The following is a 56,589-nucleotide window of genomic DNA, read 5'->3' as shown; positions in this document are numbered from 1 at the left end:
GAACCCGTCGTCCATCTCGACCATGGTCTGACGCACCTCTCCCGCCCGGAAATGCCGCCCCGCCCCCTTGGCGAGGCTGTGGAAGCCGGAGGCCACCGCGGCCAGATGCTCGGCGTCCTCACGGCTCAGGGCGCTGGACGCGCCGACCGCCAGTCCGTCGCCGGAGAGCACGACCGCGTGCCGGACCTCACCGACCCGGGTCACCAGATCGTCCAGCAGCCAGTCGAGTTCGCCGGACCGGCGGCGCACTCCGGTCCTCTCGTTCGCGATCATGCGGGGTCTCCTTCGCTGAGCGGGCTGGGTTCGGTGGTACTCGGGACTGCTGACGGGGCCCCCGGGGCGGCACCGCCGCCGCGTACCCAGCCGGACCGGTAGGCGGTCATGCGGTCCCTGGCCTGCTCGGGGGTGCGTCGCGCCGTCGTGTCCTCGGCCGCTCCGCCGGCCCGCGGCGGTTCGGGCCGCGGATCCTCGCGCAGCTGCGGCACGAGGCTGGCCTGCCGCACCCGGCGGGGCAGGGCCTCCTCCTCGGCCTCCTCACCGGCCGGTGGCCGCGGGTCCGGTCGGGTCCCGTCCCTGCCCTCGGCCCGGCGGGGACGCAGCGAGGTCACCTGGGCGGCGGGGCCCGTACGGGATTCCAGCGCCGGTACCGCGACGGGCGCGGGAAAGGCCGTGTTCTGGGGCCGTACGGCACGGGGGCCCGGTCCGAACGAGGAGCGTTCGGCCACGTCCTCGCGCTCGACGGAGGCCTTCTGCGGCGCCGCCGGTTCCTCGGCCGGCGGCAGCGCCGTCTGCAGCAGCGCCGTCGGCAGCAGGACCACCGCCGTCGTGCCTCCGTACGGCGAGGTGCGGAGCTGGACCCTGATCCGGTGCCGTACGGCGAGCCGGCTGACGACGAACAGGCCGAGGCGGTCGCTGTCGAACAGGTCGAGCGCCTCCGCCTGCTCGATGCGGCGGTTGGCCTCGCCGAGCAGTTCCGCGCCCATGCCGAGTCCTCGGTCCTCGATCTCCAGTGCGTAACCGTTGCCCACGGGTTCGCCGGTGATGCGCACCTTGGTGTGCGGGGGCGAGAACTGGGCGGCGTTCTCGACCAGTTCGGCGAGCAGGTGGGTGAGGTCGGCGACAGCCGTGCCCTTCACCGCCGCGTCGGGCAGCCTGCTGACCTCCACCCGGGCGTAGTCCTCGATCTCGGAGACGGCCGCGCGCACGACGTTGGTCAGCGACACGGGCATCCGCCAGGCCCGGCCGGGGGCCGCGCCGGAAAGGATGATCAGGCTCTCGGCGTGCCTGCGCATGCGGGTCGTGAGGTGGTCGAGCCGGAAGAGGTCGCTCAGCTCGTCGGGATCGTCGGCGCGGCGCTCCATGCTGTCGAGGAGGTTGAGCTGGCGGTGGACCAGCACCTGACTGCGCCGGGCGAGGTTGACGAAGACGCCGGAGATCCCGTCCGCGAGCTCGGCCCGTTCGACCGCTGCGCTGAGGGCGGCCCGGTGGACCGTGCCGAGGGCCTCGCCGACCTGGCCGATCTCGTCCTGGGAGGCGAGGCCCGGCGGAGCCTCGGCCCTGATGTCGAGCTCTTCGCCCGCGCGCAGTCGCTGCATGGCCAGGGGCAGCTTGCGCCGGGCGATCTCCAGGGCGCTGTTGCGGAGGCTGACGAGTTCCACGACGAGCGCGCGCCCGATGCGTACGGAGATCACCAGCGACGCGGCCACGGCCACGCACCCGAAGATCACGGCGGCTCCGGACGGGCTGAGCAGTCCGTGGGTGAGGGGGTCCGCGCGGTCGGCGGCCCGCTCCCCGGCGCCGGAGCCGATGCTGCGCAGGGCTCCGCGGACGTCCTCGGCGGTGTGCTGCCAGTCGGCGGCGGGTACGGCTCGGGCGGCGTCGGGGCCGGGAGCGGCTGCGAGCACCTTGTCCTCGGCCGCCTGGACGGCGCGGTAGGCGGGGCGGGCGGTGAACTCCCGCCAAGCGGTGCGTTCGGTGGCGGGCAGGTCGACGCCGGCGCTCTCGGTGAGGCTGCGCCGGGTGTCGACCGCGCCGGTGAACAGCCGCAGGGGACGGCCCTTGAGGGTGCCGACGCGTGCGGCGGTGGCCAGCAGGGCGTCCTCACGGGCCAGCATCTCGTCGCCGCGGGCGAGTTCGAGCAGGACGCGGGCGTCGGAGCCGAGGGAGTCGTCCTGGATGCCGGTGAGGGCTCCGGAGACGGCGAAGGCGGCGCTGACAGCCGAGGTGTAGCGGTCGTAGACGGCGTCTTCGTCGGCCCCGGCACCCTTCCGGGCCCCCTGGTCCGCACGCAGGTCCTGGGCGAGTCCCAGGAAGTCGTCGAGCCGGCCGGCGACTCCGTCGGGCAGATCGCCGGTGTCGGCGATGGTGTGGCCGTCGTCGAGACGCAGTGCGTCGAGGGTGGTGTCGGTGCGCCCGGTGCGCTCCTTCAGCGCGGAGGCGTGTGCGCCGCTGGGGTCGACGGCCTGGAGCATGGCCGCCTTTCGTTCGCTCTGGAGAGCCGCGACAGCGGCGGCGACCGGCGCCCTGACCTCGTCGTCGACGCGCTGCAACTGCCGCAGCCGGGCCACGTCCTGGGCCGTGGACACGGTGGCGAAGCCCCAGAGCGCGAGCAGGGAGACGACGGGCAGCATGAGCAGCGAGATGATCTTCGCGCGCACGGTCCTGGGACGCAGCGTCCAACGTCCGCGCGGGGCGGATATGTCGTACGCGGGCAGCGGGCCGTCGTGTTCGGCGCTCTCGTCGGCCGGCGGTCCCGCGTGCGCGCGACGGCCTCGTGCCTGCGGAGGGGCGGACCGGGCGTCGGAGGCACCGGGGTCCGGGGTCGTGCGGGGTGGGCGCATGGCCTCCTCGTTCCGGGTCGGGGCTGGGTGGGTGGCGGGCCGGACCGCTCGTCAGCCGGTGCCGGCGGGTGAACCTGCGCCGACGGGTGGCGCATCGGAGCTGTGGGATGCCTGCCGGGTCCGCAGGTCCCGGCCGCGCCCCGCCAGTGCCGCCGGTGCGGCGTCGGCAGGGTTCCGCCCGCGCCCCGCGTGGACGTACGCGGCATGTTCCGGCGCAGTCGGGGAAAGGGCCACGAACGCGGAGGTGAGGAAGAGGTAGGAGCCGAGTCCGACGGCGAGGGGGAAGATGAACTGCATCGCGGTGGCCCCGCGCAACGGGGCTCCCGAGGGCGTCACCTGCACGGTCACGGCCAGCATCCCGGTGTAGTGCATGCTGCTGACCGCCGCTCCCATGACGAGTGAGGCAAGTGCCACGGCGCGCGTGGACTTGATGTTGAGCGCGGCCCAGAGTGCGGCTGTCGCGGCGATGACCGCGATGACGACGGAGAGGACGACCCTCAGCGGGTCGTAGTGGATGGTGCCGTGCAGCCGGAGTGCCGCCATGCCGAGGTAGTGCATGCTGGCGACGCCGAGCCCGGTGGCGAAACCGCCGAGCAGCAGTGCCCTCGTCCTGTCCCTGCTGTAGCCGACGGCGAAGACGCCGCCGCCGACCACCACCATGGCGCCGAGAAGGCTGAGTAGGGTCAGCGGCACGTTGTAACGGATGTCGGTGCCGTACACGCCGAAGCCGAGCATCGCGACGAAGTGCATGGTCCAGATGCCCGAGCCGATGGCCGATGCGGCCGTGATCAGCCAGTTGCGGCGCGAGCGCCCGGTCGTGTCGAGCGCGCGCACGGTGCAGCTCAGGCCGAGCGCGGCGCCGATGCAGGCCATCGCGTACGACAGCAGAGGTGTCAGCCAGCCGAAGGTGGCGTGGTCCAGGTGTCCCATGACTCGGGGACGCTAGTCGTGCCGGGGCGCGCGCCCGGGGCGCATTCGAAAGCTGCCGAAATATGACAGAGAGATGTTCCCCAACGATCGCAGCGTGGTCGAACGTGCACATCGATTCACGACGTTTCGTTCGGTCACCCACTGGGCGATCATGTCTGCATGGCCGATGACCACACACACGTCCAGGAGTTCTTCACCGCTCGCGCCGCGAACTGGGACGCCCGGTTTCCCGACGACGGTCCGGCCTTCGCCGACGCTGTCGCCGCGCTGGGGCTCCGCCCCGGCGATGCCGTGCTGGACGCGGGTTGTGGGACGGGCCGGGCGATGCCGGCTCTGCGAGCGGCGGTCGGACCCCGGGGTACCGTGCTGGGCGCCGACCTCACGGCGGCCATGCTGGAGTCGGCGGCGCGCGCGGGGCGCGGCAGCAGCGGGCTGCTGGTCCAGGCCGACGCGGCCCGGCTCCCGCTGCGGTCGCGCTCCCTGGACGTGGTGTTCGCGGCCGGGCTGATCTCGCACCTGGACCGGCCCGGTCCCGGCCTGGCCGAGCTGGCCCGGGTGGTGCGGGCCGGCGGCCTGCTGGCGTTGTTCCACCCCATCGGCCGGGCGGCGCTGGCCGCGCGCCACGGCCGGCAGATCACGGACGGCGATCTGCGGGCCGAGCCGAACCTGGGACCGCTGCTGGCCCGTTCGGGCTGGCGCCTCACCTCGTACGTCGATGAGGACAGCCGGTTCCTCGCCCTGGCCGAACGGACCGGGTGATCGCCCCGGACGGCTCAGCCGGCGGGGCGCCTTCGCTGCCGGATCACCCGGCCTGCGGATCGCGGCTGCGAAGGTGCGGGACCGGGCAGCCCGCGACGCCCGGTGTGGGGAACGTACCGAGCGCGGCCACCTCGTATCCGCCCGGGTATCCCTTGATCTCCGGGTTCTGCCGGGCGTAGTGCGGCTTGTTGCGCGGCGGCAGCAGACGGACCGCGCGCGCTCGCAGCCGCAGGGCGCCGCGGGTGAGTGAGCGCGCTGCGGTGCTCGGCCGTTCGTAACGGAAGGCCCGCAGCAGCGAGTCGTCGAGGAGCGCGAGGCTCGCGCCGCGCACGATCGGCGCGAGGGGGCGCGGGTACCAGGAGGCCATCAGGTCCAGCGTCGCGTCCGACACGGAGCGCGCCCCCTCGTCCCAGCCGAAGTGCGCGTCCTCGTAGGTGTCGAGGGTGCGCTCGAAGTCCTCGTACGTCTGCGGCAGGTCCTTGATCCCCATGTGGGCGCCCAGGGTGCGGTAGTAGGCCGCACACGCGCGCAGTTCGTGGTCGGACAGCCGGCGCCAGCCGTAGACGTCGAGCCACCGCTTCGGCGTGACGACGAAGGTGCACAGCACATAGCGCATGTCGTCGTTGCTGATGTCGAAGCTGTTGTGCATCCGGTTGATCCGGCGGATGGCCGTACGTCCCGGGTCACTGTCGAAGCCGTGCTCGACGACCGTGTCCAGGAGCAGCGCGGTGTCGTCGTACCGCTTCTGCGAACGGTTCGTCAGCTCGGCGGTCTCCGCAAGCAGCCGGCCGATGGAAGGGACGGCATAGGTGCGGTACAGGGCCAGTTCGAGGGCGCGTGCGATGTCCCAGGGGAACTCGTACGTCGCTGTGATCCGGTAGATTTCCAGGAAGTCCCGCTCCGGATCGAGGTGTTGGATGTCCTTCAGCCGGTCGTAACGCCGCACCGCACCGTCCCCCTTGTCCAGGTCGAGTGTCCCAGCGTACGTGCGGGGGCAGGACGGTGAGTACATACGGAGCACCGGGACGGCACCGTACGCGCGGCAGCCGGTGATCCACGCGCACGCACCGACGAGAGGCGGTCCCCCATGGCCAGAATGTTCGGACTCCTGCGCAGAGCCGTGGCCCCCGGGCAGAGGAACGGTCCGTCGGCCACGGCCACGCGGACGCCGGAGCGACGGCAGCACAACCTCTTCGAGGCGGCCGCCACGTTCGTCGCGGCGTCGGCGGACGACGACCAGGACCGGATGGACGAGGCGAGCGGCTGGGTGTCGCCGGAGGCGCTCTCCTTCGGCGTGGGTGAGCTCGCGTGCCGGGCCGTCATCGCGCTCGCCCGCGAGCGCGACGAGTCGCCCGAGACGGTGGCCCGAACGCTGCTCGGCCTCGCGGACGGCTGAGCGGAAGCCTCTGGTTCGCCGCCGAACACCGCGTCCGGCCTTGTCAGGGCCTCGACGTGCGGGTTACCCACTGGTTAAGGTGCGCCGACGACAAGCATGACGGAAGAGCGGAAGAGGAGGGTGCAGTGGCCGGGACGGACAACACAGTCGCCGACGACGACGCACTGTACGTGCTGACTGCGGTCCTGCTGACCCCTGCGCAGTTCCCGAGCGTCCTCGGCGACGACTACCCGGCAGCCTGCGCGGCGCTGGGTCTGGAGCCGTACGCCGAGGGATACGGGCTGGTCCTGGGCCAGGACTCCGACGGGGCACGGTGGACCGTGGTCGTCGACGACGTCTCCCTGGTGGCCGTGGCGATAGCGTCCTGGGACTGCGGGATGGAGTACGACCTGTCGCCGGACGACCGCTCGGTGGTCTGTGCGCTGCCCGGCTGGCCGCTCGCCGTGGCGGTCGCCGCTCCGGGGGTGGCCGCCCCGCACGATCCCGCGCCCGACCCGGATGCGGACGGGGAGGACCTGTCACCCCTGTCCCCGCCCGACACCGATGTGTGGGGGCCCGCCCAGCGACGGCTGGGCGCCGACGCGATCGCACTTCAGTGGGCTGTCTGGCGGGAACAGATCGACGACGCGACGGCCTTCGCGCCGACGGGTGGCGACGACGCGACGGGCGCGGACACGAGCGCCGAGGCCGGCACGGGCGTCGGTCCGGAAGCCGGTCCGGGCACCGGCGGACACGCCGGTGCCGGGGCCGCTTCCGACGCGGACACGCACTCCGCGTCCGGGGCCGGCGCGCAGGAGCCCGGCTCCGAGGCCGACTCCGAGACGGAGCCCGGTTCCAGCTCCAGCTCCGGGGAGAGTGATGCCGGCTCCGAGGAGACGGCCGGGGCCGGCGACGATGCCGGGGCCGAAGCTGTGCCCGCGGGGCCGGCTGACCAGGACACGCCCCTTTCCCGGACGCATCCCGGCGTCCGGCGGGCCCTGGCCGACGCCCACGCCTATCTCGACACCCCGCCGCCCCCCGGCCGTATCCGCTCGTCCTTCGCCCCCGGCGACGCCCGGATGATCCGGGCCGACGGCCCCGGCTGGTCCATGGTCGCCAGGACCGACGACATCGCCTTCATGCTGCTGGACGAGGTGCCCGGGGAAATCATGACCGTGGGGCGCGGTACGGAGCTCCCCAAGCTGCTCAGGGCTCTGGACGCGATAGCCGTCCGACCGTCCTGACCTCGACGGAAGGCTGGTCCGCTGCGCGCGGGAGCCCCGGGGTCCTCCGGCCCCGGGGCTCCCGCGCGTCAGGCTGTCAGACCTGCGCCAGCGGCCGGTGGGGCTCCGCGGGGAGCTCGACCTTGACCGGGTCGCCGGGCCGGACCTCGCCGCCCATGATGACGACGCTCATGACCCCGGCCTTGCGGACGATGTTGCCCGCCTCGTCCCGCCCGACGACCTGCTTGAGCAGTCCGCCCTGGAAGTTGTCGATCTGGAGGCACGGGTTGCGCAGCCCCGTCACCTCGACGACGGCCTCGTCGCCGAGATGGAGCAGGGTGCCGACGGGAAGGGCCAGCAGATCGACACCACTGGTGGTGATGTTCTCCCCGAGGTCGCCGGGGGCGACCTCGAAGCCCGCCTCACGCAGATCGGCGAACAGCTCTTCGTGGATGAGATGGACCTGACGCAGATTCGGACGGGTGGGATCCTGCGCGACCCTGGAGCGGTGTTTGACCGTCACCCCCGCGTGGACGTCCCCTTCCACACCAAGCCCGGCCAGTAGCGTCACGCTGTCCCGGTTCGGCTTGGTGAAGCTGTACGTCTCGTTACTGCTTACGACGGTGACTGTCCCGCTCACTGCGCAGGTCCCCTCTCAGCGGCCTATTTCCTTACGCGTGATCCTACGGAGCCTGCGCCGCTGCCCCGGATCCAAGGCCAGGTACGCGATCGCGGGAACGCCGATGAGCACCAGCAGTGACAGCCAGAACCCGATGAACGGCATCAGGACGACTGCGACGACAACTCCCCCGATGGCGATCTTTGCAGTGTTCGACATCGTCCACGCCTCCTTCGCGGCCCTGGGCCGCTCCTGCTGTGAGAACGCCTGCGGGCGCCGATCGGTTCCAGCTGCCCCGGACGCGTCCGGGCCGGCGGCTTCAGCCGGCCGCTGCAGCCGGTTCCCGCAGGGGGGCGCCGACCTCGTGCATGTGCTCCAGCGCCTGCCGGTAGGACTCGATCAGCCCGGTCTCGGCGTACGGCATGCCGAGGGCCGCGCAGTGGGCCTTGACCAGGGGCTGGGCGAGGCGCAGATGCGGTCGCGGCATGCTCGGGAAGAGATGGTGCTCGATCTGGTAGTTCAGCCCGCCGAGGAACCAGTCGGTGAGGACGGCGCCGCGCACGTTGCGCGAGGTGAGCACCTGCCGCTGCAGGTGCCCCCAGCGGTCCCCGTCCGGATCGGGCATCTCCATGCCCTTGTGGTTCGGGGCGAAGGCCATGCCCAGGTGCAGTCCGAAGAGCGCATGGTGCACGAGAGCGAAGACGACGGCCTTTCCGGGCGACATGACCGTGAGCAGCAAGGCGGCGTAGATACCGAGGTGGGCGACCAGCAGCAGGGCGGACAGGGCCCGCTCCCTGACGGGCTGCTGCCGCAGGTACTGGAAGCCGGAGATCTTCAGGGCGATGCCTTCGAGGAGCAGCATCGGGAAGAACAGCCGGGCCTGGTTGCGGGTGAGCCAGCGGGCGAAGCCCTCGCGCTGCGCCGCCTGCTTCTGGGTCCAGACGAGGGCGCCGACGCCGACGTCCGGATCCTTGTCGATGTGGTTCGGGTTGGCGTGGTGGCGTACGTGCTTGTCGTTCCACCACGCCTCGTTCATGCCGAGCAGGAGGTTGGCGTGGACCAGGCCGATCGTCCGGCTCACCCGCCGGTCACCGGTTATCTGGGCATGACCGGCGTCGTGCCCGACGAAGGCGGTACGGGACCAGATGACGGCCAGGGGCAGGGTGAGCAGGAGGGCCCACCAGGTGTTCCCGAGGAGGACCAGTGCGGTGACCACCGCGCCCAGTGCGAGCAGATTGGCGGCGATGCCTGCCGCGTACCAGCCGGTGCGCCGTTCGAGGAGTCCCTGCCCCCGGACGGCCCGCAGCAGTGGCGCGAAGTCACTTCCTGTACTTCCGGCACTGTCGCGGATCGGTTCCACGACAGCGGTTGCGGCCTGAGGCATGATGTCTCCGGTCTTATAGGTGCGCTGACCTGATGAAACGTACGGCTCGCAGATGTATGGCAGCCATGGAGCCACCACCCGGGGTCTCCTGGTGCCAACCCCCTGATTCCGACCGGGGGCTGGCACCACCTGGAAGACATAAGAGACATTTGAGAGTGATGCGAATCACGCACCCGACGCTCCCCCTGGCGCTTTCGATGGAGTACCCTCGGCGACCTCGGCCCACTAGTCAAATTTGAGGACTCTGACATCGCTGTGCACCGCCTCCCCGCAGCAACGCTCTCCGAGATCTCCGCACTCGCCGGCTGTTCCGTGGTCTTCCTGCCCTCGGATCCTTCCCGGACCGGACGGGTCGCCTTCTGGTATCCGGACGGCAGCAGTCCGCCCGACGCCCCGGGAACCGTCGAGGAACTCACCGTCGCCGGCGCCGATGCCCTGCCCTGCGGGGTGCCGGCACGGATCCTCCCGATGCGGGACGCCCTTCCGGTGCTCACCCGCGCCCGGACCGCGGCACACGCCTCCGCGGCAGCCCTGTTCTGGGGCGCGGCAGCCCTGCTGGCCCTGCAGTTCACTGCCCGGGGGCTGTTGCTGCCCGGGCTGAGCGCCACGGATCACGACCAGTGGCGGGCCGGTCCGCTCACTGCGGACGACCGGGAACGGATCCGCACCCTTGCCGCTTCCATGCCTCCGACGGCGCAGGCGGTGCCGGTCGACGCCTTGGCCCAGCCCCTCCTCCTGCCCGAACCGGAGTGGCTGGTGAGGGAGTTCCTCGACGCGGTGGCGGACGGTCTGCCGCGCACACCCGGTGCCCCGTTCGCCGCGGGCGGCCCGGCGTTCGCCGCGGAGGCGCCGCAGCACCTGCCAGGCCGGCGTGCCTGGGTCGCCGATGTGGCCGCGGGGCACGACGCGGGGATCCGGCTCTCGCTGCGCGTGGAGGTGACGGGCCTCGACACGACCGGCGAGGTGTCGGCGGGGCAGCCGTCCGCCCCGGCCCCCGCCTTCCGGGTGGTTCCGCAGGTCCACGGCGTGAGCGATCCGACGCTGATCGCCGACGCCGCCGAGATCTGGGCGGGATCGGGCCCGGCGGCAGCGGTGTTCGGGCCGAAGGCCCGGATGGACACCCTCCTCATGCTGCGCCGGGCCGCCCGCGCCTGGCCGCCCCTGACACCGCTGCTGTCGGCCGCCGTACCGGACGCCGTGGAGCCGGCCGACGACGAGATCGCCGAACTGCTCGGACCCGCCTCACGCGCCCTCGCCGCCACCGGCGTCCAGGTGCACTGGCCCCGGGAACTGGCGCGCAAGCTGACGGCACGCGCGGTGATCGGCCCTTCGGGCGAGGCGGACGGCGAGGACGGGCCGGACGGAAGCCGGGGCCCCGCGCGCAACGCGTCGGACACCACCCCGCTGCTGTCCGCCGACTCCCTCCTGACGTTCAACTGGTGGTTCGCCCTCGGTGACCAGCAGCTCAGCCGCTCCGAGCTCGACCGGCTCGCCGAGGCGGGACGACCGCTGGTGCGGCTGCGCGACCAGTGGGTGCTGATCGATCCCGAAGAGGCGCGTCGCGCCCGGCAGACGCAGGACCGCAAGGTCACCCCCATCGACGCCCTGGGCGCCGTGCTGACGGGCTCCACGGAGGTCGAAGGCCACCGGGTCGGCGTCCGGGCGACCGGCTGGCTGGAACGGCTGCGGCAGCGGGTCGCGGATCCGGGGTCCCGGCCCGGCGACGAGCCGACGGTCGGTCAGCCGGCCGCGCTCACCGCGACCTTGCGGGACTACCAGCTCCGCGGTCTGAACTGGCTGCACACCATGACCTCGCTCGGGCTCGGCGGCTGCCTCGCCGACGACATGGGGCTCGGCAAGACCATCACGCTGATCGCCCTGCATCTGCACCGCCAGACCCTCGAAGGGGCCGCCGGGCCCACCCTCGCGGTCTGCCCGACGTCACTGATGGGCAACTGGCAGCGGGAGATCGAGAAGTTCGCCCCGGGCACCCCCGTCCGCCGCTTCCACGGCGGATCGCGCAGCCTGGAGGACCTGGCGGACGGCGAGTTCGTCCTCACCACCTACGGCACGATGCGGCTGGACGCGCCCCGGCTCGCGACCGTGCGGTGGGGCATGGTCGTCGCCGACGAGGCACAGCATGTGAAGAACCCGTACTCGGCAACGGCCAGGCAGTTGCGCACGATCGGCGCGCAGGCACGCGTCGCCCTCACCGGCACTCCCGTGGAGAACAACCTCTCCGAACTGTGGGCCATCCTCGACTGGACGACCCCCGGTCTGCTCGGCAGGCTCGGCACCTTCCGCACCAGGTACGCGCGTGCGGTGGAGGGCGGCGGCGATCCGGCGGCGGCCGAGCGTCTGGGCGCTCTGGTGCGGCCGTTCCTGCTGCGCCGGCGCAAGTCCGACCCGGGCATCGCCCCGGAGCTGCCGCCGAAGACGGAGACGGACCGCGCGGTGTCGCTGACGGCCGAACAGGCGGGTCTCTACGAGGCGGTGGTGAGGGAGACACTCGCGGCCATCTCCGAAGCCGACGGGATGGCGCGGCGTGGACTGGTCGTGAAACTGCTGACGGCGCTCAAGCAGATCTGCAACCATCCCGCGCAGTACCTCAAGGAGGAGGACCCGCAGGTCGCGGACCGTTCGGGCAAGGTGGAGCTGCTGGACGAGCTGCTCGACACGATTCTCGCGGAGGGCGCGGGCGTCCTCGTCTTCACCCAGTACGTGCAGATGGCCCGGCTGCTGGAGCGGCATCTGGCCGCGCGCGGGATCGCCACCCAGTTCCTGCACGGTGGGACGCCGGTGGCCCAGCGCGAGGCGATGGTCGGCCGGTTCCAGTCGGGTGGGGCGCCGGTCTTCCTGCTGTCGCTCAAGGCCGCCGGGACCGGGCTCAACCTCACCCGGGCCGGTCATGTGGTGCACTTCGACCGCTGGTGGAACCCCGCCGTCGAGGCGCAGGCCACGGACCGCGCGTACCGCATCGGGCAGACCCAGCCGGTACAGGTCCACCGGCTGATCGCCGAGGGCACGATCGAGGACCGCATCGCGGAGATGCTCGCCCGCAAACAAGGGCTCGCGGACGCCGTGCTCGGTTCGGGCGAGAGCGCCCTGACCGAGCTCAGCGACGCGGAACTGGCCGATCTGGTGGAGCTGCGAGGGGGCGCACGATGAGCGACGGGTACGAGCCGGACACGTTCGGCGGGGACGGGCAGGAGGAGCCGGTGCCCGGGCAGGAGCGCACCTTCGCCGCGCTGCCTCCCGCGCAGGGACGCGGCTTCGCGGAGTCCTGGTGGGGCCGGGCCTGGCTGAAGGCCCTGGAGGACACCGCGCTGGACGGCCAACAGCTCAAGAAGGGGCGCCGGTTCGCCCGCGAGGGCCGGGTCGGCGCGGTGTCCGTGCGGCCCGGCCGGATCACCGCGGTGGTCCGTGACCGGGAGGAGAGCGGATACCGCAGCGACGTGCTGCTCCAGGAGCTGACCGACGGGGAGTGGGACCGCTTCCTCGACATGGCCGTCGACCGGGCCGGGCACATCGCCGCGCTGCTCGACCGGGAGATGCCACCGCATCTGGTCGAGGACGCGGCGGCGGCCGGCGTGGACCTGCTGCCGGGCATCGGCGACCTCGACCCCGAGTGCGCCTGCGAGGCCTGGGACCACTGCCCGCACACCGCCGCTCTCTGCTATCAGGTGGCGCGGCTGCTGGACCAGGATCCGTTCGTCCTGCTCCTGATGCGGGGGCGCGGGGAACGGCGCCTGCTGGACGAGCTCCAGGTGCGGATCGCCGCCAGGGCCGCGGGTCACGCGCCGCCGGCCACCGCGGACGGTCCCGCCGAGGAGGCCGAGGACCGGGCCGTGCGCGGGGTTCCGGCGGCTGAGGCCTACACGGCCGCGGGTATCCTCCCGCCGCTGCCGCCGGTCCCGGCGCTTCCCGACGGGCCGGGTGCGGCTCCCTCGCTGGACACGGAGACCGATCCCGAACCGGGGGTGGATCCGACCGCCCTGGAGATGCTGGCGACGGACAGTGCGGCGCGCGCTCACCGGATGCTGGCGGAGGCGCTGTCGCCCGGTCACGGGCAGCAGCCGGTCCCTGCCGGGCTGACACCCGGGCAGGACGCGGTGCGGCTGGCGGCCGAAGCGCGGCCCGAACCGTGGATCGCGAACCGGCTGGCGACCGGATCGGGGCGGCAGCGCGCCGGTCTGCCGGCAGCCGTGCGCGCCTGGCAGTACGGCGGCACGGCAGCGCTCGCCGTGCTGGACGAGGAGTGGACGCCCGACGCCGACGCCCTGGCCCGGGCCAGAACGCGGCTCGCCGGAGCCTGGGAGGACGACGAGGCTCCCCGGCTGCGCGCCGAGCGCAACCGGTGGACCTCGGCGGACGGCACGGTTCAGTTGCGCTACGGGCGGGACGGCCGCTGGTATCCGTACCGCAAGGAGAGCGGCCGGTGGACTCCGGCGGGGCCGTCGGACGAGGATCCGGCGGCGGCCTGGGCGGACGCGACGGCCCCCGCCGACGTCTGACGGCGGGTCACCGGCGGCGGGCGGGCGCACATCGCCCCTGCCCGCCGCCGCGCGCTGCCCGGGAGTTCAACTCGATGTCACCGTTCGTTGAGGAGCGCGGCGGAACGTGACGGCCGTCAGATCTTTCGCTCCTCAGGAGGCTCCATGTCCGCGCGTGTCGTCCGTCGTTCCCTTGCCGTCGGGCTGCCACTCGCGCTGCTCGGCACGGTGTGTGCCACGGGCACCGCAACCGGCGCGCAGGACCGGCACCACCGCCCCGGGGGCGCGGCGCGGGTCACCGCGAGCGCCCTGCTCGGGGACGTCCCACTGGCCGGCTTCAGCAACGGAATGCTGCCGGGGACCGTCGACGACGACCGCGGTGTGAGGCTCGGCGGAATCGGCAGCGACATCTACCCGGCCGGCCGCAAGGGCGAGTTCTGGACCGTGACGGACCGCGGCCCGAACGGCCAGATCAAGGTCGACGGTGCCAAGCGGCGCACCTTCCCCGTCCCCGGCTTCGACCCGGCGATCGTCAAGGTACGGGTGAACGGCAAGCGCGTCGAGGTCCTGCGCTCCATCCCGCTGACCACCCGTACCGGCGCGCCCGTCACCGGTCTGTCGAACCAGGAGGGGCGGGACGAGGCCCCGTACTCCTACGATGCGAGCACTCCGCTCGCGTACAACCCGAACGGTCTGGACACGGAAGGCATCGTCCGCGCCCAGGACGGGACGTTCTGGCTGGTCGACGAGTACGGTCCGTCGCTGGTGCACGTGTCCGGCAACGGCCGGGTGCTGGCTCGTTACGTCCCCGAGGGCCTGAACCTCACGGGCGCGGACTACCCCGTCGTGGAGGCGCTGCCCGGAATTCTGCTCCACCGGAAGGTCAACCGCGGATTCGAGGGCCTGGCGCTGCTGCCGGGCGGCGATCTGGTGCTCGCCGTCCAGAGCCCGCTGTCGCTGCCCGACCAGGACGCGGGAGAGGCCTCGCGCAATGTGCGGTTGCTGCGGTTCTCCACGAAGAAGCGCGCGGTGACGGCGGAGTACGCCTACCGCTTCGACGCGGTGGACGTCGTGGACCCCGGTGAGGACGACACGTCCGAGCTGAAGATCTCCTCGGTCGTCGCGATCGGCGGCAACGATCTCCTGGTCGAGGAGCGCACCGACCGGGCGGCCCGGCTGCACCGGGTCACGCTCCCCCGTGGCGCGGGCATCCTGGGCTCCCGCTGGGACGTGCCATCGGCTGCGCCCTCGTACGAGGAACTGGTGGACCCGGCAGTCTCGGGCGTCCCGGTCCTGCGCAAGAGTCTCGTCGTCGACCTGGGCACGGTCCCGGGCGTGCCCGGAAAGATCGAGGGCGTGGCGGTGACCGGGCGGGACACGCTCGCCCTGATCAACGACAACGACTTCGGGATGACCGACGGGGCGGGCGCGTTCGACGCGGACGGCCGGCTGGTCGGCTCGGGCATCGGGACGTCCGTGACGCTCCTGAAGCTGCCGCGCCCGCTCACCCACTGACGGGCGGACGCTCCCGGGCCGCCGTGCGCCATCGCCCGGCGGTCCGGGCGCAGGACCCGTATCCTCCTCAACTCACTCCGCCTCAGCTCGATTTCGGGCTGACGCCGTCTTCCGCCACTCGCCCGGCGCCCGTACGGTGGGGCGCGCACTCCGCTCGGTCGTACATCGGACGTCACCTCCCGGTCACCGGACGCGAGGGAGTCACGGGATGCCGGGGATTCGGGTACCGGCATCCCGCGCGATGCCGCAGGGCTGCGTGAGGTCCGTTCCGGAGCGTCCCGCTGCCCCCTCCCCCACACTCAGGAGTACGCATGGACCGCAGAAGGATCCTTCAGGGCGCGGCGGCGACGGCTGCGGCGGCCCTGCTGCCCGCCTCCGTCCGCGCCACCGCGGCGACGGCCGGCACGACGGACTACCCGGCCGCCCACTGGGTTCCGGCTTCGACGTCCAACTACACCGTCTCGACGCGGCCTTCGGCATATCCGGTGCAGTACGTGATCATCCATGTCACCCAGGAGACCTTCTCGGACGCCGTGGCGATCTTCCAGAATCCGGCGAAACAGGTGTCCGCGCACTACGTGGTGCGCTCGGCGGACGGGTACATCGACCAGTGCGTGCGGGAGAAGGACATCGCCTGGCACGCGGGGAACTGGGACTACAACACCCGCAGCATCGGCATCGAGCACGAGGGCTATGTGGACCAGCCCTCGTACTTCACCGACGCCATGTACGAGAAGTCGGCGCTGCTGACCGCCTCGGTGTGCGACCGCTACGGCATCCCCAAGGACCGCGCGCACATCCTCGGCCATGTACAGGTCCCCGGCACGGATCACACGGATCCGGGTCCGCACTGGGACTGGGTCCGCTACATCCGTCTGGTCAACCTGCTGGGCGCGGGCTGAGCCGGGGCCCGGCCCGAGGGGAGTCCCGGCGCCCGGTGACCATCAGGCGAGACGGCTCGTCCCGCCTTCTTGACGGCGCCTCCGGGCGCACCGAAACTGACGTGGACGGTCACGATTGTCAGCGCTGCCCGGGCGGGATCTCCCGTTCGTGCGGTCATCGGCCCCGGCCCGCTGACAGGCAACCCTTCCACCGCGATGGGGTGCCCCGGGTGACGACCGGGTCCTGTTGGTGCGACAGGGCAAGCGCGGTCTCGCGTCTCGCGAGCCCCGATGGCGGGACCGGTGGGAATTGCCCAGGAACGGCTTGACGAGGCGCTTGCACATCGATCTCCTGCGCGTCTCCAGCGCTTACTAGTCCGCGCCCCGGACCCGTCCCGGTCCGGTCTGCCGGACTCCTCGTCCCGGCGTGATCGCACCGGGCCCCGACGGGTCCTCCCGGTCCGGACCGGTACGCAGGCGCACTCGTTCCGTATCCGGCCGCCGGTGCCCACAAGGCGGCGGTGGCTTCGTCGTTCCCCTCAGGGATCCCCATAGGGAGAGTCATGCCCGAGACAGCTTCGCGCGGTTCCAGTACAGGCAGCTCGCCGAAGTACGGCACCGCTTCGTCCGCCTCCGCTTCCCGCGCCGCAGGCCTGCGCCCCTCGTCGGGCGTTCCGTCCCCCCGCTTCCACAGCCGGATCGGCGTCGGCCTCGCCGGCGGCTTCTATCCGGCGCCGCACCGCTATGAACTGTTCCTGTCGGCGAGCTGTCCGCGTTCGCTGCGCATCTCCATCACACTCGGCCTCCTCGGCGTGAAGGACTCGGTCGCCACCACGCTCCTGACCCACCCGGCAGGGACCCCCGAGGGCTTCGCCTCGCTGCGCAGGGCGTACGAGGCCACGGTGCTCCACTACGACGGACCGCTGACGGCTCCCGCGCTGTGCGACCGCTGGAGCGGCCGCATCGTCAGCAACCACACGCCCGACATCCTCCGCGACCTCGCGGGGCTGCTGTCCGGGCACGACGAGGCGCGCCCTTCCGCACTCCACCCGCCGTCGCTCGCGGCGGACATCGAAAGCCTGCGCGATCTGCTGGAGCGGAACGTGACACCGTCCGCCGCGGCAGCGGAACGGACGGCGGCGCTCGACCTGATGGAGCGCCATCTCTCCTTGCAGCCGTATGCGTTGGGTGCGGAGCTGACGGCCGCCGACGTGGACCTGTGGGTAGCGCTCGTCCATCCGGGCACGGCCGGTTCCCTGTCCGCGTATCCGCGGCTCCAGGACTTCGTCCGCCGCCTCGGCGGTCATCCCGCCTTCCCGTGCGCGGACGACGTCGTGCCCGACGCGGCGTGAGCCCCGGCGCTCAGCCCGCGTCGCGAGCGGTTCTCCGGCCCGGAGCAGGCGCGGACTCCCCCGCCGAGGGATAGCGGACGAAGAGGATGCCCTGCACCTCACCGTCGGGCGCGCCGTAGACGTGCGGCTCGTCGGCCCGCCAGTGCGCGCAGGCCCCGGGGCCTGCCGTACGGGTGTCGTCCGGCGGGCCGACGACGGCCGTCCCGCTCAGCACCATGAGGCTCTCCCGCGTGCCCGGGACGTGTCCTTCCGATTCCTGTACGGCGCCCGCCGTGATGCTGATGCGGAACACGTCGGTGACCGCGGGACCGTCCTCGTGCCGCTCCAGAAGTACGGCGGTGACCGCGCTTCCCGAGACGCCGGGAAGCGCGGGACCGAAGCGGTCTGCCGGGAGCGGGTCGCTCAGTACGGCGCTGAGCGGAAGGCCGAGCGCGGTGGTGAGCGCGTACAGCGTCTCCAGGGTGGGATTGCGCGTGCCGCTCTCCAGCTCCGAGAGTGTGCCCTTGCCCACGCGGGAGCGCCGGGAGAGCTCCGACAGGGACAGGTCCCGCTCGCGCCGCAGCGCTCGCAGCCTGCGCCCCACGTCCTCGTTCAGCCCCATCGGCCGTGCACCCGCTCCACTGTCCTGGTTGACGGGCGTCGGCCCGCTTCTCTAGTGTTCCACATACAGAACGTTCCGTATACGGAACGCACCATCACCGGCCCGACCCGCCGTCCGCGGGCCGTCGGTCCGGCCGGGCACCGCACCCGGTCAGGCACAGCGCAGGGGAAGTGGCTCACTCATGTTCGCGATCACCCGCATACGCTCGATCGCGCCGCCTTCGGCCGTGGTCGCCGGACTGATCGCCGTCATGGTGGGCGTCACCAGTTCGGCGGCGCTGGTCTTCACCGCCGCGCAGGCGGCGGGGGCGGACTCGCGCGAGATCTCGTCCTGGATGCTGGCGCTCGGTGTCGGACTGGCCTGCACCTGCATCGGACTGTCGCTGCGCTACCGGGCGCCCGTCGTGACCGCGTGGTCGACGCCGGGAGCCGCGCTGCTGACCACCGGTCTGAGCGGGGTGTCGATGGCTCAGGCGGTCGGCGCGTTCGTCTTCTCGGCCCTGCTCATCCTCGTGAGCGGGGTGACGGGCTGGTTCAGCCGTCTGATGGGCCGGATCCCGGTGCCCCTGGCGGCCGCGCTGCTCGCCGGGGTGCTGCTGCGCTTCGGCACAGGGCTGTTCAGCACGATGGACGGCGGGTTCGCGGTCGCGTTCCCCATGTTCGTGCTCTATCTGCTGGGCCGGCGGCTGCTGCCCCGGTACGCGGTGCTGCTGGCGCTCGCCGCGGGCGTCGTGGCCACCGTGTTCACCGGCGGCTGGCAGCTGGGCAAGGTCCGACTCGCCCTGGCCACGCCGGTCTTCACCGCGCCGGAGTTCGACTGGAAGGTCCTCGTCAGCGTCGGCGCGCCCCTGTTCGTCGTCACGATGGCCTCCCAGAACCTGCCCGGCGTCGCCGTGATCCGCGGCGCCGGCTACGACGTGCCGGTCTCGCCGCTGATGACGTGGACCGGGGCGGCCAACGCCGCCCTGGCGCCCTTCGGGGCGTTCGGCCTCAACCTGGCAGCGATCACGGCCGCCATCTGCACGGGCGAGGAGGCGCACCCCGACCGGAACAAGCGCTACCTCGCCGCCGTGTGGGCCGGCGTCTTCTACCTCTGCGTCGGGCTGCTGGGCGCGACCGTGGCCTCACTCCTCACCGCGATGCCGCAGCAACTCGTCCTGGCCATCGCCGGGATCGGCCTGCTCGCCACCATCGAGGCCTCACTGTCCGCGGCCCTGGCCGACAAGGCGTCCAGGGAGGCGGCCGTGGTGACCTTCCTCGCGACCGCCTCGGGCGTGACGCTGCTGGGGATCGGATCCGCGTTCTGGGGTCTGCTGGCCGGCCTGGTGACCGGCGCGATCGCCTCGGTGGGCCGCCCGCGGCGCGAGGAGCCGCTGCCCGAACCGCTGCCGGGCGAAGTCCGCGTCCACTGACGCCTGTCGGGTACCGCTACCCGCCCCCGGCCCCTCGTGTCCCGTCCGTGGGACGGGGTTGCCCCGGACCGCGCGAGCGGGGTGGGATGGACACCATGCAGAAAGCGGTTTCCCCACCCTCCGCCGAATCCCTGGCGCCCTTCGATCACCTCGACCACCGCTACCGCGGCGAGAACCCGTTCCGCACCCTCGGCCACCTCTTCCGGCCCGACCGCGGGCGGCTGGCACTCGCCGCCGTCATCTTCGTCGTGAAGCACAGCCCCATCTGGCTGCTCCCCCTGATCACCGCCACGGTCCTGGACGTCGTCGTCCAGCACGGCCCCGAGTCCCGGCTCTGGAAGGCCACCGGCATCCTGTTGTTCATCCTCGTGATCAACTACCCGCTCCACCAGTGGTACGTACGCTGCCTCGGCGGCAGCATCCGGCGCATGGGCACGACCCTGCGCTCGGCGCTCTGCCGTCGTATGCAGCAACTGTCCATCGGCTATCACTCCCGGGTCAGTTCGAGCGTTCTGCAGGCCAAGGTGGTCCGCGACGTGGAGTCGGTGGAGCAGATGATGCAGCAGAGCGCCGACATGGGGCTCGGCGCCGTCGTGACGCTCGTCGGCGGGCTCGTCGTCATCGGCGTGCGCGTGCCCGCCTTCCTGCCCGTCTTCCTCATCGTGGTACCCGCCGCCGGCTTCCTCGTGATGAAACTGCGCGCCCGGCTGCGCAGTCACAACGAGTCCTTCCGGCGCGAGGTGGAACAGCTCTCCTCCCGCGTGGGCGAGATGACCACCCTCATCCCCATCACCCGCGCACACGGCCTGGAGCGCACCGCACTCGGCCGCGTCGACGGCTCCCTGCGCCAGGTCTTCGCGGCCGGTCTGCGGCTGGACGTGATCAACGGCCGCTTCGGATCGCTGGCCTGGGTCATCCTCAACACGCTGGGAGTGCTGTGCCTGACGGGGTCCGCTCTCGTCGCGTACCACGGCTGGATGCCCATCACCCCCGGCGACGTCGTGATGCTCAGCGCCTTCTTCACCGTCCTGACCGGCTCCGTCACCACACTGCTGGGCCTGGCACCCATCCTCACCAAGGGGCTGGAATCGGTGCGTTCGGCAGGTGAGGTGCTCCAGGCACCCGACCTCGAACACAACGCCGGCAAGGCGCAGGTCGACCATGTCACCGGCCGGATCGACTTCGAGGACGTCGGCTTCGCCTACGAGGACGCCGCCCCCGCCGTCGACGGGTTCACCCTCTCCGCGCGGCCGGGCGAGACCATCGCGCTGGTCGGCGCGTCGGGAGCGGGCAAGTCGACCGTCCTGAACCTCCTCATCGGCTTCATCCGGCCCACCTCGGGACGTATCCTGCTCGACGGCACCGACATGGCGGGCCTCGACCTGCGGAGCTACCGGCGGTTCCTGTCCGTGGTGCCCCAGGAGTCGATCCTCTTCGAGGGCAGCATCCGCGACAACGTGACGTACGGAATGGGAGACACCGACGAGGCCACCTTGATACGGGCGCTGGCGGACGCCAACGCGCTGGAGTTCGTCAAGAACCTGCCGCTCGGCCTGGACACGGTCGTCGGTGAACGGGGCGCACGCCTCTCGGGCGGTCAGAAGCAGCGCCTCGCCATCGCCCGCGCGCTGATCCGCGACCCCAGGGTGCTGGTGCTCGACGAGGCCACCTCCGCGCTGGACAACCGTTCCGAGGCCCTCGTGCAGGAGGCCCTCTCACGGCTCGTCCACGGCCGCACCGTCTTCGTCGTCGCCCACCGGCTCTCCACCATCCAGGGCGCCGACCGCATCGTGGCGATGGAGGGCGGCCGGATCGCGGAGGTGGGGACGCACGACGAACTGATCGGCCGGGAAGGGGTCTACGCGGGCCTTCAGCCTGCCTATCCGTAAGGTCATTCGCCGGGACCCCGCGAGCCCGGCACGATCCGGTCGAGAGGCCCCGGCGGCGGCGGCCGGACGGTGGCGCCCGCGGCTCACCAGTCGTGGACGCTGCCGTCCCGGAGGCGGTTGACCGGAAGGTAGGCCTGCGCGTAGGGATGCGCGGCCGCCGCCTCCTCGTCCAGCTCCACACCGATACCCGGCGCCTCACCGGGGTGCAGGTATCCCTCGGTGAAGGTGTACGCGTGCCGGAACACCTCCTCGGTCAGGGGGGTGTGGCCCGAGTACTCCTGAATGCCGAAGTTGTGGACGGCCAGGTCGAGATGGACCGCCGCGGCCATCCCGACCGGCGAGATGTCCTCCGGCCCGTGGACGGCGCTCTTCACCTGGTACTGGGCGGCGAAGTCGAAGAGCTTGCGCAGCGGCGTGACCCCGCCGAAGTGGGTGACCGCCGAACGTGCGTAGTCGATCAGCTGCTCGGTGATCAGCGTCTGGTAGTCGTGGACGGTGTTGAAGACCTCGCCCACGGCCAGCGGCGTGGTGGTGTGGCGCCGGACCAGACGGAGCGCCTCCTGGTTCTCGGCGGGAGTGCAGTCCTCCAGCCAGAACGGCCGGTACGGCTCCAGGTCCTTGCCGAGCCGCGCCGCCTGGACCGGGGTGAGCCGGTGATGGGCGTCGTGCAGCAACGGCAGCCCGGCCCCGAACTCCCCGCGCACCGCGTCGAAGACGGCGGGCGTGTGGCGCAGGTACGCGTCCGTGTCCCAGTCCTCCACCAGGGGCCGGGCCTGCTGGTGGGCGACCGTCGTACCGTCCTCGTCCTGGCTGTACACGCCGTACACGGCCTTCAGCCCGGGGATGCCGGTCTGGATGCGGACGGCGGGATAACCCTCGGCCAGCCTGGCCCGTACCGAGTCCAGCAGTTCGGGGATGTCCCGTCCGTTGGCGTGGCCGTAGGTGCCGATGCGGTCCCTGCTCGCGCCGCCCAGCAGCTGGTAGAGCGGGAGCCCGGCGGCCTTGGCCTTGATGTCCCACAGCGCCACGTCCACGGCGGCGATCGCGGCCATGGTCACCGGCCCGCGCCGCCAGTAGGCGCCGCGGTAGAGGTACTGCCAGGTGTCCTCGATCCTGTGCGGGTCGAGGCCGGTGAGCAGGGGCGCCACATGGTCGGTGAGATAGCTGACGACGGCCAGCTCCCGTCCGTTGAGGGTGGCGTCGCCGAGGCCGGTCAGACCGTCGTCGGTCGTCAGTTTCAAGGTGACGAAGTTGCGTCCTGGGCTGGTGACGACGACCTTCGCGTCGACGATCTTCATATGCGCTCCCTTTCGGAGACGGAAACGGGAAGCCTGGGGTCGACCAGGCGGTCCCGCCGGAGAAATTCACCGCTCGGGCTGAGCGGCTCGGGCACGGGAACGGGCTTCCTGCCGGTCGGAGCCCGGTCCGCAGGGGCTCCCGCCGCTCACGGGAAGCGGCGGAGCGGACTCCTCCCGGAGGATCGGCCCACGCGGGTTCGTCCCTCGATCAGGCGCGCCTGGTAGTCGCTCGCCCCTACCGCGGTGCTCGTCCCGCTCACCGCAGCCGGCTTCACCAGCCGATCGAGATCCGGGCAGAGGCGGCGCAGCCCGCCGGCGGTGGAGCGGAGGCGCGGTCCGGAGCCGATCAGTGCCGCCTTCATGACGATCAAGCTACCAAGCCCGTCTCACCATGAGCGGCGGAGGTACTCAGTCCCCGATGTAGCCCGTCTCCGGGTCCACCTGCTTCAGGAACCCCCGGGCGGCTTCCTCCAGTCCCGCCCGGTCCATGGCCGGGGCGCCGTGCACCGCCGCCGTGAATCCGTACCCGGGGTTCGGGCCGGATTCCCAGTCGAAGTCGTACACACCGGGACTGCCGGCGCGGCGGGTCACGATGAACCTCTCGCCGTCCACGTCCACCACCACGTGCCGCGCCTTTCGTCCGCACCGTTTCCGCACAGCCAACCACAGGTCAGCGCGGACCCGCGCCGAGGATCCGCTCGGTCAGCCTGTGCAGCCGGCGTGCGGCTCCCGGGTCGAAGTCCGGGGTGTCGACGGGGATGCGCCGGCCCTCGACGTAGGCGCTGAGGGGCTGGGCCGGCGGGGCGTCGATGACTCCGGCGATCGGGGGCAGGGCGGCCTCCACCGGCTTGGCGTGCCGCTGCATGGAGCGGATGTGGAGCAGCGTGGCCGCGTCGTACTCCCCCGAGAAGCCGGTGGCGGTGACGCCCGGGTGGATCAGTACGTAGCGGATGCCCGCGGGACCGTACTCCTCGGCCGATGCGACGCCCAGCAGGTCGTTGAGCTTGCCGCCCTGGGCGAGTGCGGTGGTGCCCCGGTAGCCACGGGTGAGCTGGAGGTCGTCCCAGCGTACGAGTCCCAGCCCGGATCCCGGTCCGGCCACGTTGACGACGACCGGGTGTGCGGCTGCCGCGAGGGGTGCGGCGAGTTCGCGGGTCAGCAGGCGCCGGCTCAGATAGAAGAGCGCGAAGTTCTCCTCGTACCCCTCGACCGTCTGCGTACGGACCGAGCGGTAGTGGCGGGCGCAGAGCACCAGGGCGTCGATCGCGGGGAACACGGTACGAATCTCGTTCGCGGCCCGGGACGTGTCGGAGAGCAGGCTGAGATCGGCCGTGACGAAGTGGGCGCGTGCCGCGGCGCCCGCCGCGTGCGCGGCATCGAGAAGGCGCCGGCCCTTGTCGGCGTTGCGGCCGATAACGACGACCGTGTCGCCCCGGCGGAGATACACCTCCGCGAGGGCCTTTCCGATGCCGTCCGTGCCCCCGGCGATGACGAGCGTCTTCACGTGCCGCCTCCTCACATTGCACCAGTGGGTGCATTTTATGGCACTCACTGGTTCAGTAGCAACGTCGCGTCCCCTCAACCGCACGCTTCGGTACGGTTGTTGGGACGTGCGGCTACGCTGGTGCGGTGAGCGGATCAAGGACTGCCGAGCCCTCCTCGCGAGGCCGTATCGACAAGCGCCGGGCGATCCTGAGCGCCGCGTTCACGGTGTTCGCACGGCGGGGGTACGCGCGGGCCTGCGTGGCGGAGATCGCCGAGGTCGCCGGGGTCGCCAAGCACACCGTGTACAACCATCTCGGGGACAAGGAGAGTCTGTTCCGCAGCGCGATGGAGACCGCGGCCGACGAGGTGGCGGCCCGGAACCTGGCCGTCGTCGAGGTGCTGGCCGTCGGCACGGACACGCCGCCCCGCACCGGCCCGCCCGCGGACGACCTGTCCGCACCGCTGGAAGACCTGGCGTACCGCCTGCTGTTGCGCTGCGGAGACGATCGGTCCACAGCGCTCCGGCGCCTGTTCCATGCCGAGATCGCCCGCTTCCCCGAGCTTCTGGACATCGTGCGGGGCCCGCGCGCGAACCGGGTCACCGAGGTGCTGGCCGACCGGCTGGCCCGGCTGGCACTGTCCGGCCGGCTGCGGCACTGCGACCCCGATGAGGCGGCCGAGCAGTTCCTGGCCCTGCTGACCGGGCCGTTCGAGAACCGCTCCCGCTACGGGACCCGCGCCGTGCCCGACACGGAGGTGCACGGGCTGGCCCGGTCCGCGGTCCGGACCTTCCTCGCCGCCTACGGGGTGTCAGCACCCCCTGGGGCTGGTTGAGCCCGGAGCATCGGCACCTGCCCCCCCCTCGCCTGAGTCGGACCCTCCGCGACCCGGTGAGGGACGCGCGTTCCATAAGAGCCCTCAGGCCCTCCCGGACCAGCCCCCGGCCGGCCGTCCGCGCCACAGTCCGTCGCCCTACGCGTGAGTAGGGTCACGTTCCGGCAGCCGTCACGCATGGCTCTCCCCTTCCGGGGCATACGGCCAGACCGCTGGGCATCACCCGGCGTCGAACCCATGGCCACCGAAAGGGCAGCACACGACGTGTCGGCACAACTCACCATCCAGGTAGCGGGAGAGTGGCGAGCGGCCGCCTCCGGCGCCACGCGCGAGATCCTCGACCCCGTCGACGCGACGGCCTTCGCCGTGGTGTCGGAGGGCGACGTCGTGGACGCGGACGCCGCGGTCGCCGCCGCCCGCGCCGCCTTCGACGCGGGGCCCTGGCCACGCACCCCCGTCGCCGAGCGCGCCGCACTGCTCAGGCGGGTGGCGGACTTTCTGGAGCGCGACCGGGAGCGACTCGGCGCACTGGAGTGCCGCGACGCGGGCAAGACCCTCGAAGAGGGCCGGGTCGACGTGGACTGCGTGCGCGACGCCTTCCGCTACTTCGCCGACCTCGTCATGAACGAGAGCGGCGGGCGGGTCGTCGATGCCGGGTCCGAGGACATCCACAGCATCGTGGTGCATGAGCCGGTGGGTGTCTGCGGGCTGATCACTCCGTGGAACTATCCACTGCTCCAGGCGAGTTGGAAGATCGCTCCGGCGCTCGCCGCAGGCAACACCTTCGTCGTCAAGCCCAGCGAGATCACCCCGCTCACCACCGTCGCCCTTCTCGCGCTGCTCGACGAGGCAGGGCTGCCGGCCGGTGCGGCGAACATCGTGACCGGTGCGGGCGCCACGGTCGGCGCCCGGCTGGCGGAACACCCCGACGTCGACCTGGTGTCCTTCACCGGTGGGCTTTCCAGCGGTACGAAGGTGATGCGGGCCGCCGCGGACTCGGTCAAGAAGGTCGCACTCGAACTCGGCGGCAAGAACCCCAACGTGGTGTTCGCCGACGCGTGCGCCACCGAGGACGGTTTCGACACCGCGGTCGACCAGGCACTGAACGCCGCGTTCATCCACAGCGGCCAGGTCTGCTCCGCCGGTTCCCGGCTGATCGTCGAGGAGTCGGTACGCGAGCGGTTCGTGAGCGAGCTCGCCCGGCGCGCCCAGCGGATCCGTATCGGTCGCGGCACGGCTGCCGGGGTCGAGTGCGGTCCGCTCGTCTCCGCTCAGCAGCTCGCCAGGACGGAGGAGTTCGTCGCCTCCGCGCTCAAGGAGGGCGCGGTGCTGCGGGCGGGCGGCGAGCGCCCCCAGGGGCCGGGCTACTTCTACCGGCCGACGGTCCTGGACCACTGCGACCGGTCCATGCGCGTCGTGCGCGAGGAGGTGTTCGGTCCGGTGCTGACCGTCGAGACCTTCCGTACGGAGGACGAGGCCGTGGCGCTCGCCAACGACACCGAGTACGGGCTGGCCGGCGGGGTGTGGACCGCGGACGCCGGCCGCGGACGCCGGGTCGCGGGCCGGCTGCGGCACGGCACGGTCTGGATCAACGACTTCCACCCCTACCTGCCGCAGGCGGAATGGGGCGGCTTCGGCAAGTCCGGCATCGGCCGGGAGCTGGGGCCGGCCGGCCTGGCGGAGTACCGCGAGCCCAAGCACGTCTACCAGAACCTCGCCCCGCGCCCGGTGCGCTGGTTCGCGGGCTGAACGGGGAGCAGAGGCGATGGAGAGCGATATGACCCTGTACGACTACGTGATCGTCGGCGGCGGAACCGCCGGATCGGTGATCGCGTCCCGGCTGACCGAGAACCCGGGCGTCAGCGTGGCCCTCATCGAGGGCGGGCCGAGCGACGTGGGACGCGACGACGTGCTGACCCTGCGCCGCTGGATGGGCCTGCTCGGCGGAGAGCTGGACTACGACTACCCCACCACCGAGCAGCCCCGCGGCAACTCGTCCATCCGCCACAGCAGGGCCCGGGTCCTCGGCGGGTGTTCGTCCCACAACACCCTGATCGCGTTCAAGCCGCTGCCGTCCGACTGGGACGAGTGGGCGGCCGCCGGTGCGGCCGGATGGGACGCGTCGTCGATGGACCCGTACTTCGGCCGGCTGCGCAACAACATCGTTCCCGTCGACGAGGCCGACCGGAACGCCATCGCACGCGACTTCGTCGACGCCGCGCAGTCCGCGCTCGGCCTGCCGCGCGTCGAGGGCTTCAACAAGGAGGCCTTCCGGGACGGTGTGGGGTTCTTCGACCTCGCCTACCACCCGGAGAACAACAAGCGCTCCTCGGCCTCGGTCGCGTATCTGCATCCCTTCCTCGACCGGCCGAACCTCCATATCGCCCTGGAGACATGGGCGTTCCGCCTGGAGTTCGACGGCACCCGGGCGACCGGAGTGCGCGTGCGGACCGCGGACGGCGAGGAGCGTGTCGTGCGGGCCCGGCGCGAAGTCGTGGTGTGCGCCGGCGCGGTGGACACGCCCCGGTTGCTGATGCACTCCGGGATCGGCCACCGCGCGGAGCTGGAGAAACTCGGCATTCCGGTGACGCACGACCTGCCGGGGGTCGGCGAGAACCTGCTCGACCACCCCGAGTCGGTCATCGTCTGGGAGACGCACGGGCCGATCCCGGAGAACTCCGCGATGGACAGCGACGCCGGGCTCTTCGTGCGCCGCGACCCGGACAGTCCGGGACCCGACCTGATGTTCCACTTCTACCAGATCCCGTTCACGGACAACCCCGAGCGGCTCGGCTACGAGCGCCCGCCGCACGGGGTGTCGATGACGCCGAACATCCCCAAGCCCCGCAGCCGCGGCCGGCTGTATCTGACGAGCCCCGACCCGGACGTCAAACCCGCCCTGGACTTCCGGTACTTCACCGACGCGGACGACTACGACGGACGCACGCTCGTCGACGGGATCAGGATCGCCCGCGAGATCGCCGTTCAGGCACCTCTGGCCGGCTGGCTGAAACGTGAGGTCTGCCCGGGCCCCGAGATCACCTCCGACGAGGACCTGAGCGAGTACGCGCGCAAGGTCGCGCACACCGTCTACCACCCGGCCGGAACGTGTCGCATGGGGGCACCCGACGACGCGCTCGCCGTGGTCGCACCCGATCTGCGGATCCGGGGACTCGACGGCATCCGGATAGCCGACGCGTCGGTCTTCCCGACCATGACGACGGTCAACCCGATGATCGGGGTCCTGATGGTCGGGGAGAAATGCGCGGATCTGCTCGGTGCCACCTATGGGGGTCATGCCTGATGAACACGCCACCGCACGTCTTCTCCGTACGCGATCTCTGGAAGGTGTTCGGGCCCAAGGCCGACCGCGTTCCCGGCGACACCGAACTCGGTGCGCTCGACGCCGCGGAGCTGCGCGCACGCACCGGTTGCACCGCTGCCGTGCGGGACGTCTCCTTCGATGTCCGCAAGGGCGAGGTGTTCGTCGTGATGGGTCTCTCCGGTTCGGGCAAGTCCACGCTCGTGCGCTGTCTCACCCGGCTCATCGAGCCGACGTCGGGCGGGATCACCATGGACGGCGAGGACGTGCTGTCGATGAACACCGGGCGTCTGCGCGAACTGCGTCGCCACCGGGCCTCCATGGTCTTCCAGCACTTCGGTCTGCTTCCGCACCGTTCGGTCCTCGACAACGTGGCCTACGGCCTGGAGATCCAGGGCATGGGCCGGACGGAGCGCCGCGAACGGGCGGCCGGGTTCATCGCCAAGGTCGGTCTCGACGGGCTGGAGAGCCGTCGCCCCGGGCAGCTTTCCGGCGGTCAGCAGCAACGGGTCGGGCTGGCGCGTGCGCTCGCCGTCGACCCCGAGGTGCTCCTGTTCGACGAGCCGTTCAGCGCGCTCGACCCGCTGATCCGCCGCGACATGCAGGAGGAGGTCGTACGGCTGCACCGCGAGGAGGGCCGCACGATGGTCTTCATCACCCATGACCTGAACGAGGCGCTGAAGCTCGGGGACCGCATCGCGCTGATGCGCGACGGCCGGATCGTGCAGCTCGGCACGCCGGAGGAGATCGTGGGCTCGCCCGCCGACGACTACGTCCGCGACTTCGTCCGGGACGTCCCGCGCGAACAGGTACTGACCGTACGCGCCGCCATGCGCCCCGCCGACAGCGCGGAGAGCGTCTCCGGGCCGGCGCTGGCCCCGGATGCCACCGTCTCCGAGGCGATCGAGGCGGTCGTCCGCACCGGGGAGACGGCACGTGTCGTCGAGGCCGGGCGCTGCCTGGGCGTGGTCGACCACGCGTGCCTGCTCGGCGTCGTGGCCGGGGTCCCGGCCGTGAAGGAGGCCGCGTGATGCGAACGGACAACGTCTCCGGGCCGCCGGGTCGCACGAACAGCATGTGCGGGTGGGCGATATGACAGCGACCGCGACCGCCGCACCGACCGCTCCTCTCGGCACGGCCGGGCCGACGGCCTCCCTCGCCCGGCACCGTACGACGCTCCTGCTGGCCGGGGCGGCCGCGCTGCTGGTGCTGGGCAGCGTCCTCGTCGGCCACGGGTCGTGGCCTGCGCGCCTCACCGTCGACCTCTCCGGACCGCTCGGGGACGTCAGCGACTGGATCATCGACAACCGCGACACGCATCCGCTGTTCCTCTACTTCTTCGGGCACCTCAGCAACGCCGTCGTGCTCTCGGTGCGCGGCGTCTATCTGGTCCTGCTCGCCGCAGGCTGGGCCGGTGTCACGGCGGCGGCCGGACTGATCGCCTGGCGGGTCGCGGGGCTCAGGCAGGCATTGACCTCTGTCGCCGCCTTCCTCGTCTGCGCCGCGCTCGGCATGTGGGTGCCCACCATGCAGACGCTGGCACTGATGGTCACAGCGGTCCTGGCATCGGTGGCGCTCGGTTCGGTCCTGGGCCTGGCCGCCGGACTGTCGGACCGTGTCTTCCGCATCCTGCGACCGGTGCTCGACACCATGCAGGTCATGCCGGCGTTCGCGTATCTGCTCCCGGTGGTCCTCGTGTTCGGCATCGGTGTCCCCGCCGCCGTCCTCGCGACCGTCGTCTACGCCGCGCCTCCGATGGCCCGGCTGACGGCTCTCGGGCTGCGCGATGCCGACGCGGGTGTGATGGAGGCGGCGGCCTCGCTCGGTGCCACCGGACGGCAGCGGCTCTTCTCCGCCCGCCTTCCGCTGGCGCGCAGGGAGCTGCTGCTCGGTCTCAACCAGACGATCATGATGGCTCTGTCGATGGCCGTGATCGCCTCAGTGATCGGCGCCGGAGGCCTCGGCGACCGCGTCTACCAGGCGCTGGCCTCCGTCGACGTGGGTGCCGCGCTCGCGGCCGGGATCCCGATCGTGCTGCTCGCCGTGGTGCTCGACCGGGTCACCGCCGCGGCAGGCCACCGCATCGGCGCGGCGCCGCGCGCCGGCTCCCCCCTGCTCGGCTGGACCGCGGCCGCCGCCGGCACCGTGGCGGCCGCCGTCGGGGCCCGTCTGCTCTCCGGGACGGGCTGGCCCGACGGCTGGACGGCAGACATCACCCGTCCGGTCAACACAGCCGTCGGCTGGATGACCGACCACCTGTACTCGGGTGTGCCCGTGATCGGGGGCACCGCCGACTGGGCCGCCCGCTTCACCACCTGGGTCCTGGACCCGGTGCGCGACGGACTGCAGTGGCTGCCCTGGTGGGCGGTGCTCCTGCTGATCGCGGTGCTCGCTCTGCTGATCGGCACCCTGCGCACCATGCTGACCGCCGTTCTCGCGATGGCCGCGATCGGTGTCCTGGACGTCTGGGACCCGGCGCTCGACACGCTGTCCCAGGTGCTGGCCGGCGTCACGGTGACGCTGGTGGCCGGTTTCGCCATCGGGATCGCCGCCTCCCGCAGCGCGCGCGTGGAACGGCTGCTGCGGCCGGTGCTGGACGTGTTCCAGACGATGCCGCAGTTCGTCTATCTCATCCCGGTCGTCGCCCTGTTCGGCGTCGGCCGCGCACCGGCGGTGGCCGCCGCCGTCGTCTACGCGCTCCCCGCCGTCGTGCGGATCACCACACAGGGCATGAACGGCGTCGATCCCGTCACCATGGAGTCGTCCCGCTCGCTCGGCGCGACGGGTCTCCAGCAACTGCTCAAGGTCCAGCTGCCGCTGGCCCGCCCCGCGCTGCTCCTCGCGGTGAACCAGGGCGTCGTCCTGGTCCTGGCCGTCGTGGTGATCGGGGGTCTGGTCGGCGGGGGTTCGCTCGGTTACGCCGCCGTGTTCGGCCTCGCGCAGGGCGATCTGGCGACCGGCCTGGTGGCCGGCGCCGCGATCGTCCTGCTCGGCCTGATGCTCGACCGGGTCACGCAGCCGACCCGGCGCCGTCCCGGAAAGGGGGCCTGACATGGCTCGTACGCGAACCCCTCTCGTCGCACTCGCCTCGGCCGCGGCCCTCGTGGCCGTGGCGGGCTGCGGTGCGGCGGACATGACGCGGCAGGCCTCGCCGTTCGCCAACGCACGGGGGGCGAAGACCGTGACCCTGTCCGTGCAGTCGTGGGTGGGTGCCCAGGCCAACGTCGCCGTGGCCCGCTACCTCCTCGAACACGAGCTGGGCTACCGGGTGGACACCGTACAGATCGACGAGGTGCCTGCCTGGGACGCGCTCAGCCAGGGCCGGGTGGACGCGATCCTGGAGGACTGGGGCCACCCGGACCAGGAGGCGCGGTACGTCCGGGACAAAAGGACGATCCGCGACGGCGGAGAGCTCGGCGTCACCGGCCACATCGGCTGGTTCGTCCCCACGTACTTCGCGAAGGCGCATCCCGACGTCACCGACTGGCGCAACCTCGACAAGTACGCCGACAGCTTCCGCACGGCGGAGAGCGGCGGCAAGGGCCAGCTGCTGGACGGCTCGCCGTCGTACGTCACCAACGACAAGGCGCTCGTGCAGAATCTCGGCCTGGACTACCAGGTCGTGTTCTCGGGGTCCGAGGCGGCGCAGATCACCCAGATCAAGCAGTTCGCCAAGGAGAAGAAGCCCTTCCTCTCCTACTGGTACAAGCCGCAGTGGCTGTTCGAGCAGGTACCGATGACGGAGGTGAAGCTGCCTGCCTACAAGGAAGGCTGTGACGCCGAACCGGCGAAGGTGGCGTGCGCCTATCCGCACACGCCGTTGAAGAAGTACCTCAACGCGCACTTCGCCGGCAGCGGCGGCAAGGCGGCCTCGTTCCTCAAGAAGTTCTCCTGGGGTACGGAGGACCAGAACGAGGTCGCCCTGATGATCGCCGATCAGAAGATGTCGCCCCAGGACGCGGCCGAGGAGTGGGTGCACGCGAACGAGAAGAAGTGGCGGGCCTGGATACCCGGATGACGGCCTGAGGGTGCTGTCCCGGCCGGGCCGGGGCAGCACCCTTCGTCGGTCAGCCGCACTCCGTCCCGTTGAGGGTGAAGGAGGACGGCGACTGCGCCGGCGCACCGGTGGCCTGGAATCCGAAGGAGACGCTGCCGCCCACCGGGATCCCCGCGTTGTGCGCGGCGTTCTTTACCGTGACGCGTGCCCCGGTCTGGGCGGCGGTCGCGTTCCAGGCGTTCGTGACCGCCTCGGCCCCGCCGAAGGCGAAACCCAGCTGCCAGCCGTCGACCGGGGCCGAGGCGGTGTTCCGGACGGAGACGTCGGCCGTGAATCCGCTGCCCCAGGACTGGCTGACGCGGTACGTGACCGCGCAGGAACCGGCCGGGCCCGGCGTGTCGGTCGGGTCGGGCGTCGGCGTCGGGTCCGGTGTCGTGGTCGGATCCGGGGTCGTGGTCGGATCGGGGCCGGGTGTCGGGTCCGTGCCGTCCGGTGTGCTCCCCCACTGCGGCGCCGTACCTTCCAGCAGCACCATGTGCGGCGCGTCCACCGGCGTGGTGCCGGGGGTCGTGGCCGACGCGGGGTAGGACCAGTCGTTCGCCGGGTCCCAGGCGCCGGCCGAGCTGATCCGGAACTGCACTTCCTTCCTGTACGCGGACTGGCCGGCCGGTGCGATGTCCGTGCCGGAGCAGTCCACGGTCACGTAGTAGACGTCGCCCGTGTCATGCGTGGGGCCGGTCACCTTGCCGCACTGGTTGTAGTTGGTGGTGAGGCTGATCTGTCCGGGCGTGACCCCGGGCTCCAGCGTGAAGTAGTAGCGCACCGACGCGTCGGTGAGGGCGCGCGCCGGCCACGCGGACCGGTTGACCAGGTACGCCTTGATCTCGGTGAAGTTGCTGCCCGCCGCGTTGACGGAGGCCTGGACGGACATCTCCGGCCCGTCCGGTGTCTCCCGCTGCGGGAAGTCCGCGAGCGGGGCTCCGCCGTACTCGCCGTAGAGCCGGGCCAGCGCTCCGGTGAAGGCCGCGTTGTAGTCGGTGGCGACCTCGTTGTTCACGTAGTTGGAGCGGTCGTCGGTGTACGAGTCGTCCGCAGCGCTGGGCCCGCCGACCAGTGCTCCGTACAGTGTGTGCCGGCTCTCCACGGGGTTGTTCATCTGGTCGGTCCACGAGCCGTGGGCGGTGCGGTGGTGCGGCTTGGTCGGCGGATTGCTGCCGAAACCGACCACGTAACTCGACTTGCGCGGGTTGTCGCCGAGCGCGTAGTCGATCTGGCGGACGGCGAAGTCGTGGTAGCGGGCCTTGCGGGTGGTGTCGGTCAGCCAGTCCGAGTAACTCAGCGCGACGAAGGCGGTGTTCGCCGCGTACCGCAGCGATCCCCAGCTGTCCAGAACGGCCTGGCCACCGGGCGAGTAGGCCACCCGCTGGCCGTTGACGCCGACCGTCCACCAGTCGAGCCAGCGGTTCGCGTCGTCGACGTACTTCTGCTTTCCCGTCAGCTGGGCGAGCAGCACGTACGCCCCGTAGGAACTGTCGTCCCAGGAGAGCGTCCAGCGGTAGGACCGGGTGCTGCTCTGCGGCTCGGTCGAGAGGTTGTCGTAGTACGACTCGGCCTTGGCGAGGTACGAGGCGTCACCGGTGGCCTTGTACAGCCAGATCGCACCCCAGACCAGCTCGTCGTTGTACCCGCTCCATGAGTTGTAGTACGCCTGCGCGTCGGTGATGCAGTCGCTGTACTTCCCGCGGTAGGTGTCCGCGAAGGTGTACAGCTGCTTCGCGTGGGTGATCAGCTTCGTGGCGTACGCCGGGTCGCTGTCGGCGAAGACCAGGGACGAGGAGGCCAGGGCCGCTGCTGTCTGGCCGGCCAGATCGGTGCCGGGGCAGGAGGCGTCGATCTTGTAGGCGGGACGCTTCATCGGCATCACCTCGGCCGGTCCCCACCACTTGTGGTCGTCCCCGCCGTTGCCCACCTGCCCGTACAGGACATTGGGCGACGGGTGCGCCTTGAGGAAGTAGTCGTCGACGAACCGGAGGTTGTTCCTCAGATAGGGAAGCTGGCCGGAGGCCGCGTAGGCGTCCTTCTGTTCCGCGCCTCCCCAGGCGAGCATGGTGGTGGAGAAGGCCATCGGCAGGCCGAACTTGACGTGGTCACCGGCGTCGTACCAGCCTCCCGTCAGATCCAGACCGACGTCCTTGCCGTCGTCGGGAGCGGAGTCGCCGCGCCAGCCGACCCGGTTGGTGCCGGGGAGCGTGCCCGACTGCTGCGCCTCGTAGAACAGCACGGATTTCTGCAGCGCCTCGCCGTAGGAGAAGGCCGGTGCGGCAGCGGCGTTGCCGGACAGCGACAGCGGGATCAGCAGACCGGCACCCAGGGCGAGAGCCAGCGCGATGGCACCGGGGCGGCGGGCGGACGGGCGGCTGCCGGTCCGTCGGTGTCGTCTTCGAAGGCTGGGGAGAGTGAGCAGGCGCATCGGAGCAATCCCTTCCGTACGGCGGTGGGGGCAAGGAACCGTGCAGGTGCGTGGGAGCGCTCCCAAAGGCGTTGCTCATGAAGCCAGCTACCGGGGAGGCTGTCAACAGTTCCGGCAGAAGCCGCTCGGGAAAGGGCACCTCACCGCCGCCGCCCGCGAAGTCGCCACCCATTCGGGTGACCCCGCGCGCGGACGGGCACCGGTCACCGGATGCTGACGGTCTGAACGCCCCGCGCCTGTGACGTTGCGACCGGAGGTATGCATGAGCGCGATGGACATGCCGGCTGACCTGCCAGAGGAAGCGGCGCGACCCGTAGCCAGAGCCCGTCCGGCGGCACCACGACTCAGCTGGCTGACGCTGGCCCTGATGACCACGGCATCGGTGGCGAGCCTGCGGGCGGCACCGACCATGGCCGTCTACGGGCTCGCCTGTGTCTTCCTCTACCTCGTCCCCGCGATCGTGTTCCTGCTGCCGACCGCCCTGGTCTCGGCAGAGCTGGCATCGGGCTGGCCGGGCGGTGTGTACCGCTGGGTGAGCGAGGGGCTCTCGAAGCCGCTCGGATTCCTCGCGGTGTGGTGCCAGTTCGCCATGACGATCTTCTACTATCCGAGCCTGCTGGCGTTCGTGGCCTCCACCATCGCCTACGTCATCGATCCGTCCCTGGCCTCCAACGGTCTCTACACCGCGATCGTGATCATGGTGCTCTACTGGACCGGCGTCTGGATCTCCTCGCAGGGCACCAAGGCCCTGGCCGGCCTCTCGTCCTGGGGACTCGTCATCGGAACACTCATTCCCGGCACGGTCCTGGTCGTGCTGGGCATGGTCTTCCTCGGGCAGGGCAACGGCTCCGCCGCCCCGATGACTTCCTCGCACCTCCTCCCCCAGTGGGCGGGGCTCGCCAGCCTCGTCCTGATCGTCAACAACTTCCTGTCGTACTCCGGCATGGAGATGAACGCCGTCCACGTCTCCTCGCTGAAGAACCCGGCGAAGGAGTACCCGAAGTCCATGTTCCTGGCGATGGGGCTGGTGCTGCTGATCTTCATCCTGCCCGCTCTGGCGATCAGCTGGGTGGTGCCCGCGAGCCAGCTGAGCCTGACGGCCGGTGTGATGCAGGCGTTCGACGCGTTCTTCGCCCACTTCCACGTCGGCTGGATGACGCCCATCGCCGCGGTGATGCTCGTGTCCGCGTCCCTGGCCGGCATGCTGACGTGGCTGGCCGGGCCCTCCAAGGGCCTGCTGGAGATCTCCCGCGCCGAGGGCTATCTGCCGCCGTACCTCCAGCGCCTCAACAAGCACGGGATCCAGCAGAACATCCTGGTCACCCAGGGTGTCGTGACGACCGTCATCGCCCTCATGTACGCGCTGATCCCCAACGTCTCCAACGTCTACTGGATCTTCTCGACCATCACCACACAGGTCTATCTGATCGTGTACCTGCTGATGTTCGTGGCGGCCATGCGGCTGCGGAGGACCCAGCCGGACCACCCGCGCGGCTACCGCGTCCCGGCGCTGAACGTGATGTGCGTGGTCGGGCTGCTGGCGTCCGCCGCGGCCCTGGCGATCGGGTTCGTGCCGCCCTCGCAGTTCGGCGGCGGAAGCGTCGGCGTGTACGTCCTCGTCATCGGCGGCGGGCTCGTCATCCTCGGCCTGCTGATCCCGTGGCTGTTCCTGAGACTGCGCAAGCCGGGCTGGCGCACGGCCGCCGCCGATGAGGAGGCCCTGTCATGAGCCCCACCCGATTCGCCTCGGAGCACCGCTGGCTGTACATCGGGGTGATCGTGCTCCTGGTGGCGCTCGCCGTCGTCGGTGTGATCCGGTACGAGACCGTCAAGACCGACAACCAGGCGACGAAGAAGGCCGAGCGGCTCGCCGACGCGGCCGAGGACGCCGGATACCGCCGCCCGGACGTGAACACCCTCAAGCGGACACTGGGCAACGACGGCGGCCAGGTCTGCGAGGACCCCGGCTCCGCCCTCAAGACAGCGCTGTGGAAGATCAATCTCGGCAACGGTGCCACCGGTCCCGGCATGCGCCCCGGCATCGAGGACAGCCGGGCGGTCCGGGCCGAGGCGAAGATCCTGGAGATCTACTGCCCGGACGAGCTGCACAGGATCCAGGACAAGATCGACGATCTCAAGACCGACGACACCGTGAGGCCCTGATGACCCCCGACGAACTCGCGGCCCGCGTCGACGGCCTGATGCCCCGCGCCCGGGCCGATCTGAGCGAGCTGGTTTCCATCCCCTCGGTAGCCGATCCGCGGCAGTACCCGCCCGAGGAGTGCCGCCGGGCCGCGCAGTGGGTCGCCGATGCCTTCACCGAAGCCGGCCTGCACGACGTACACCTCGTCGAGACGCCGGACGGCAGCAACGCGGTCATCGGCCACCGCCCGCCCCCGCCCGGCGCCCCGACCGTGCTGCTCTACTGCCACTACGACGTGCAGCCGCCGCTGGACGACGAGGCGTGGACCACACCGCCGTTCACCCTGACCGAGCGGGACGGCCGCTGGTACGGGCGCGGCACGGCCGACTGCAAGGGCAACATCGTCATGCACCTCACCGCGCTGCGGGCGCTCGGCGACGACCTCCCCGTCGGCCTGAAGTTCGTGGCGGAGGGATCGGAGGAACAGGGCACCGGCGGCCTGGAGGAGTACGTGGCCGCGCACCGCGAACTGTTCACCGCCGACGCCCTGCTGGTCTGCGACACCGGGAACGCGGCCGTGGGCGTCGGCACCGCCACCACTTCGTTGCGTGGGCTCGTGAACGTCGTGGTGACCGTCGACACCCTGGCCGGCGAGGTCCACTCGGGGATGTTCGGCGGCCCCGCTCCGGACGCGCTGGCCGCCCTGATCCAGTTGCTCTCCACACTGCGGGACCCGGAGTCGGGGGCGACGCGGATCGAAGGTCTGGACGCCTCGGACACCTGGGAGGGCGCGGGCTACGACGAGGAGCAGTTCCGTACCGACGCCGGTGTCCTGGACGGCGTCCCTCTCACCGGCACCGGCAGCGTCGCCGACCGTCTGTGGGCCCGCCCGGCGGTGACCGTTCTCGGGATCGACTGCCCACCGGTGGTCGGCTCGGCGGCCGCGGTACCGGCGACGGCCCGGGCCCGGGTCAGTCTGCGCATCCCGCCCGGAACCGACGCGGCGGCCGCCCGGACCGCTCTGACCGGCCACCTCACGACGGGTGCGCCCTGGGGTGTGCGGGTGAAGGTGGAGCCGGAGTCGGCCGGTTCGCCGTTCCGCGCGGCCACGGACGGCGCGGCGTACGGGGCTCTCGGCAGGGCGATGCACGCGGTGTACGGCAAGCCGATGACGTACCTGGGGCAGGGCGGGTCCATCCCGCTCTGCAACGTCCTCGCCGACGCGTACCCGACGGCGGAGATCATCCTGATGGGGGTCGAGGAGCCCCAGTGCCTCATCCACGCCCCTAACGAGAGCGTCGACCCCACCGAGATTCAGCACATGGCGCAGGTGGAGGCGCTGTTCCTGCACGAGTACGCCCGGGCGTTCCACTGAGCCGTGCCGTGGCGCCGCGACGACCACACCCGGCGAGGGCCGACCCGAGTGGTAGGTCGGGTGGGCCCTCGCCGGGCGACGCGACGGGCACTGCCCGGCGCAGGACGGGACGCGCGCGGCCGGGTCAGCTCGCGGCAGTGTCGTCGGAGTCCGCCGGAGGTGCTTCGACGAGGGCGAACCAGGCTGTCTTGCCCTCGGGTTCGGGGCGCACACCCCACTGGTCGGCCAGGATGTCGAGCAGCATCAGGCCACGGCCCGACGAGGCGAGTTCGCCGGGGGTCCGCTGATGGGGCAGCTCGTCGCCGCGGTCCATGACCTCGACGAGCAGCCGTCGATGGCCGGTCTCACCGGTGACGTGCGCGTTGAGGGCGCCGTCCTGATCGGTGTGGACGAGTACGTTGCCGAGGAGTTCGGTGGCCAGGAGCACCGCGGTGTCCACCTGGTCGGGCCGCGCCCAGTCGTGCAGCAGCGCCTTCAGTTCGGCCCGGGCCTCGGCGAGTCCCTCGCCCTGGTCCTGGCCCACGGTCAGCATCAGCCGGCGCCTGCTGACCTCCGCACGCGCCTGTCCGGGGTCGCGGCGCAGGAGCAGGAGGGCGATGTCGTCACCGTCGCGTGCGGTGTCGCCCTCCCGGTCCCCGGGGTCGGGGCTGAGTACGGACGCCATGAGCCGGTCGGCCATTCCTTCGAGGTCCTCGACGGGACCGGGCGAGAACGCGTCACGCACCCGGACCCAGCCGGTGTACATGTCATGGCCGCCGTTCTCGATCAGCCCGTCCGTGCACAGCATCAGGACCTCGTCGTCGTGCAGGCGCACGATGTCGACGGGATAGTCCTCCTCGCCGGGCATGAGTCCCAGCGGCAGGCCGCCGCTGACGTGCTTGATCAGACAGGTGCCGTCCGGGGTGCGCAGGACCGGGTGCGGATGCCCGGCCCGTGCGATGTGCAGGTCGCCGGTGGACGGATCGGCCTCGATGTAGAGGCAGGTGGCGAACCGGTCCTCGTCGAGAGTGGTCAGGAAGCGTGAGGCCCGCGCCAGTACGGCGTCCGGGCCGTGTCCCTCCGCGGCATAGGCGTGCACGGCCGTCCGCAGCTGGGCCATGAGCCCCGCCGCGTGCACGTCGTGGCCCTGGACGTCGCCGATGACCAGGGCGAGACGGCCGTTGGGCAGGTCGATGCTGTCGTACCAGTCCCCGCCGACCATGAGGCCTCCCCCGGTCGGCACGTAGCGGGTCGCCACGCTCAGTCCGGTCATGGCCGGGCCGTCGGTGCGCATACTCCCGCGCAGACCGCGGGACAGTTCCAGTTCCGCTCGGCCGGCCCGGGCCCGTTCGAGTACCTGGGCGATCATCCGTCCGGTCGTGGTCAGCAGGGCACGCTCGGCAGCGGTGAACTCCACGACCGTGCGGAAGGCGGCCAGCCAGACTCCGGTGACCCGTCCGGCGGTCACGAGCGGCACGAAACCCCATGCCTCGCGGTTGTTGCGGTCGGACAGGTGCCAGGTCGCCGGGAACCGGCGACGGTACTCCTCCCGGGAGGCCAGGTAGACGGCACGCCCCGTTCTGGCCACCTCGGCCGCGGGATAGCCGGTCGTCATCGGCATCCGGAACCCCCGGTCGGCTCCGCCCGGCCGGAAGCCGTACTGCCCGAGCACGTTCAGGTTTCCCTCGCCGATGCCGAACACGCACTGGCCGTCCAGCGGGAAATCGGGGGCGTACAGGGCGGCCACCAGCTTCAGCGCCTCGTCGAGCGAGTCGGCCTCGGCGAGGGCGTGCCCGGCGGAGAGCAGCCGGGAGTCGTGGCGCCTGGCCATCTCCCCCGTCCCGTCGGCCGTTACCTGCGGGTCCTGGGGCCCGGGCCGGGGCGCCTTCATGTGATTCAGGGCGTCGATCTGTCCCAGCTCCGCCTCGAACCCGCCCGGTGGCGGCTCATGCCGTTCACCACCCATCCGGCATCCCTTCGTCCCGATGTCGTCGGCGACTGTTCGTTCCATGCTCCGACGGGAGAGCCCGGTCCGCAGTGCGAGACGTCGTGGGAGTGGCGGGGCGCGGGGCCCCACGAGGCCGGTCCGGCGCTGCTACCGGTACGCGGCCGCCCTGCGCACGTCACTGAAGTCGATGGCCCGGTCGGCCTCGCGCAGCGTCTCCTCAGCCACCCGGCGCACCTCGGCCGGCACATCCCCGTGCTCTTCCACGAGTCCGGCGTAGATCGGCGCATCGGTACTGTCGGTGAAACTCACGTCGCACTGCCTCAATCGGTTGTGTTTGCCATCGTTCGGCCGGAAACAGGGGCCGATTCTACGTGGTCCACATCCTCTGCCGCAGACGGCACCGAGGAATGGGCGCCCAGGCGGCCGACCTGCGCTCTTGTCGCAGAATCCGGTCTTCGAGACCGCTCTTTCCCCGCCCTCACGGCGCAATCCGTTGACCTCAAGTGCGCTTGAGCTCATAGCGTTCCTTCTGCGCCCCGGTCCGTGTCCGGGAGCCACTCAGGCTTTTTCGCACCCCGGAGGCACCGTATGAGTATGGAAGTCACGGCGTGGTCATCGCTGCACAGCGCGATGAACGCCCAACAGGACCGCAGGCCCTTCTCGCGGGCCACCCTGCGCCGGATCGCCGACTTCGCCCGGCCGCGCCGCCGTGAGGTCTACCGCTTCCTGTTGCTGAGCGTCGTCATGGCGCTGCTGGCGGTGGCCACGCCGGTGCTGGCCGGCCGGGTGGTCGACGCGATCGTCCAGGGGAAGGAGAGCGGAACCGTCACGCGGCTCGCGCTGCTCATCGCGGTGATCGCCGTGGCCGAGGCGGGGCTCGGTCTGCTGACCCGTCTGCTGTCGGCCACGCTCGGCGAGGGCCTGATCCTGGATCTGCGGACGGCCGTCTTCGACCACGTCCAGCGGATGCCGGTCGCCTTCTTCACCCGGACCCGCACCGGCGCCCTGGTGAGCCGGCTCAACAACGACGTGATCGGAGCGCAGCGGGCATTCAGCAACACCCTTTCCGGGGTGGTCTCCAATCTGGTGACCCTGTTGCTGACGCTCACGGTGATGCTGACCATCTCCTGGCAGATCACCCTGCTCGCGCTCGTCCTGCTGCCGGTGTTCGTCGTGCCCGCCCGCCGGATGGGTTCCCGCATGGCGCGGATGCAGCGCGAGGCCGCCGCTCACAACGCGGCCATGGGCACGCAGATGACCGAGCGCTTCTCCGCCCCCGGCGCCACGCTCGTCAAGCTGTTCGGCCGGCCCGATGACGAGTCCGCCGAGTTCGCCGCCCGTGCGAGCCGGGTCCGTGACATCGGAATCCGTACGGCCATGGCGCAGTCCACGTTCATCACGGCGCTCACCCTGGTCTCCGCGCTGGCGCTGGCACTCGTCTACGGACTCGGCGGCTACTACGCGCTGCGCGGCAGCCTGGAACCGGGCGCCGTGGTGTCCCTGGCTCTGCTGCTGACCCGGCTCTACGCCCCGCTGACGGCGTTGGCGGGTGCCCGGGTCGAGGTGATGAGTGCCCTGGTGAGCTTCGAGCGGGTCTTCGAGATCCTCGATCTGAAGCCTCTGATCGCCGAGAAGCCGGATGCGCGCAGGGTGCCGGACGGGCCGGTGTCCGTGGAGTTCGACGGTGTCTCCTTCGGCTACCCGTCGGCCGACAAGGTCTCGCTCGCCTCGCTCGAAGAGGTCGCGACGCTGGACTCCCGCGGGGGTACCGAGGTCCTGCACGAGGTCTCGTTCCGCGCCGAGCCCGGCCGGATGGTCGCCCTGGTCGGCTCGTCCGGCGCCGGCAAGTCGACGATCGCGCAGTTGCTGCCCCGGTTGTACGACGCGGATTCCGGTGCCGTACGTCTCAACGGCATCGACGTGCGCGATCTGACCGCCGAGTCGATCCGCGAGACGCTCGGAATGGTCACCCAGGACGGGCACCTCTTCCATGAGTCGGTCCGTGCCAATCTGACCCTGGCCAGGCCCGGGGCCACCGAGGACGACATCTGGGACGCCCTGCGCCGCTCCCGGCTCGACGGCCTGGTGGCCTCGCTGCCCGACGGGCTCGACACGGTGGTGGGCGAGCGCGGTTACCGGCTGTCCGGCGGTGAGCGTCAGCGGCTGACAATCGCCCGGCTGCTGCTGGCCCGTCAGCGCGTGGTCATCCTCGACGAGGCGACCGCTCACCTCGACTCCACGTCGGAGGCCGCGGTGCAGGAGGCCCTGGCCGAGGCGCTGGAGGGGCGCACCGCGGTGGTGATCGCGCACCGGCTGTCGACCGTGCGGGCGGCGGACCTGATCCTCGTCGTCGAGGAGGGCCGGGTGGTCGAGCGCGGGACCCACACCGAGCTGCTGGCCGTGGGGGGCCGGTACGAGGAGCTGTACCGGACACAGTTCGCGTCGCCTGAGGCCGGGGAGGAGCCGGAGGCCGGAGTGGCTCAGAAGGCCGGGGAAGAGCAGGGGGCACACGCGAAATCCCTGTGATCCGGGCACAGGCCCGGACACCGCGCAGGGGAATGCCCCCGGTCCGTGCGAACCGGGGGCATTCCCCTGCGTGCGGTGGTGGCGGACCGAGCCCGGGTCAGTCGGTGTCGGTCTTCTCGGCGGTGACGGAGCCGGTGGCCGCGTCGACGTCGACCGTGGTCTCGTTCCAGCTCTTGTCCACGACGTCCACCGACCAGACGAGGACGTTCTTGTCGTTCTGGTCCAGGTCCAAGGACGTGACGGTGCCCTGCTTCTTGTCCGTTGCCGCCTTGGCCGCCTGCTGCGGGGTCTGCTTGGCCTTGGCGATCCAGTCGGCCGTGCGGCTCTTCTCGCCGGCGTCCTGTTCGGAGTCCTCGGTGGACTTGATCACCTTGCCGGACACGGCGTCGATGCGCACCATGTGCTCGGTGCCGTCCTTCGCGGCAACCGTCGCGACCCATTCCGGGCCGGTGGCGGCGGGCGAGGCACTCCCGCTGGGCGAGGCGGCGGTGCCCGTCGGCGAGGGACTCGCGCTCACCGACGGAGAGGCGGTCCCCGACGGCGAGGCGGTCCCGGACGGTGAGGCGGTCGCGGTGGGCGACGCGCTCTCCCGGTCGGTGTCGTCGTCCGACTCCCCCGGTCCCCGCAGGTCGAGCTCGATCACCTTCCCGCCGCTGACGGCACCCTCCGCCGTCGTGACGGCCTTGTCAAAAGTGATCTTGGTGGAGCCGAGGAGCGTCTTGCGGTCCTTCTGGTCCTTGGTCAGCGCGGCGCTCGGCGATGCACTCTTGCTCGCACTGTACGAAGGGGTCGCGGTCCGCTCCGGGACGGCGCGCGCGGCTTCCGAGGTGGCCGTGCCGGTCGAGGTGTCGCCGCCGTCCTGGCCACAGCCCGTGAGCAGGGCCGCGGCCAGGAGAACGCCTGCGGCGCCAGCGGCTCGGAGGCGCTGGGTGCGGAGGAATCCGGTGTTCTTGGGTGGGGAGTCACATGTCATGCCCGCATACCTAACCGCGCCGCAGGTCCGGCATGACGTGCCGCTGCCCGGTGTCACCCGATCACCGGAGAACCCGTCTCAGGCCTGCGCGTCCTCGGGGATGCTCACCAGCCACCGGGTCGCGCGGCGGGGCCTCAGGTACAGGGCCCAGTAGAGCGTGGCGACCGCGGTGATCCCGCCGGTCCAGAGCAGGTACTCGGTCTCCTGCTGGGTCAGGATGTAGGCGAGGACGAGGATGAGCAGCACCGGGATCGCGGGCCAGAGCGGCATGCGCCACGCGGGCGTGTCGCGGTGGGACCCGCGACGGCACAGCAGCGCCGCGACGGCCACCAGCAGGTACATGGCCGTGACGGAGACGCCGGTGACGCCGTACAGCGTGTCCAGGTTGACGAAGCAGAGGGCCGCTCCCGGTATGCCGACGACGAGCGTCGCCACCCACGGCGAGCCGAACCGGCCGAGGCGGGACAGGGCCCGGTTGACCGGGGCGGGCCACGCCTTGTCCCGGGCGGAGGCGAACAGCACCCGGGAGTTCTGGATGACCATGACGATGCCGGCGTTGATGATGGCGAGGGCGACGCAGAGGCTGACGAACGTGCCCACGGCCGAGTTGGACCACGCCTCCACCATGCCGCTGAGATCGCCGGAGGTGAGGGCCGCCAGGTCGGGCGCGCCCATGGTGATGGCGATGACGGGGACGAGGATGACGGCCGTCGAGATCGCGAGCGTGGCGAGGACGGTCCGGGCCACGTTGCGCCGCGGGTTCTCCAGCTCCTCCGAGAGGTACACGGCCGTGGAGAACCCCTGCGTGATGAAGAGGGCGATGGCGAGCCCGGAGACGACCATCATGGCGGTGACGGTCGAGTGCGGGCCGCCCGGCGAGGCGACGGAGCCGTGCACGAGAGCGGAGGCTCCCCGCTCGGAGTGGGCGAACCCGAGGACCGCGACGACCCCGGCGGCGATCACTTCCAGCACCAGGAAGATCCCGGTGATCCACGCGTTCGCGCGCAGGTCGAGGAGGCCCGCGAGGGTGGCCAGCAGCATGACGCCCGCCCCGGCCAGGGAGGCGGGGATGTGCACGAGGGGAGCGAGGTAGTCGGCGGTCCCCATGGCGATGACCGGGGGCACGATCATGACGACGAGCAGGGAGAGCACGAAGACGAGCCAGCCGGCGAGGCGGCCCGCCATCGTCGACACCATGGCGTACTCGCCACCGGCGCTCGGGATGAGCGTGCCCAGTTCCGAGTAGCAGAAGGCCACTGCGATACAGAGCAGCGAGCCGATGGCGATGGTGAGCGCGGTGTATGTGCCGAGGTCGGAGAAGAGGTCCGGCACCACCACGAAGAGGGTGGAGGCGGGAGTCACGCAGGAGAGCGTGAGCAGGGTCCCCCCGACGACGCCGATGGAACGCTTGAGCTTCTGCGGGGTGGGTCCGGTCGCGGGGGCGAGCGCCTGGGGAGCGCTGAGCGTATCGGTCATCGAGTCGGGTTCCGATCAACAGGTGCGAGGTCTGAGCGCGGGAGCGGTATCGCCTCCGGACGAGGTGTGATGAATGTTTCCGGTGCTCCCAGCGCGTCATGCAATACCGACGCGTTCCGCAGGTCAATAGCAGGTTTCCTACGGAATTCGTTGCCTGGAGATCATCGATCAACGGTTTACCGTCAAGATCGCGTCAGGGCAACGGGATCGGCCGCTGCGGGAACCGCAGGACGGACGCTCGAAAAATTTCGTTCAAATCCACTGGTCGTTCACCCCGGGGCCGGGGCCGGAGCGCTACGGGCCCGCGCGGTTCGGGGACTTGTCACCCGTGGGTCGCGATACGCCGGCTTTGGTGCGAGCCTGGATGCATGACCTGGGCGTCCTGGACGACACGCGGAGTTTATTCCGGGCACGGCGGCGTGCTCACCGAAGAGGTCGGGCCGCTGTCCGGCGACCTGACCGTCCACACCACGTGGGCCGAGGGCACGGCACAGATCACTGTGCAGTACACGGATGCGGCCGACTGGTTCACGATGTCGGGGAGTCCTGTGCCCTGTCCTTCGGAGGAGGCCAGCCGTGAGCTGCACGAGGCCGCGGTGGAAGCGGTGCGGCGGGGCTCGGCGGCGACGGTCCCGGCCGCACAGCCCGGAACGGACCTCGCGGCGGGGGAAGCGGCCACGGAGTAGCGGCGCAGCCGCGCGTACCCGTACGCGGGTGCGTACGGGTACGCGTCGCTGGGACGGGTGGCGAAACGCCGGTGCACCCTCCGCGGGCGGCCCTGCGTCGGCCCGCCTTCTTCACGTATCCCAGGTACCTGGAGCCTCAGCCTGAAGTTTGGCGACACCGGCCGGCGCCCGAGACTGTTGCCCCCGGGCCGCGGCCGGCTGAGCGCACCCTTCCGCCCGGCGGGGGGTCACGGGGCGTCGCGGACCGCCACGATGCCGTTGAAGACGCCCACGTACGCCGTTCCGTCGGGGCCGATGGTGACCGGTGCCCAGTTGTTGTCGTACGAGATTCCCGTGCCGGTGAGTTTCGACCAACGGCGTTCCCCGGTGCGGTAGTCGACCGCGGTGAGGTACCAGGCGTCGATGCCGAGGGCATGGGGCTGCTTCTCGTAGAAGTAGAGAAGGCCGTTGGCGGTGGACAGCTTGGGGACGGTGGAGGGCGAGCGTACGGCGCTGTCCCAGACCGTGTCGCAGCCGCTTCCGTCGGGTCGTACGTCGATGCGGGCGACTCCGCCGACGACGCTGCGGCCCAGGAGGAGCGTGCCGACGTTCTCGTAGCCGTAGTTGTTCTCGACCACGAGGCTGTTGCCCCAGCTGATCATGGAGTTGTCGGTGGTGGAGGCTCCGGAGCCGAAGACGGGGACCTTGCAGACGAGGCGGTGGTCGTCGGGGAGGCCCGGGGCGCGGCGGAAGACGAGGACGTTCATCCGGTCGTCGGCGTTGTCGGTGATCGCGACGTAGTCGTCACCGGCACCGAAGAGGTCGGGAGTGGTGCCCGAACCCTGGTTCACCGAACCGGGTTTGGTGCCCGTCCCCCGGTCGTACGTCTGTCGCCACTGCACCCGCGGGGTGCCGTCTGACGCCGTCGCGAAGCTGTACAGGGCGTGGTCCGTGACGATCGAGACGCCGTCCTCGGCTACGGAGAACGAGTTCTGGATCTCCTCGCCGGTGAGCTGCACGGACCGGATCGTGGAGGTCTGCGGGTCCACCGTGCCGACCCGGCCGAGGCGGGTCACCCACCAGATACGGCCCTGCCAGTCGGGCATGACAGAGGTGACGGGGTCGCAGGTGCCGCTCGGGTACAGGTTCGTCCAGCTGACGCAGTCGTGCGGCACCTGGCCGGTGAGGTCCCAGTCGTCGACGACGGTGAACCGCCAGCTCCCGTCCGCCGCTTGTTCGTGCGCGATCCGCTGGATGTGCTGGCGGGAGTCGGCCAGGACCACCCGGTCCTGGTTGTCGAGGTAGAAGTAGGCGCCTCCCGAGGTGTCCTTGAAGATCTTCGAGAAGTCGAGCCGGGTGATGGCCTCGACGGTCGAGGAGCGCTGCGGCAGGGCGTACTCGGCGAGGGTGTCGAGGGTGCGCGGGTCCAGGAGTTTGAGCAGGAATCCGGTGAACGTGCCGCACACCGTGATCAGCCGGCCCGCCGCGTCGAAGGTGGCGGTGGCGCACTCTCCGCCCAGCGGCGCGATCTGTTCGCTGCTGACCTCCGGGTCGCGGCCGAGCGGTCCCGCGTACGGGTAGGTCCCGCTGCCCGCAGCGTCGGCGTGCATGCCGCTGCGGCCGTTCGGGGCGAGGAAGGGGTGCTGGGGCGGGGCCTGCCCCGGGACGGGCACGGAAGGGGCCGGGGCGCCCGTGTAGTCGCTGACCAGCCGGTGCCCGGGTGCCCGGGGAATCTCGGCCGCGGCGGCGGGCGCCCCGGACACCATGAACGCCGTGGCGCACAGGGCGAGTACCAGGGCCGGCACTCGGAAGGGGCCACTTCTGGACTGCGGGGACATCGGACTCCTCGGTCGGGGCGGGGGTCGTGCCGCCGCCCGACGCTAGGACGAGGTCCTTGAGGTGTCCATGGAAGTGCAGGGCGTTTCATGGACACTTCACGACGGCGCAACGTCGCCGGACCGCGCGCCCCGCCCCGCGTTCCGGGGTCTCAACGCCGCCCGCCGGTGCGGCGGTCGAGCATCTCGCGCCTGATCGCCGCCGCTGTGGTCCTGGCCCGGTCCGAGGCAGCTCTGCGGTCGGACTGGGCCGGCACGAAGCGGTGCAGTGGATGCGCGCAGTGCGGGCACGGGGAGTCGGTGGTGATCAGCCTGCCGTCCTCGCAACGCGGCTCTGCGCAGCGTCCCGGCCGCAGCAGCGCCTCGGCGATCTCCAGGGGCTGCCGCCGACGCCCTTCCTCGTCCTTCTCCTGAAGCGCGTGGGACCAGCGGGCGTTCCACCGGCGCTCGACCCGGTCCAGGAGCTGATCGGGAGTGCGCCGGCCGAGCTCCCGCCGGATCAGCGCCACGAGTTCACTCGGCAAGCGGCCGCCGAACTCCCGCATGAGGGCCGGTGGCAGCGCATGGAGGAGATAGCCGACCGGGTCGGCGCCCGGTCGTTGCCGTCGCGGGCACTGGCAGTCGCCGTCGGCTGCTAGCGGCGTGCCGCAGCGGCCGCACAGTCCGCGACAGTCACCGCAGAGCCCGTGGTCGAGGCCGTCCAGATGCGGGGCGGGCGCCCGGCCGCACTCCCGGCAGCAGGAGGCGCAGAGTCCGCAGAGGCGCTCGCCGCCGACGGACGTCGTCCAGGGCCGTTGCTGACACCGGCAGCAGCGGCTGCTCCTGCAGTGCTCGTGATGGACGGCGCCCGGGTCGCGTCCACATGGGGGGAATGACATGGCTGTGCTCTCCGGGTCCCGGCTCGGTGCGGCGCCCGGCGGCCGTTGCCGCGCCGGGCGGGACCGCGGTCCGACCCGTCCCGCGCCCACCGGACCGTTGCACGCCCGCACGCCCAAGAACCCCGATTGGCGGCATCATGTGATGAATTGATCGCAATGATCATACTGAGGCACCCACCGGGACCGTTCGTGCGCATTTTCAGGCCGGGACTTGACCTTGCCGCTGGCGGCAGGGTTGCACGATCACGGCATGAACAGCAGCTCAGCGGCTCCTCTCGGCCGCATCGTCGCCATCACCGGGGCCGGAACCGGCATCGGCCGCGCCACCGCCCACGCCTTCGCCGCCGCGGGGGCCGCCGTGCTGGCCGTCGGCCGCCGCCGCGGCCCGCTCGACGAGACCGCCTCCGGCAATGACCGGATCGTGCCACTGGTGGCCGACATCACCGGCCCGGGTGAGCCCGAGCGCATCATCCGCACCGCACAGGAGACGTACGGCCGGCTCGATGTGCTGGTCAACAACGCCGCCCTGGTCCGCGGCGGCCCACTCGGCGCCCTCACCACCGAGATGATCGAGCCGCAGATCGCCACCAACCTGGTCGCGCCCATGCTGCTCTCCCAGGCGGCGCTGCCCCTGCTGGAGGCGTCCGGCGGTGTCATCGTGAACGTCAGCACGTCGATCGGGCAGCGGGCCTGGCCGGGCAGTTCCGTCTACGCGGCGACCAAGACGGCCCTGGAACTGCTCACCCGCAGCTGGGCGGTCGAGCTCGCACCCCGCGGCATCCGTGTCGTGGCGGTCGCCCCCGGCGCGATCACCACACCGATCGGGGAGCACCAGGGACTCAGCCCGGAACAGCTGACAGCACTCCGGGAGTGGCAACTGGCACACACACCACTGGGCCGACTCGGCAGGCCCGAGGACGTGGCCCGCTCGATCGTCCATCTCGCCTCACCGGCCTCCTCGTTCATCACCGGTGCGATTCTCGCCGTCGACGGCGGCGCGGTAGTGGCGTGATAGGACTGCACCGGGAGGTGGTGGGGGTGCTGATCGGCGAGCTGGCCGAGGCCACCGGCACGACCGCGCGCGCCTTGCGCCACTACGAACAGGCCGGACTGATCACCTCGCGGCGGGCAGCCAACGGATACCGCGTGTTCGAGAAGCGGACGGTGGTCCGTGTCCGCAACATCCGTCATCTGCTGGACGCGGGACTCACGGTGGACGACGTGCAGGTGTTCCTGCCCTGCCTGGACGGCGACGTGCTCACGGCCCCGCACTCCGACCGGGGGCTGCGGATCGCCCGTGAGCGGCTGGCAGTCCTCGAAGCGCGCATCGCCGCCCAGACCGAGGCGAGGGACCGGCTGGCCACGGCGCTTCAGACCCTGTCCGGTGACCCGGCCCTCCACGACGGATCCACAGGCTCCGGCGGTGCAGTCAGGGCTTGATGCTGCTGACGACATCGGCGGTGGCCGTGATGCCCTCCTGGATGGTGGGGGCCATGCTCGTGCCCGCGAGGAAGAATCCGAGCAGCGCGCAGACCAGGGCGTGCGAGATCTTCAGTCCGCCGTTGCGGAGGAAGATCACCGCGAGAATCAGCATCAGCAGCACCAGTGAGATCGAAATGGCCATGGCCAACCTCCTCCGCCGCGCCGGAATTGCGGCATTCGCCGTCAGTTTGGCGTAGCGGAGGAGCCATCCGGCGCACTGGCGTGTACGCCAAACGGGTACGGCCTACCTCGCGTCCGGGCCGTGGGTGCGCAGGAAGCGGGCGAGGCCCGCGAGGTCGTCGCTGTTGAGGTGGTCCACCCCGGCCGCCAGGAGCTCCGACCAGACCGCCTCGCGCTCGGGGCCCGGCACATCGGGGGTCGCCCAGAAGCGCACCCGCTGCCCCGCGCCGTGCGCGGCGGCGGTGATCGCGCGCACCGCTTCCCGTTCCGCGGGCGGGATCGGCCCCTCACCCAGCCAGCTGAACGTTCCCGTCCAACTGCTGCTGATGAGGGGGATGAACGAGGAGGTGGCCGCGGTGCCGAGGTCGTCGAGCCTGCCGTCGTAGAAGGCGTACCGGGTGTGCTGGGCCTCCATCGGCGCACGCGCCGCCCGGTCGCCCGAGATGACGGCGGTGACGGCTCCCTGCCGCACCCGGCCGTGGGAGTAGGAGGTCAGCATCTGCCGGTGGCGGCGCAGTTGACGGTCCAGTTCCGCGTAGGCGGCCTCGCCGTCGGTCTTGATGTCGATCAGCAGCTGCACCGGCGTCCGGTCGCCGTGGAACACGGTGCCGTGGTGGGCGCGGACCCTGGCGAGGAGGGGATCGAGGTAGAGCGCGGAGAGGGTGCGGGCGGGGTCGAGGTCGGTGGCCTCGTGCGCGACGAGGAGTTCGCCGTCCACCAGGAAGATGTCCGCCTCGACACTGGTGAACCCCTGGGCCAGTGCGTCGTGGAGCGGACGGGGGTGCAGATAGTCGTTGTGCGCGTGCGCGTGGCGCAGGGGGCGCGGGCCCCGAGCGGGCGGAGGCTCGCTCGCGGCGGCCGTCCGAGGGGGAACGAAGCTGCCGGCGGCCGCGGTGGCCAGAGCGGTGGTGACGACGCGGCGGCGGGTGGGGAACGCCATGGAATCTCCCGGTTGCGAGGCGTGCCGGACGGGCGGACGCGACCGAGTATGGAAGCGCCACACCTCAACCTGGTTGCGAACGAACAGAGTTGGCTCGTTCGCCGCCCGCCCGTCGGCCCGCGTTCCGCCCGCCGTGGCGTGATCCGTACGAAACGGCACGCCGCCCGCGCGACGGAGCGGGGGGCGCGTCTCCACTCCCCCCGCTCCGGGTCCGGCCGGATGCGCTACGGCGCGGGCAACTCCATCAGGGCGGCGACGGTTTCGCGGTGCCGTCCCGCCGTCCCGAAGGCGGTCGCGTCGGCCTTGGCCCGCTTCAGGTACAGGTGCGCCGGGTGCTCCCAGGTCATCCCGATGCCGCCGTGCAACTGGACGCACTCCTCCGCCGCGTGGACGGCGACCTTGGAGCAGTACGCCTGCGCCACGGCCACCGCCAACGGCGCGTCGGGGCTGCCCGTCGCCAGCGCGTCCGCGGCGTTGCGTGCCGCGGCCCGGGCCGACACGACTTCCAGCCAGAGCTGCGCCATGCGGTGCTTGAGCGACTGGAAGGATCCGACCGGGCGGTTGAACTGGTGGCGCTCCCGGGTGTGCCGGACCGTCTCGGTCAGGCACCACTCGGCGAGTCCGAGCTGTTCGGAGGCGAGCAGTCCCGCGCCGGCCAGCAGTCCCCGGTCCACCGCGGCCCGCGCCGCCGCGGCATCCGCGAGGCGGGTTCCGGCGGCGCCCGTGAGGGTGACGGTCGCGAGCGGGCGGGTGAGGTCGAGCGCGACCAGCGGCTGTACGACGACGCCGGGTGCGTCCGTGGCGACCGCGTAGAGGCCGTCCGTGGTGGGGATGAGCAGCACGTCGGCGGCCGCCGCGTCGGCGACCGGCCCGAGTGTTCCGTCGAGAGCTCCGGTCAGCACCGGCGTGTCGGACGCCGCGGCGGAGAAGGGTACGGCCGGCACCGCGACCTTGCGGCCCGCTGCCAGTTCGGCGAGCAGTCCGGCCGCCGGGCCGTCCTCGGCACCCAGCGCCAGAAGCGTCTCCGTGGCGACGACGGAGCTGGTCAGATAGGGCACGGGGGCGACGCTGCGCCCGAGCTCCTCAAGGACGACTGCGGCCTCCCGATGGGTGGCGCCCTGCCCGCCGAGCTTCTCGGGCACCAGCAGGCCGGCAGCGCCGATGCCGACGGCGAGGCCCTTCCAGAGCTGCGGGTCGTACGGCGTGTCGGACTCGGTGCGGGCGATCACCGTCGGCGCGTCGCACCGGTCGGCGAGCAGGGAGCGGACCGCGGCCCGCAGGTCCTCCTCGGCCTCCGAGTACAGCAGGTCGGGTGCCTGGCTCGGTTCGGTCTGTCCGGTCATCGGGAGAGGTCCTTCCAGGCGACGTCCTTGTCGTTGCGCGGCTCGGCGGGCAGACCGAGTACGCGTTCGGCGACAATGTTGAGCAGTACCTCGCTCGTGCCGCCCTCGATGGAGTTGCCCTTGGAGCGGAGGTAGCGGTAGCCGGCGTCACGACCGGTGAAGTCGACGTGGTCCGGGCGCCGCATGGTCCAGTCGCTGTACAACAGGCCTTCATCGCCAAGGAGTTCGACTTCGAGGCCGCTGATCTCCTGGTTGAGACGGGCGAAGGCGAGCTTCATGCCGGAGCCCTCGGGGCCCGGCTGCCCCGCGACGAGCTGCTGGCGCAGGCGCTCACCGGCGAGCCGGGCGACCTCGGCCTCGACCCAGAGGGTCAGCAGACGCTGGTGCAGGTCGTGGGTGCGCAGTTCGGGACGTTCGCGCCAGCTCTGCGCGATGGGGCCGATCATGCCGCCCTCGCGCGGGATGCGGGATCCGCCGATGGAGACACGCTCGTTCATGAGGGTCGTCTGTGCGACCTTCCAGCCCTCACCGACCGCTCCGAGCCTGCGGCTGTCGGGGATGCGGACGCCGGTCAGGAACACCTCGTTGAACTCGGCCTCGCCGGTGATCTGGCGCAGCGGCCGTACTTCGACACCGGGGTCGGTCATGTCACAGATGAAGTAGCTGATGCCGCGGTGCTTGGGCACGTCCGGGTCGGTGCGGGCGATGAGGATCGCCCAGCGCGCCACATGGGCGCTGGACGTCCAGACCTTCTGCCCGTCGACCACCCAGTCCTCGCCGTCCCGCACGGCGCGGGTTCCGAGGGCGGCCAGGTCGGAGCCGGCGCCCGGCTCGCTGAAGAGCTGGCACCACACCTCCTCGCCGACCCACAGCGGACGCAGGAACCGCTGCTTCTGTTCGTCGGTGCCGAACCCGAGGACGGTCGGGGCCGCCATGCCGAGACCGATGCCGATGCGGCGGGGGTCGTTGTCCGGAGCGTTCGCCTCGGCGAGTTCGGCGTCGACGACGGGCTGGAGGGAACGCGGCGCGTCGAGACCGCCGAGTCCGGCCGGGTAGTGCACCCAGGCGAGTCCGGCGTCGAAGCGCGCCTTGAGGAAGTCGGTGCGGTCGGTGGTCGCCGGGGGGTGCGCGGCCAGCAGTTCACGGGTGCGGCGGCGCAGTTCGGCGGCGTCGGGGGCGGTCATCGGGCGGCTCCTGACGGGAGGACGACGATGCGGCCGGTGCTGGTGCCGTCGGCGACGCGCTGGACGGCGGCCGCCGCCCCGTCCATGGCGACCCGTTCGCTGATCAGCGGCTTGATGACGCCCTGAGCGGCGAGCCGGGTGAGCTCCTCGTGGCAGTCGCGGACCGCCTGCGGGTCCTTCGTGTTGTACAGACCCCAGTGGAGCCCGACAACCGAGTAGTTCTTCACCAGGGCGTGGTTGAGCCCCGGGGTGGGAATGACGCCGCTGGCGAAGCCGACGACGATCACGCGGCCCTCGAAGGCGATGCACTTCACGGACTTGGCGTACGCGTCGCCGCCCACCGGGTCGTACACCACGTCGGCGCCACGCCCGCCGGTGAACTCCTTGACCGCGGCGACGATGTCCTCGGTGCGCCGGTCGATGACCAGGTCGCAGCCGAGCTCGGTGGCGATCTTGGCCTTCTCCGGACCGCCCACCACACCGATGACGGTGGCTCCGGCGGCCTTGCCGAGCTGGACGGCCGCACTGCCGACGCCACCGGCCGCGGCGTGGACCAGCAAGGTCTCGCCCGCCTGCAGACGCGCCCGGCGGTGCAGCCCGAACCAGCCGGTCTGGTAGCCGATATGCAGGGCTGCCGCCTCGGCGTCGTCCAGGCCGTCCGGGGCCGGCAGCAGGGCCGCCTCGTCCGCGACGACGTACTGGGCGAATCCGCCGTTCGGCAGGGCGGGGGTGGCGAGCACCCGGCGCCCGTCCTCGGTTCGGCCGCAGATCTCCACACCGGGCGTGAACGGCAGCGGGGGCCGCACCTGGTACTGGCCGCGGCAGAGCAACGCATCGGGGAAGTTGATGTTCGCCGCGAGCACCTCGATGAGCACCTGCCCGTCGCCGGGCGTCGGCCGGTCCGTCTCTTCGAGCCGCATCACCTCGCTCGGCTCGCCGTTCCGGTGCACTCGCCATGCCTGCATGAAGGGCCTCCACAACACTGTCGGCATTACCACTGCTCCGGCGCATACTAAGCGGTCGCTTGCCCCTGTGGGAACAACCTGCGGGTGACCGATTCGAGCGGGCCGCGGCATGGGCGTGCGCCCGGCCCCGCCCCGGAAGGGTGCGGCGGCGCCGGGCGCACGGCCGAGCAGTACCGCTACTTGCCGACCACGACCTCCGCGATGACGGGCGCCGCGGACCCCGGTCGCCAGGCCAGACGTACCGCGTCGGCGGTCCGGCCGGCGGCGTCGACCTTTGTGTAGGCGCCGTCGAGCGCGCCGATGGTCCGCCAGCTCCCGTCAGCGTTCCGCAGCTGGATGTCGGCCGCGGCCCCGGAGCCGGCCGGCTGGAGGACCGTGACCGCGCCGACCGCGCGGGCGGCCACGAGGTTCACCTCCAGCGACTCGCCCGCCTCGGGTGCGCGCGCGGCCCGGTACACGCTGGCCGGGTCCCCGTCCGCAGCCGAACGCAGGGCGGATCCGGCGGCTGCCGGCGGGTTGCCCGCGATCTCGCCGTCCGTGGTCGCCACCCTGAATTCGCGGACGACGACCCAGCTGTCCTGGCCGGCGGTCGCCCTGGCCCGCACATAGCGGGCCTCGGTGCCGGCGGGAACGGTCGCGGTGACATCCGGCCGGCCGGAGAACTCGGTGAGCTTCGTCCAGTTCTGCCCGTCGGACGAGTACTCCAGCACCCCCGCGTGGAGATAGTCGTCGGTGCTGCCGGGCTTGGCCATGGCGAGGGTCACATCGCCGATGTCCCTGGCCTCCCCGAGGTCGACGGTGAGCTGGTCGCCCTCTGCGGGCGCGCCGTCGCTCCAGAAGTAGGTGGAGTCGTCGCCGTCGAGCATCCTGGCGAGGGTGTTGCTCTGATAGGTGCCGAGGCTCGTCGACGCCGTCGGCCGGCCGCTCACGCCGAGGATGCGGTCGTGCTCGGCGGTGGCCGCTTCGATGAACCCGTCCAGCATCCCGTCACCCACGAGGACCGGTACCTTGCCCCCGCCGAGCCCGGTGTACGTGAACGACTTCGCGCGCTCGACCTCGGCGGGCAGCTGCTGTCGCAGCTCCCAGGCCAGGGCGCCGTTTCCGGCACGGGCCGCCTCGACCATGCGCAGGGCGGTGCCCGACGCGGCCGCCCAGGCCTCCGTAGCGTCCAGCCAGGGGCCCGAGTCCTCGATGAATCCGCGGTCCGGGAGGTCCGCGCGCAGCCGGGCAGGGGCGGCGCCGAGGGCGGTGAGCACGGAGGTGAGCCGCTTCGCGTCACCGGACTTCCAGTAGCGGGCGAACTCCGCGGCCAGTTCCGGCGCCTTGTCTGTGTTGAGTGCCGAGCTGTAGTTGACGTCGGCGAAGGCGCGCAGGGCCTTCTCGGTCCGCGCGTCGCCGCCCGCGTACTCCTTGAGCCCCCTGCCCCACGAGGTGCGCGGGTCGTAGGCCCCGTCGTTCCAGGCGTAGTCCGCGACGGTGTAGAGGGAGAGCTTCGAGGCGTACGGCTGGATCATCGGGTTGGCGGTGATCCCGGCCAGTCGGCCCGGCAGCCCCTTCTCCCGGCCGTTGAACGGGCCGAGCAGCAGCCGGTTGGTCGCGTAGTCGTTCACCGGGTAGTTGTCCCAGGTCAGGATCGGATGCCCGAACACCTTCCGGGCGGCGTCGGCCTGAGCGACCGTCATGGTCGGGGCGACCACACCGACGCCGGTCCACTCCACCAGCACGTCCGGGTCCAGCTGTTCGGAGAGAGCCGCCTTGTACGGGGACGGGGCCACGTTGTAGTACTCGGTGGGAACCATCTGGAGGGGCTCGGCACCGGGGTGGGTGGCGATGAACTCCTGGTTGACCTTGTTCAGCAGATACGCCTGCGCGGCGCCTGCCGCACCGCCGCCGGTTCCCCACTTCGCCTTGTCGGCGTCGCAGTTCCAGTTCGTGTAGCTGATGTCGTCGAGCGGCACCGCGAAGGTGCGCACGCCGATGTCCCAGATGGTCTGGAACTTGTCCACGAGCGCCTTCGCA

Annotated in this window: 49 protein-coding genes and 1 riboswitch (2 of these 50 cut by a window edge); of the genes, 24 read left to right on the top strand and 25 right to left on the bottom strand. The window is 71.4% G+C overall.

Annotated features, from left to right (window positions below; translation table 11 throughout):
* The 3 genes in view from ACGFZA_RS21850 to ACGFZA_RS21840 are tightly spaced (at most 51 nt apart) and all read right to left on the bottom strand, a layout consistent with a single transcriptional unit that may run on beyond the window.
* A protein-coding gene (locus tag ACGFZA_RS21850; RefSeq protein WP_393681206.1) for a roadblock/LC7 domain-containing protein crosses the window boundary here: on the bottom strand, positions 1-273 show its 5' portion. The gene continues 165 nt to the left of window position 1, outside the view; 273 of the gene's 438 nt are visible here — the first part of the coding sequence; its start codon is at positions 271-273; the stop codon falls past the left edge of the window.
* Positions 270-2,840, bottom strand: coding sequence for a nitrate- and nitrite sensing domain-containing protein (locus ACGFZA_RS21845; RefSeq protein WP_393681204.1), 2,571 nt, complete (start codon positions 2,838-2,840; stop codon positions 270-272). Before ACGFZA_RS21845 ends, ACGFZA_RS21850 begins: the two co-directional genes overlap by 4 nt.
* Before the next feature lie 51 nt (positions 2,841-2,891).
* The gene (locus tag ACGFZA_RS21840) at positions 2,892-3,770 is read right to left on the bottom strand and encodes an MHYT domain-containing protein (RefSeq protein ID WP_385273725.1); all 879 of its coding nucleotides are present in this window, start codon (positions 3,768-3,770) and stop codon (positions 2,892-2,894) included.
* A 159-nt stretch (positions 3,771-3,929) separates the two neighbouring features.
* On the opposite strand from ACGFZA_RS21840, the gene ACGFZA_RS21835 reads away from it, so the two are divergent.
* Positions 3,930-4,529, top strand: a complete 600-nt coding sequence (locus ACGFZA_RS21835) for a class I SAM-dependent methyltransferase (protein ID WP_385273728.1) — start codon at positions 3,930-3,932, stop codon at positions 4,527-4,529.
* A gap of 43 nt (positions 4,530-4,572) precedes the next feature.
* Here ACGFZA_RS21835 and ACGFZA_RS21830 read toward each other — a convergent pair whose 3' ends face one another.
* A complete protein-coding gene (locus ACGFZA_RS21830) occupies positions 4,573-5,475 on the bottom strand; it encodes an oxygenase MpaB family protein (RefSeq protein ID WP_385274018.1) in 903 nt (300 codons plus the stop codon).
* A 141-nt stretch (positions 5,476-5,616) separates the two neighbouring features.
* On the opposite strand from ACGFZA_RS21830, the gene ACGFZA_RS21825 reads away from it, so the two are divergent.
* Both ACGFZA_RS21825 and ACGFZA_RS21820 read left to right on the top strand, forming a co-directional pair.
* A complete protein-coding gene (locus ACGFZA_RS21825) occupies positions 5,617-5,925 on the top strand; it encodes a hypothetical protein (protein ID WP_393681201.1) in 309 nt (102 codons plus the stop codon).
* Positions 5,926-6,050: 125 nt separating this feature from the next.
* Positions 6,051-7,148 (top strand): hypothetical protein, encoded by a 1,098-nt coding sequence (locus ACGFZA_RS21820; RefSeq protein WP_393681199.1) that lies wholly within the window; start codon positions 6,051-6,053, stop codon positions 7,146-7,148.
* 76 nt (positions 7,149-7,224) lie between these two features.
* Here the strand turns inward: ACGFZA_RS21820 and ACGFZA_RS21815 are convergent, their stop codons facing one another.
* The 3 genes from ACGFZA_RS21815 to ACGFZA_RS21805 all read right to left on the bottom strand — a co-directional run bounded on the left by ACGFZA_RS21815 (position 7,225) and on the right by ACGFZA_RS21805 (position 9,130).
* Positions 7,225-7,767: an MOSC domain-containing protein gene (locus ACGFZA_RS21815; RefSeq protein ID WP_385273736.1), complete on the bottom strand. Its 543-nt coding sequence runs from the start codon at positions 7,765-7,767 to the stop codon at positions 7,225-7,227.
* 15 nt (positions 7,768-7,782) lie between these two features.
* Complete coding sequence (locus ACGFZA_RS21810) at positions 7,783-7,965, bottom strand: hypothetical protein (protein WP_385273739.1); 183 nt, start codon at positions 7,963-7,965, stop codon at positions 7,783-7,785.
* A 100-nt stretch (positions 7,966-8,065) separates the two neighbouring features.
* A complete protein-coding gene (locus ACGFZA_RS21805) occupies positions 8,066-9,130 on the bottom strand; it encodes a fatty acid desaturase family protein (protein ID WP_393681196.1) in 1,065 nt (354 codons plus the stop codon).
* 255 nt (positions 9,131-9,385) lie between these two features.
* On the opposite strand from ACGFZA_RS21805, the gene ACGFZA_RS21800 reads away from it, so the two are divergent.
* The 6 genes from ACGFZA_RS21800 to ACGFZA_RS21775 all read left to right on the top strand — a co-directional run bounded on the left by ACGFZA_RS21800 (position 9,386) and on the right by ACGFZA_RS21775 (position 17,371).
* Positions 9,386-12,298 (top strand): DEAD/DEAH box helicase, encoded by a 2,913-nt coding sequence (locus ACGFZA_RS21800; protein ID WP_393681194.1) that lies wholly within the window; start codon positions 9,386-9,388, stop codon positions 12,296-12,298.
* Positions 12,295-13,644 (top strand): SWF or SNF family helicase, encoded by a 1,350-nt coding sequence (locus ACGFZA_RS21795; protein WP_393681192.1) that lies wholly within the window; start codon positions 12,295-12,297, stop codon positions 13,642-13,644. Before ACGFZA_RS21800 ends, ACGFZA_RS21795 begins: the two co-directional genes overlap by 4 nt.
* Positions 13,645-13,788: 144 nt before the next feature.
* Positions 13,789-15,138, top strand: coding sequence for an esterase-like activity of phytase family protein (locus tag ACGFZA_RS21790; RefSeq protein WP_385273751.1), 1,350 nt, complete (start codon positions 13,789-13,791; stop codon positions 15,136-15,138).
* A 311-nt stretch (positions 15,139-15,449) separates the two neighbouring features.
* A complete protein-coding gene (locus ACGFZA_RS21785) occupies positions 15,450-16,040 on the top strand; it encodes an N-acetylmuramoyl-L-alanine amidase (protein WP_385273754.1) in 591 nt (196 codons plus the stop codon).
* Positions 16,041-16,147: 107 nt separating this feature from the next.
* A riboswitch (SAM riboswitch) is annotated at positions 16,148-16,292 on the top strand.
* Complete coding sequence (locus tag ACGFZA_RS21780) at positions 16,270-16,395, top strand: putative leader peptide (protein ID WP_385273757.1); 126 nt, start codon at positions 16,270-16,272, stop codon at positions 16,393-16,395. It overlaps the preceding riboswitch by 23 nt.
* A gap of 187 nt (positions 16,396-16,582) precedes the next feature.
* Positions 16,583-17,371, top strand: a complete 789-nt coding sequence (locus ACGFZA_RS21775) for a glutathione S-transferase C-terminal domain-containing protein (RefSeq protein WP_385273760.1) — start codon at positions 16,583-16,585, stop codon at positions 17,369-17,371.
* 10 nt (positions 17,372-17,381) lie between these two features.
* On the opposite strand, the gene ACGFZA_RS21770 is transcribed toward ACGFZA_RS21775, so the two are convergent.
* Positions 17,382-17,972: a helix-turn-helix domain-containing protein gene (locus ACGFZA_RS21770; RefSeq protein ID WP_393681188.1), complete on the bottom strand. Its 591-nt coding sequence runs from the start codon at positions 17,970-17,972 to the stop codon at positions 17,382-17,384.
* Positions 17,973-18,153: 181 nt separating this feature from the next.
* On the opposite strand from ACGFZA_RS21770, the gene ACGFZA_RS21765 reads away from it, so the two are divergent.
* The gene (locus tag ACGFZA_RS21765; protein ID WP_393681186.1) at positions 18,154-19,383 is read left to right on the top strand and encodes a benzoate/H(+) symporter BenE family transporter; all 1,230 of its coding nucleotides are present in this window, start codon (positions 18,154-18,156) and stop codon (positions 19,381-19,383) included.
* Positions 19,384-19,478: 95 nt separating this feature from the next.
* On the top strand, positions 19,479-21,272 hold the full coding sequence (locus tag ACGFZA_RS21760; protein ID WP_393681184.1) for an ABC transporter ATP-binding protein: 1,794 nt from the start codon (positions 19,479-19,481) through the stop codon (positions 21,270-21,272).
* An 83-nt stretch (positions 21,273-21,355) separates the two neighbouring features.
* Here ACGFZA_RS21760 and manD read toward each other — a convergent pair whose 3' ends face one another.
* The 4 genes from manD to ACGFZA_RS21740 form a co-directional block, all read right to left on the bottom strand.
* Complete coding sequence (manD, locus tag ACGFZA_RS21755) at positions 21,356-22,570, bottom strand: D-mannonate dehydratase ManD (RefSeq protein ID WP_393681182.1); 1,215 nt, start codon at positions 22,568-22,570, stop codon at positions 21,356-21,358.
* A gap of 146 nt (positions 22,571-22,716) precedes the next feature.
* Complete coding sequence (locus ACGFZA_RS21750; protein WP_385273775.1) at positions 22,717-22,932, bottom strand: hypothetical protein; 216 nt, start codon at positions 22,930-22,932, stop codon at positions 22,717-22,719.
* 46 nt (positions 22,933-22,978) lie between these two features.
* The gene (locus tag ACGFZA_RS21745) at positions 22,979-23,194 is read right to left on the bottom strand and encodes a hypothetical protein (protein WP_385273778.1); all 216 of its coding nucleotides are present in this window, start codon (positions 23,192-23,194) and stop codon (positions 22,979-22,981) included.
* 46 nt (positions 23,195-23,240) lie between these two features.
* Complete coding sequence (locus ACGFZA_RS21740; RefSeq protein ID WP_385273781.1) at positions 23,241-24,074, bottom strand: SDR family NAD(P)-dependent oxidoreductase; 834 nt, start codon at positions 24,072-24,074, stop codon at positions 23,241-23,243.
* A gap of 125 nt (positions 24,075-24,199) precedes the next feature.
* Here ACGFZA_RS21740 and ACGFZA_RS21735 point away from each other — a divergent pair, with 125 nt between their 5' ends.
* The 6 genes from ACGFZA_RS21735 (at position 24,200) to ACGFZA_RS21710 (ending at position 32,229) form a co-directional block, all read left to right on the top strand.
* Positions 24,200-24,889: a TetR/AcrR family transcriptional regulator gene (locus ACGFZA_RS21735; protein WP_385273785.1), complete on the top strand. Its 690-nt coding sequence runs from the start codon at positions 24,200-24,202 to the stop codon at positions 24,887-24,889.
* A gap of 237 nt (positions 24,890-25,126) precedes the next feature.
* Positions 25,127-26,638, top strand: a complete 1,512-nt coding sequence (locus ACGFZA_RS21730) for an aldehyde dehydrogenase family protein (RefSeq protein WP_393681178.1) — start codon at positions 25,127-25,129, stop codon at positions 26,636-26,638.
* A 16-nt stretch (positions 26,639-26,654) separates the two neighbouring features.
* A complete protein-coding gene (locus tag ACGFZA_RS21725; RefSeq protein WP_393681176.1) occupies positions 26,655-28,193 on the top strand; it encodes a GMC family oxidoreductase in 1,539 nt (512 codons plus the stop codon).
* Positions 28,193-29,242, top strand: coding sequence for a glycine betaine/L-proline ABC transporter ATP-binding protein (locus ACGFZA_RS21720; protein ID WP_385273794.1), 1,050 nt, complete (start codon positions 28,193-28,195; stop codon positions 29,240-29,242). The genes ACGFZA_RS21725 and ACGFZA_RS21720 overlap by 1 nt, the downstream gene beginning before the upstream one ends.
* 61 nt (positions 29,243-29,303) lie before the next feature.
* Complete coding sequence (locus ACGFZA_RS21715; RefSeq protein WP_393681174.1) at positions 29,304-31,262, top strand: ABC transporter permease subunit; 1,959 nt, start codon at positions 29,304-29,306, stop codon at positions 31,260-31,262.
* A gap of 1 nt (position 31,263) precedes the next feature.
* The gene (locus ACGFZA_RS21710) at positions 31,264-32,229 is read left to right on the top strand and encodes an ABC transporter substrate-binding protein (protein ID WP_385273800.1); all 966 of its coding nucleotides are present in this window, start codon (positions 31,264-31,266) and stop codon (positions 32,227-32,229) included.
* Between the two features lie 49 nt (positions 32,230-32,278).
* On the opposite strand, the gene ACGFZA_RS21705 is transcribed toward ACGFZA_RS21710, so the two are convergent.
* Positions 32,279-34,678: a glycoside hydrolase family 9 protein gene (locus tag ACGFZA_RS21705; RefSeq protein ID WP_393681171.1), complete on the bottom strand. Its 2,400-nt coding sequence runs from the start codon at positions 34,676-34,678 to the stop codon at positions 32,279-32,281.
* Positions 34,679-34,940: 262 nt separating this feature from the next.
* Here ACGFZA_RS21705 and ACGFZA_RS21700 point away from each other — a divergent pair, with 262 nt between their 5' ends.
* The 3 genes from ACGFZA_RS21700 to ACGFZA_RS21690 are packed head-to-tail and all read left to right on the top strand — an operon-like array spanning position 34,941 to position 38,196.
* Positions 34,941-36,407: an APC family permease gene (locus ACGFZA_RS21700; protein WP_385273806.1), complete on the top strand. Its 1,467-nt coding sequence runs from the start codon at positions 34,941-34,943 to the stop codon at positions 36,405-36,407.
* A complete protein-coding gene (locus ACGFZA_RS21695; protein ID WP_393681168.1) occupies positions 36,404-36,841 on the top strand; it encodes a hypothetical protein in 438 nt (145 codons plus the stop codon). The genes ACGFZA_RS21700 and ACGFZA_RS21695 overlap by 4 nt, the downstream gene beginning before the upstream one ends.
* A complete protein-coding gene (locus ACGFZA_RS21690; RefSeq protein WP_385273812.1) occupies positions 36,841-38,196 on the top strand; it encodes a dipeptidase in 1,356 nt (451 codons plus the stop codon). The genes ACGFZA_RS21695 and ACGFZA_RS21690 overlap by 1 nt, the downstream gene beginning before the upstream one ends.
* Positions 38,197-38,320: 124 nt before the next feature.
* On the opposite strand, the gene ACGFZA_RS21685 is transcribed toward ACGFZA_RS21690, so the two are convergent.
* Positions 38,321-40,141, bottom strand: a complete 1,821-nt coding sequence (locus ACGFZA_RS21685; RefSeq protein ID WP_385274021.1) for a SpoIIE family protein phosphatase — start codon at positions 40,139-40,141, stop codon at positions 38,321-38,323.
* 129 nt (positions 40,142-40,270) lie between these two features.
* Positions 40,271-40,432, bottom strand: coding sequence for a hypothetical protein (locus ACGFZA_RS21680; protein ID WP_326733509.1), 162 nt, complete (start codon positions 40,430-40,432; stop codon positions 40,271-40,273).
* A gap of 279 nt (positions 40,433-40,711) precedes the next feature.
* On the opposite strand from ACGFZA_RS21680, the gene ACGFZA_RS21675 reads away from it, so the two are divergent.
* Complete coding sequence (locus ACGFZA_RS21675; RefSeq protein WP_385273816.1) at positions 40,712-42,649, top strand: ABC transporter ATP-binding protein; 1,938 nt, start codon at positions 40,712-40,714, stop codon at positions 42,647-42,649.
* A gap of 97 nt (positions 42,650-42,746) precedes the next feature.
* On the opposite strand, the gene ACGFZA_RS21670 is transcribed toward ACGFZA_RS21675, so the two are convergent.
* Both ACGFZA_RS21670 and ACGFZA_RS21665 read right to left on the bottom strand, forming a co-directional pair.
* The gene (locus tag ACGFZA_RS21670) at positions 42,747-43,622 is read right to left on the bottom strand and encodes a PepSY domain-containing protein (RefSeq protein WP_385273819.1); all 876 of its coding nucleotides are present in this window, start codon (positions 43,620-43,622) and stop codon (positions 42,747-42,749) included.
* 78 nt (positions 43,623-43,700) lie between these two features.
* Complete coding sequence (locus tag ACGFZA_RS21665; protein WP_393681164.1) at positions 43,701-45,098, bottom strand: APC family permease; 1,398 nt, start codon at positions 45,096-45,098, stop codon at positions 43,701-43,703.
* Positions 45,099-45,466: 368 nt separating this feature from the next.
* On the opposite strand from ACGFZA_RS21665, the gene ACGFZA_RS21660 reads away from it, so the two are divergent.
* On the top strand, positions 45,467-45,784 hold the full coding sequence (locus ACGFZA_RS21660; RefSeq protein ID WP_393681162.1) for a hypothetical protein: 318 nt from the start codon (positions 45,467-45,469) through the stop codon (positions 45,782-45,784).
* 227 nt (positions 45,785-46,011) lie between these two features.
* Here ACGFZA_RS21660 and ACGFZA_RS21655 read toward each other — a convergent pair whose 3' ends face one another.
* Both ACGFZA_RS21655 and ACGFZA_RS21650 read right to left on the bottom strand, forming a co-directional pair.
* The gene (locus ACGFZA_RS21655) at positions 46,012-47,601 is read right to left on the bottom strand and encodes a hypothetical protein (RefSeq protein WP_393681160.1); all 1,590 of its coding nucleotides are present in this window, start codon (positions 47,599-47,601) and stop codon (positions 46,012-46,014) included.
* Between the two features lie 149 nt (positions 47,602-47,750).
* The gene (locus ACGFZA_RS21650) at positions 47,751-48,122 is read right to left on the bottom strand and encodes a hypothetical protein (protein WP_393681158.1); all 372 of its coding nucleotides are present in this window, start codon (positions 48,120-48,122) and stop codon (positions 47,751-47,753) included.
* 604 nt (positions 48,123-48,726) lie between these two features.
* Here ACGFZA_RS21650 and ACGFZA_RS21645 point away from each other — a divergent pair.
* Complete coding sequence (locus ACGFZA_RS21645; protein ID WP_393681156.1) at positions 48,727-49,488, top strand: SDR family NAD(P)-dependent oxidoreductase; 762 nt, start codon at positions 48,727-48,729, stop codon at positions 49,486-49,488.
* 26 nt (positions 49,489-49,514) lie between these two features.
* Positions 49,515-49,916, top strand: coding sequence for a MerR family transcriptional regulator (locus ACGFZA_RS21640; protein WP_393681359.1), 402 nt, complete (start codon positions 49,515-49,517; stop codon positions 49,914-49,916).
* Here ACGFZA_RS21640 and ACGFZA_RS21635 read toward each other — a convergent pair.
* The 6 genes from ACGFZA_RS21635 to ACGFZA_RS21610 form a co-directional block, all read right to left on the bottom strand.
* Positions 49,906-50,100 (bottom strand): hypothetical protein, encoded by a 195-nt coding sequence (locus ACGFZA_RS21635; RefSeq protein ID WP_393681154.1) that lies wholly within the window; start codon positions 50,098-50,100, stop codon positions 49,906-49,908. The two genes, ACGFZA_RS21640 and ACGFZA_RS21635, sit on opposite strands and share 11 nt — an antisense overlap.
* Before the next feature lie 102 nt (positions 50,101-50,202).
* A complete protein-coding gene (locus ACGFZA_RS21630; RefSeq protein WP_393681152.1) occupies positions 50,203-51,078 on the bottom strand; it encodes a phosphatidylinositol-specific phospholipase C/glycerophosphodiester phosphodiesterase family protein in 876 nt (291 codons plus the stop codon).
* A 224-nt stretch (positions 51,079-51,302) separates the two neighbouring features.
* Positions 51,303-52,421 carry an acyl-CoA dehydrogenase family protein gene (locus ACGFZA_RS21625; protein WP_385273841.1) on the bottom strand — a complete coding sequence of 373 codons (1,119 nt, stop codon included), beginning with the start codon at positions 52,419-52,421 and terminating at the stop codon, positions 51,303-51,305.
* Entirely contained in the window at positions 52,418-53,605 is a 1,188-nt protein-coding gene (locus ACGFZA_RS21620) for an acyl-CoA dehydrogenase family protein (RefSeq protein ID WP_385273844.1), read from the bottom strand. Before ACGFZA_RS21620 ends, ACGFZA_RS21625 begins: the two co-directional genes overlap by 4 nt.
* On the bottom strand, positions 53,602-54,570 hold the full coding sequence (locus ACGFZA_RS21615) for an NADPH:quinone oxidoreductase family protein (protein WP_385273847.1): 969 nt from the start codon (positions 54,568-54,570) through the stop codon (positions 53,602-53,604). The genes ACGFZA_RS21620 and ACGFZA_RS21615 overlap by 4 nt, the downstream gene beginning before the upstream one ends.
* A 176-nt stretch (positions 54,571-54,746) precedes the next feature.
* Positions 54,747-56,589, bottom strand: partial view of a beta-N-acetylglucosaminidase domain-containing protein gene (locus tag ACGFZA_RS21610; protein WP_393681148.1) — the 3' portion only. It continues 827 nt past the right edge of the window; only the last 1,843 of its 2,670 coding nucleotides appear in the window; its start codon lies off the right edge, out of view; its stop codon occupies positions 54,747-54,749.

The sequence above is a fragment of the Streptomyces sp. NPDC048211 genome (assembly GCF_043202315.1).
Taxonomy (GTDB): domain Bacteria; phylum Actinomycetota; class Actinomycetes; order Streptomycetales; family Streptomycetaceae; genus Streptomyces.
Note: the sequence above shows the minus strand (reverse complement) of the source record. Positions and strands in the feature narration are given on the sequence as shown.

Excerpts from the sequence above, each read along its gene's own strand:
- ACGFZA_RS21690 (WP_385273812.1), top strand. The coding sequence starts at position 36,841 with ATGACCCCCGACGAACTCGCGGCCCGCGTCGACGGCCTGATGCCCCGC.
- ACGFZA_RS21710 (WP_385273800.1), top strand. The coding sequence starts at position 31,264 with ATGGCTCGTACGCGAACCCCTCTCGTCGCACTCGCCTCGGCCGCGGCC.
- ACGFZA_RS21750 (WP_385273775.1), bottom strand. The coding sequence starts at position 22,932 with ATGAAGGCGGCACTGATCGGCTCCGGACCGCGCCTCCGCTCCACCGCC.
- ACGFZA_RS21720 (WP_385273794.1), top strand. The coding sequence starts at position 28,193 with ATGAACACGCCACCGCACGTCTTCTCCGTACGCGATCTCTGGAAGGTG.
- ACGFZA_RS21620 (WP_385273844.1), bottom strand. The coding sequence starts at position 53,605 with ATGACCGCCCCCGACGCCGCCGAACTGCGCCGCCGCACCCGTGAACTG.
- ACGFZA_RS21700 (WP_385273806.1), top strand. The coding sequence starts at position 34,941 with ATGAGCGCGATGGACATGCCGGCTGACCTGCCAGAGGAAGCGGCGCGA.
- ACGFZA_RS21630 (WP_393681152.1), bottom strand. The coding sequence starts at position 51,078 with ATGGCGTTCCCCACCCGCCGCCGCGTCGTCACCACCGCTCTGGCCACC.
- ACGFZA_RS21785 (WP_385273754.1), top strand. The coding sequence starts at position 15,450 with ATGGACCGCAGAAGGATCCTTCAGGGCGCGGCGGCGACGGCTGCGGCG.
- ACGFZA_RS21835 (WP_385273728.1), top strand. The coding sequence starts at position 3,930 with ATGGCCGATGACCACACACACGTCCAGGAGTTCTTCACCGCTCGCGCC.
- ACGFZA_RS21705 (WP_393681171.1), bottom strand. The coding sequence starts at position 34,678 with ATGCGCCTGCTCACTCTCCCCAGCCTTCGAAGACGACACCGACGGACC.
- ACGFZA_RS21765 (WP_393681186.1), top strand. The coding sequence starts at position 18,154 with ATGTTCGCGATCACCCGCATACGCTCGATCGCGCCGCCTTCGGCCGTG.
- ACGFZA_RS21795 (WP_393681192.1), top strand. The coding sequence starts at position 12,295 with ATGAGCGACGGGTACGAGCCGGACACGTTCGGCGGGGACGGGCAGGAG.
- ACGFZA_RS21655 (WP_393681160.1), bottom strand. The coding sequence starts at position 47,601 with ATGTCCCCGCAGTCCAGAAGTGGCCCCTTCCGAGTGCCGGCCCTGGTA.
- ACGFZA_RS21725 (WP_393681176.1), top strand. The coding sequence starts at position 26,655 with ATGGAGAGCGATATGACCCTGTACGACTACGTGATCGTCGGCGGCGGA.
- manD (WP_393681182.1), bottom strand. The coding sequence starts at position 22,570 with ATGAAGATCGTCGACGCGAAGGTCGTCGTCACCAGCCCAGGACGCAAC.
- ACGFZA_RS21660 (WP_393681162.1), top strand. The coding sequence starts at position 45,467 with ATGACCTGGGCGTCCTGGACGACACGCGGAGTTTATTCCGGGCACGGC.
- ACGFZA_RS21805 (WP_393681196.1), bottom strand. The coding sequence starts at position 9,130 with ATGCCTCAGGCCGCAACCGCTGTCGTGGAACCGATCCGCGACAGTGCC.
- ACGFZA_RS21845 (WP_393681204.1), bottom strand. The coding sequence starts at position 2,840 with ATGCGCCCACCCCGCACGACCCCGGACCCCGGTGCCTCCGACGCCCGG.
- ACGFZA_RS21615 (WP_385273847.1), bottom strand. The coding sequence starts at position 54,570 with ATGCAGGCATGGCGAGTGCACCGGAACGGCGAGCCGAGCGAGGTGATG.
- ACGFZA_RS21760 (WP_393681184.1), top strand. The coding sequence starts at position 19,479 with ATGCAGAAAGCGGTTTCCCCACCCTCCGCCGAATCCCTGGCGCCCTTC.
- ACGFZA_RS21695 (WP_393681168.1), top strand. The coding sequence starts at position 36,404 with ATGAGCCCCACCCGATTCGCCTCGGAGCACCGCTGGCTGTACATCGGG.
- ACGFZA_RS21775 (WP_385273760.1), top strand. The coding sequence starts at position 16,583 with ATGCCCGAGACAGCTTCGCGCGGTTCCAGTACAGGCAGCTCGCCGAAG.
- ACGFZA_RS21790 (WP_385273751.1), top strand. The coding sequence starts at position 13,789 with ATGTCCGCGCGTGTCGTCCGTCGTTCCCTTGCCGTCGGGCTGCCACTC.
- ACGFZA_RS21730 (WP_393681178.1), top strand. The coding sequence starts at position 25,127 with ATGGCCACCGAAAGGGCAGCACACGACGTGTCGGCACAACTCACCATC.
- ACGFZA_RS21670 (WP_385273819.1), bottom strand. The coding sequence starts at position 43,622 with ATGACATGTGACTCCCCACCCAAGAACACCGGATTCCTCCGCACCCAG.
- ACGFZA_RS21675 (WP_385273816.1), top strand. The coding sequence starts at position 40,712 with ATGAGTATGGAAGTCACGGCGTGGTCATCGCTGCACAGCGCGATGAAC.
- ACGFZA_RS21635 (WP_393681154.1), bottom strand. The coding sequence starts at position 50,100 with ATGGCCATTTCGATCTCACTGGTGCTGCTGATGCTGATTCTCGCGGTG.
- ACGFZA_RS21715 (WP_393681174.1), top strand. The coding sequence starts at position 29,304 with ATGACAGCGACCGCGACCGCCGCACCGACCGCTCCTCTCGGCACGGCC.
- ACGFZA_RS21665 (WP_393681164.1), bottom strand. The coding sequence starts at position 45,098 with ATGACCGATACGCTCAGCGCTCCCCAGGCGCTCGCCCCCGCGACCGGA.
- ACGFZA_RS21770 (WP_393681188.1), bottom strand. The coding sequence starts at position 17,972 with ATGGGGCTGAACGAGGACGTGGGGCGCAGGCTGCGAGCGCTGCGGCGC.
- ACGFZA_RS21840 (WP_385273725.1), bottom strand. The coding sequence starts at position 3,770 with ATGGGACACCTGGACCACGCCACCTTCGGCTGGCTGACACCTCTGCTG.
- ACGFZA_RS21685 (WP_385274021.1), bottom strand. The coding sequence starts at position 40,141 with ATGGGTGGTGAACGGCATGAGCCGCCACCGGGCGGGTTCGAGGCGGAG.
- ACGFZA_RS21625 (WP_385273841.1), bottom strand. The coding sequence starts at position 52,421 with ATGACCGGACAGACCGAACCGAGCCAGGCACCCGACCTGCTGTACTCG.
- ACGFZA_RS21645 (WP_393681156.1), top strand. The coding sequence starts at position 48,727 with ATGAACAGCAGCTCAGCGGCTCCTCTCGGCCGCATCGTCGCCATCACC.
- ACGFZA_RS21810 (WP_385273739.1), bottom strand. The coding sequence starts at position 7,965 with ATGTCGAACACTGCAAAGATCGCCATCGGGGGAGTTGTCGTCGCAGTC.
- ACGFZA_RS21825 (WP_393681201.1), top strand. The coding sequence starts at position 5,617 with ATGGCCAGAATGTTCGGACTCCTGCGCAGAGCCGTGGCCCCCGGGCAG.